Source organism: Acinetobacter sp. YH12063, assembly GCF_013419715.1.
Classification (GTDB): domain Bacteria; phylum Pseudomonadota; class Gammaproteobacteria; order Pseudomonadales; family Moraxellaceae; genus Acinetobacter; species Acinetobacter amyesii.
Genome location: NZ_VOZO01000005.1, coordinates 230,687 through 288,357, shown reverse-complemented (window position 1 = coordinate 288,357; position 57,671 = coordinate 230,687). Strand labels below are relative to the sequence as shown.

Here is a 57,671-nt window from a genome sequence, read left to right as displayed (position 1 = left end):
TCATACCTACCGCTCACTCATGACTGGCACAATGGCCAAACCACATCACACAGCTTGGATTGATGCCTTAGATGATTCCTTAGAAGCTTATTTACAGAATGGGCCATCCATACAGCAAAAAGCGGGCTAAATTTATAGTTTTAATAGAATCGCCGCGGTCTTAAATACAAAGACATTTAGTACTCATTGATCGTTTTATGATTTCAAAAAATCTTCAATTTCCTGTTTGGCAGCTGTTTATCAGCTGCTTTTTTTATAGTTACTCCCACATTCTTATGTATAAGAAAGATTCGCGCCAACAGGGTGTTTTACCTCTTAGGGGGTATGTTTTAAAGGGAATGGCGGTGTTTATCAAAAAACTTTAAATATTGATTATTAAGTTTTTATAAGAGGCTGAACCAATGATGGAAGCCATGCACAGTACGCCTAAATACCAAAGTCTGGATGCTTTAAATTGGAATGCTCCAGCATTTTTAGTGCTGACTCAGTCTGCGGATTCAGCGCTTGCTCAGCAACTAGAGCTCCGTTTGCAGCCCCATCAGAAATTGCAGGTGTTAAGTTTGCCTGATGCAGCTGATGAGTCCTTTGCCCATTTTTGCAATCAAGTACAAGCGTCTTTGCAACAAGCCAAGGCAGGAATGCATACCGTGATCTGCGGTGACGAGTCCTTTATGTGGATGATGCAGCAATGCGCCGTACGTAGCGGCAGTTTAAAAGAAGAAATCAGTTTGCTGCTTGAAGGTGGTATTAGGCAGGCCCAAATGAAAAAAGTGTACTGCGTGCACTGCGGTCATACGCAAAAAACGTCGGCAGATGATTTTTGTGCATGCGCAAACTGTCAGGTAGAGCTTTTAATCCGAAGTCATTTTTCAGAACGGTTAGGCGCGTATATGGGGGTGTGTGCCAATGCACATCAGCCGATGGGAGCAGCTTCATGAATCAATCAATTGCCGTCAGTGTGACCAAAATTCAGCAAGTTACGCCGATGATTAAAGAATTCAGCTTTGAAGCGCTGCATCAGCCTTTAATGCCCTTTTCTTCTGGCAGTCATGTGGTAGTGCAGCTGCCTATAGCAGATCGGATAATCCGAAATGCATATTCTCTGTTGAATGATCCCTATGAACAGCACCAGTATCAAATTGCAGTACGGTTGCAGGATAACTCACGCGGCGGTTCTAAATATTTGCATGAAAATATACAGGTGGGGGATCAGCTGCAGATTTCAGCGCCGCTGAATTTATTTTCGCTGCATTCTCAAGCGCAGCACCATGTATTTATTGCTGGTGGAATCGGCATCACGCCATTTTTATCGCATATGAAATATTTGCTGCATGCTGGGCATAGTTTTGAGTTGCACTATGCCTGCCGTGACGGCATCAGTAATGCTTATGAAGATATGCTGCTGCAACTGTTTCATGACCATGTACAGATTTATTCAGAAAAAAACCAGCAGCGTCTGGATATTCAAGCATTGCTGCAAAAACAACTTTTGAGCAGCCATGTTTATATTTGCGGGCCAGACCGGTTAATACAGGCCGTAACCGGCTGTGCATCAGCGCTAGGCTGGTCACTCAAGCGCGTGCATTGGGAAGCGTTTACATCACCATCTGCAGGTGCACCTTTCGATGCAGTACTGAACAAAAGCCAGCGGAAAATTCATGTGCCCAGCGATTTCAGCTTATTGGAAGCATTGGAACAGGCAGGGGTTGAAGTACCGAACTTATGTCGCGGTGGCGTTTGCGGTCAGTGTGTGACGGCATATAGCCAAGGTGAAGTTGAACATTTGGATCATTACCTCAGCGTGCAAGAGCAGGCTGCACAGTTAATGCCTTGTGTGTCACGTGCGAAGCAGGGCACTTGCCTGCACTTAGACCTTTAAACGATAAAATTTACTCGCTTTGGGAGATCACAATGACGATTCAATTTAACCCCAATGAAAATATGCACGGCCAATTTCATTATCAGAACAGTGCAAAAGCCATTGCCCGATTTCCGTTTCCATTTCCAGAAGACAGCTATATGTATTCGGTCAATATTGAACCTGCAGTGTCTAGGCCCGATACGATCTTTGAGCATTGGTTTGATGTTGATGAGCACTATGTGACAGAAATGAATGAACGCCGTCTGACTTTGGCGCAAGACCCGAAACGCTGCATTGTTATGCCGCATATGCAGCAGGCCAGCTGGGATTTTTTAGAAATGGTCATGCTGCGATATTCGACAGATTATCCAGCGCATTTTGTCTTAGAGCGTGATGGCCTGAATTGGCATTGGATCAATAAGCCGCTGCAGATAGATGTGCATTTTATTTTTGGTGATGCACAAAGCTTAGAAATGCATCCATTTGAGTTTATCAGCCGGCAGTTTCAGGGTGATGTCGCTTTGCTTGACCAGCGTGACGGCGATTTATATATGGATGCAGGCATGATCACTGGCCCAGCAGACTGGTCTTTAAATTTTGATGCGGGCATGAGCTTTAAGCAATGGCATGCACCTGTTCCAAAGTTGGCGCATAACTTAGGTGTATTTGAACGCGCTTTAAAGTTTCTGCTGAATATTCAAGTCGGTCAGCCTTATCGACGTTTAAATTGGACCATGACCATTAATCCACGCATGGATACATCATCTGAAACCTACCATTTATGGGGGCATGAGCGAGGCATGGTCACGGCAGAAAATGCAGGGGAAATGGTACATCTGCGTGTTGAACTGCAAATGATGCCACGCCTTGCTAAGAGCAATGCTTTGCTGTTCAGCATTCGTACTTATCTCATCAGTTTAAATGATTTATGCACCAATCCAATATGGGCAAAACGTTTATACCGCGTGATCCGTGATTTGCCTGAACCTATAGCGGAATACAAAGGCATACACGAATACCGTGAGCCATTGTTGCAATGGCTAAGCCAGTTTGATCTTTCAGAAGATTAATGAAGACCTAAAACTTACAGAACAATTTTTTAACTGAATTTTTATACAGTACTTTTAAACAGAAATAAGGAACTATTTATGGCAAATTCTTGGCGCATTTCGGCATTGTCTACAATTCACCGTCAACTTGGCTCAAAACTGGAAGATTGGAATGGCATGGGCACGGCATGGACCTATGATTCTGATATTGCAGATCACTATACTGCCATCCGTACTAAAGCAGGTTTAATGGATGTTTCAGGGCTGAAAAAAGTTCATTATGTTGGCCCGCATGCTGAATGCCTGTTGGAATATGCCACAACCCGCGATATTTCCAAGCTCTATTCGGGAAAATCTGTATATGCAACCATGCTGAATGAACAAGGTAAATTTGTAGATGACTGTGTTATTTACCGTACTGGGCCGAATGCCTTTATGGTGGTGCATGGCACAGGTATTGGTCATGAAATGCTAGTTCGCTCTGCTGTCGGGCGTCAAGTGGCGGTGTTATTTGATGATGATCTGCATGACCTGTCCTTACAAGGGCCTTTGGCCGTGGACTATTTGGCAGAGCACGTTGCGGGTATTCGCGACTTGCCGTATTTCCATCATATGCAAACCAAGCTGTTTGGTGCTCCAGTGATGATTTCTCGTACGGGCTATACAGGGGAGCGCGGTTACGAAATTTTCTGTAAAGCTGCTGATGCACCTATGATTTGGGAAACCATTTTAGCGACTGGAAAAGACTATGGCATTATTCCATGTTCATTTACGACACTAGATTGGTTACGTACAGAAAGTTACTTACTTTTCTTTCCGTATGATAATTCAGAATATTTCAATTTTGAAAATGATGTAAGCGGCGATACGCTGTGGGAATTGGGGCTGGACTTTACCGTTTCACCGAGTAAAGGAGAGTTCCGTGGCTGCTATGAACACCGCCGTTTAAAAGGGAAAGAGCGTTTTAAAATCTTTGGCGTACTGCTGGAAGGCACTCAAGCGCCAGAAATGGGTGATACCTTATGGGATGGAGATAAGCAAGTGGGGGTGATTACCTGCGGAATGCATTCACCTTTGGTCAATAAAACCATGGCTATCGCGCGTTTGGACGTACCTTATGCTGAACACGGTAAAGCCCTTCAGGTCAAAGGCAGTTTAGAAGTGAACGCAATGGCGCATACTATGCCGTTTGATGATCCAGATAAATTGAAACGCACTGCAAAAGGCTAAAGTTTTTATTATTTTACGTGGTTAACGGTATTTAAAAAAATCCTGCCATTGTGCAGGATTTTTATTAGTAATATCACTTTAAACAGTTACAGCATTACGCAGATGCACATTTGAAAGAATAGGCTGACTCATCAGCATAGCTTTTCGATTTAAAGTCTTTGAATAGTAAAATGATGAAATAAACGTATTTAAACTTTTAAGCAGATGGTTATTTTTAATTGTTTTTGTTATAGAAAAAGCCATTCAAGGTGAATAGCTTATATCAGGCTATACAGTAAATGTGTTTAGATGGCGTCTGTGCCAGTTTCACCAGTCCGTATCCGGATCACTTGTTCCAAAGCGCTGACAAAAATTTTACCGTCACCGATTTTACCAGTAGATGCAAATTTGCTGATGCATTCAATCGCTTGTTCAAGCTGAGTTTCACTGACTGCGACTTCTAATTTTACCTTGGGCAGAAAATCTACATTGTATTCTGCACCGCGGTACATTTCAGTATGACCTTTCTGCCGACCAGTACCTTTTACTTCAGTCACAGTCATGCCATGAATGCCTTGATCATTCAATGCTTCACGGACATCATCCAGTTTGAATGGTTTAATAATAGCTGTAATTAATTTCATATTTCCCCTCATTTTTATCTATTCAATATTGTTTCAGGTAGAGCACTATTCTTGGTGCAAGAATAATGCCTAATTTTTGATAAATAATATAAATATCAATAACTCAGATTAAAAAATAAATCTGATTTGTTGAATATAGTTACACTATTACGGTCTTTTATTTAAACACCACCGTACGGTCATCATTGAGAAATACACGATGCTCAACAAAATATTTCACCGCTTTTGACAATGCGACGGTTTCTGTGTCGCGTCCTACTGAAACCAAGTCCTCTGGCAAGTAAGCATGATCCACGCGCTGTACTTCCTGCTCAATGATCGGGCCTTCATCTAAGTCACCAGTGACAAAGTGCGCTGTTGCGCCAATCAGTTTCACGCCACGTTCAAAGGCTTGGTGATAGGGTTTAGCGCCCTTAAACCCGGGTAAGAAGGAATGGTGAATATTGATGGCGCGGCCCGCCAATTGCTTGCACAGATCATCCGACAGAATTTGCATATAGCGCGCCAGAATCACCAATTCAGTCTCAGTTTCATCCACAATTTTTAGCAATTCAGCTTCCTGCTGCGCCTTGGTGTCTTTGGTCACTGGTAAATAAATAAAGCGCAGGCCTTCACGTTCAGCAATCGGACGTAAATCCAGATGATTTGAGACAATGGCAGTGATTTGAAAATCCAACTCGCCTTTATGATGACGGTAAAGCAGGTTAAGGAAACAGTGATCAAATTTGCTGACCATGATCATGACTTTCATTGGCGCGCTACAGTCATAAAATGCAGCCTGCATTTCAAACTGCTGTTCAACCTCAGCAAAATTGGCTTTCAGGCTATCTATGCGGTCGATACCGTCCTGAAAGCGGAACACAATACGGGTAAAGAAATAGCCAGTGATTTCATCAGCATACTGCGCCATTTCACTGATATAGCAGCCATTTCCGGCAAGACATCCACTAATGGCCGCAACAATGCCAGATGCGGTAGGACAGCGGATATTTAAGACATATTGGGCGGTATTGTGCATGATCATTGGTGCTTTTCTCCAGTTTAAGCAGGCTGATTTCTCAGTATTGGTATTGAATATTCTTTAGAGGAAAAATTATTTCTTATTTATTTTTATATAGAAATCAGTTTACTGCTGTCCATGCCCCTTCGTGCTAAGCCATGGCTTTAAAGGGGTATTGCTTTTGAGGTATAGGCAAAGCCAAAGCTGCTTTGCATTATAAAAATGAGGTTATGAATTGTGAAACTGCACGAAGACGTTGGTTAGCCGTGTGTGCAGATAAATATTTAGAGGGGGGTATGAATGGCATGGGTCATTTTATTTTTAGCGGGCATCTTTGAAATTATTTGGGCCTATTCCATGAAACTCTCAGAAGGTTTTACACGGCCAATACCGACGATGGTGACCATATTCTTTGTGATCTGCAGTTTCTTGTTATTAAGCTATTCCATGCGGGTTTTACCTTTGGGCACTGCTTATACCATTTGGTCGGGTATTGGTGTCGTTGGTTCTTTTGCAGTTGGCATTTTAATTTTAGGTGAGCAGGCCAATGTTTTACGTATTGCAGCGGCAGCTATGATTATCGGCGGATTATTATTGATGAAATTGTCTGCACAGTCATGAATCGCAATTTGGTGCATGAGACGTTAGACATGCGCATTTTTAATGCAAAAAATATTCTTAATAAGAATATATATAAGGAGAGGGCTTATTAATACAAGGAAATACAAGATTTTAAATATTGGCGCAGTATTTGCATTTTAAGTTTTGAACTTTCGAAGAAGGAGAATGCCATGAGCTATCCGGAACACTTTGTGATAAAGAAAATTCGTTTGTTAACACCGACCACTTGCGAGGTGTATATGTTAAACATGAACAAGAAATTTATGAAGGGATGGGTGATTCGCTGCAATCAGGCACTGACAAATCAGTTTTATGAACAGATGAATAATTTGATGCAATCTGCCCAACCGTTTCAGGCGCTGATGCAACTGAAGCAGTTTCATAAAGTAGATGTAATCTGTTAATTCCAATCTTACCGGCAGGGGGTAAAACTTCTGCTGGTGATTCTTTGTATCTATATAAAAATCAATAATTTAAAAAATATTCTTAAAAGTAAAAAAAGTTTCCTCAAGCTATAGACGGGTTAAAAAAAATTCGATATAAATTCTTACAGAGAAAATAATTTTCCTAACGAGAAAATTAAAACCTATTTCAGAAACACTCTCTGTAGATTGAGAATTGATAGGAAACAGTCCTATGCCACAGAACAAACCAGCCCAATATATTTTGAAAATCCGCTGTCCTGCCGCGTCTGGCATTGTCGCGGCCATTAGTGGATGTCTTGCCGGAAATGGCTGCTATATCAGTGAAATGGCGCAGTATGATGATGAGATCACTGGCTATTTCTTCACCCGTATTGTGTTCCGCTTTCAGGACGGTATCGACCGCATAGATAGCCTGAAAGCCAATTTTGCTGAGGTTGAACAGCAGTTTGAAATGCAGGCTGCATTTTATGACTGCAGCGCGCCAATGAAAGTCATGATCATGGTCAGCAAATTTGATCACTGTTTCCTTAACCTGCTTTACCGTCATCATAAAGGCGAGTTGGATTTTCAAATCACTGCCATTGTCTCAAATCATCTGGATTTACGTCCGATTGCTGAACGTGAAGGCCTGCGCTTTATTTATTTACCAGTGACCAAAGACACCAAGGCGCAGCAGGAAGCTGAATTGCTAAAAATAGTGGATGAAACTGGGACTGAATTGGTGATTCTGGCGCGCTATATGCAAATTTTGTCGGATGATCTGTGCAAGCAATTGGCTGGCCGCGCCATTAATATTCACCATTCTTTCTTGCCTGGGTTTAAAGGCGCAAAACCCTATCATCAAGCCTTTGAACGTGGCGTGAAACTGATTGGCGCAACAGCGCACTTTGTCACTGGCGATTTGGATGAAGGCCCGATCATTGAGCAGGAAGTGCAGCGCGTGGATCATGCTTACTTGCCAGAGGACTTGGTTTCAGTAGGACGCGATACAGAAACAGTCGCATTGTCAAAAGCGGTGAAATATTTTGTTGAGCACCGTGTATTTCTTAATGACGACCGTACGGTGGTGTTCAAATGAATATTGTGATGAATACCCAGCGCTATGCGCAGATGATTGATGGCAAAGCGACCGCACAAAAAGTTTTGGAAGAAATTAAAATTGAAGTTGTTGGCTTAAAAGCCGCAGGTATTGAACCTTGTTTAGCGGTGGTGTTGGTGGGTGATGACCCTGCTAGCCATGTTTATGTACGCAATAAGGTTGAAAAAGCCCTATTTGTCGGTATCCGTTCATTGGAATACCGAATGAGCGCCGAAACTGCGCAAGAGGTCTTACTGCAGAAAATTGATGAATTGAATGCGGATGCAGCTGTGCATGGCATTTTGGTACAGCTGCCATTGCCAGATCACATTGATGAGACCGCTGTGCTACAGCGTATTAACCCAATGAAAGATGTAGATGGTTTTCATAGTGAAAATGTCGGCGGTTTAAGCCAAGGTCGTGATGTGCTGACGCCATGTACACCCACGGGCTGTATTCGTTTGCTGAAAGATACGTTGGGTAATGATTTATCTGGACTGCATGCTGTCGTGGTCGGGCGCTCCAATATTGTTGGTAAACCGATGGCTGCGCTGTTGCTGAAAGAAAGCTGTACCGTGACGATTGTTCATTCCCGTACGCAAAATATTCAAGAGATTTGCAAAACTGCTGACATTTTAGTGGCGGCGGTAGGCAAGCCGAAAATGATTGATGCGTCTTATTTAAAGCCAGATGCTGTGGTGATTGATGTCGGTATTAATCGGATTCAGGAAAACGGTAAAAACCGCTTGGTAGGTGATGTGGACTATGAAGATGCCTTGACGGTAGCGCTGGCCATTACCCCTGTGCCAGGCGGTGTTGGGCCAATGACCATTGCTTATCTCATGAAAAATACGCTTGAAGCCGCACGCATGCAGGCAAAACAAATTTAAAAATAAATACGGCATTTCAAATGCCTTGGAGGACATGCCATGCCACTTGGTTTACTCAAATATGGATTAAGCAGTGAATATCCTGTTGAAGTTGATTTGCCTCCGCCGAAGGAGCTGAAATCACAATATGACGTGGTCATCATTGGCGCAGGTGGCCATGGTTTGGCAATTGCTTATTACCTTGCTAAATATCAAGGCATTACCAATATTGCTGTACTGGAAAAAGCTTATTTAGGCGGTGGCAATACTGCGCGTAATACTGCGGTGATTCGCTCGAATTATTTGACCTCCGAAGGGGTGAAGTTCTACGCAGAGTCAGTCGATTTATTTAAAAATCTGTCGAATGAATTCGATTTTAACATTATGTATTCGGAACGCGGTCAGTTGACTTTAGCACATACCGATTCAACGGTTCGGGCATTTCGTCAGCGGGCTGAAGTGAATAAACACTTTGGCGGGCGTACAGAAATGATTGACCGTCAGCAGATTAAAGAGCTGGTGCCGTGTTTAAACTTAGATCCTGCACACTTACCAGTATTGGCAGGCCTATGGCATATCGATGGCGCGACAGCTCGTCATGATGCAGTGGCGTGGGGTTATGCTAAAGAAGCTGCTAAGCGTGGTGTAGAGATTCATCAGCTGACAGAGGTTCAGGATTTTATCGTTGATAAAAACCAAGTGACCGCAGTGAAGACTAACCGCGGGACCATCAAATGCGGCTGTGTCGTGCAAGCAGTAGCAGGGACGTCTAGCTTGTTAATGAATAAACTGAATATCAAATCGCCGATTCATACTTTTCCACTGCAGGCTATGGTATCGCAGCCATATAAACCTTTTATCAATCCCTTGATCAGTTCTTCGGCGCTGCATTGCTATGTACAGCAAACCAGCCGAGGTGAAATCGTTTTTGGTGGCGGTTCTGATCCATATCCACTGTATAACACCCGTTCAACATTGGATTTAAAAGAAAGCCTGCTGGCGCATGCGATCGAAATGTTCCCATTTATGGCCAATGTCAAATTAATGCGTCAATGGGCGGGTATGACTGACATGACGCCAGACTATAGTCCGATTATGGGTAAATCGCCTTATGACAATTATTACTTGGATGCAGGCTGGGGCACATGGGGCTTTAAGTCTACGCCGATCTGCGGAAAAACTATGGCGGAATTGGTTGCGACAGGGCGTACACCAGACCTAATCAAACCCTTTGAACTATCTCGTTTCAGCCGTTTCCAACAAGTGAACGAAATGGGCGCCACAGCGGCAAGCCACTAAGGAGCAGAAAAATGAAAATGATGAATTGTCCTTTAAATGGCCTCAGAAATATCTCTGAATTCACTTATGGCGGTGAACTGAAAACCATGCCAGATCAGAACACCTGTACAAATGAAGAATGGGCGGATTATGTGTTCAATAAAAGCAATATTGCTGGTGTAGTGCTGGAATGGTGGATGCATTCGCCAAGCAGCTATTGGTTCATTGCAGAGCGTCATACCGTTACAGATGAAATTATTCGAACTTTTGATGCCAAAGAAATATTCCAACAGCGCGTTGATTTTGAAACTGCAGAGAAAAAAGCAGTTCAATCTACCGAAGCTGCAGTACAACAGGGGGTGCCAGCATGAGCAATAACAATTTAAGTCGTTTGCCGTTACCTTATGGTCTGCTGATTGACCGCAGTCAGCCCATCAGCTTTGAATTTGATCAGCAGAAGTTCAGCGGTTTTGCTGGTGACAGTATTGCCAGCGCATTAATTGCCAATGAGCGCTGGATTATGTCGCGCTCATTTAAATATCACCGTCCGCGCGCGCCATTAACGATGGCAGGACAAGATGCCAATACACTCATTCAGCTGCCGCAGGAACCGAATGTTTTGGCAGATATGACCAGTATTGAAGCTGATTTATCTGCGATGGGGCAAAATTATTCGGGCTCTTTAATGAAAGACTCGGATGCTTTCTTGGGTAAGTTTTCTAAATTTATGCCAGTCGGGTTTTATTACCGTTCATTTTATAAACCTAGAGGCGTATGGAAGCTTTGGGAGCCATTGATCCGTAAGAAAGCTGGTTTAGGTTTTTTAGATCTGAATTTTGAACCTGAATATTATGACAAAGCATATTTATTTACCGACATCGCCATTGTTGGCGCGGGCCCAGCTGGGTTACAAGCTGCGCTGACTGCGGCAGATGAAGGACTAAAAGTCTTACTGATTGAACAAGATAAAATCTTAGGCGGCAGCTTGCACTATGCGCGTTTTGATGCCGCGGGTAAGAAAGCACAAAGCTTGGCAGCGAAATTGATTGCGCAAGTAGAGCAGCACAGCAATATTACGGTCATGACATCGTCTGTCTGCAATGCTTGGTTTACCGATCACTATCTGCCAGTGATTCAGGGCAAGCGTATGTATAAAGTGCGCGCCAAGCAGTGCATTGTCGCGAGCGGCAGTTTCGACCAGCCTGTGGTATTCCGTAATAACGATTTGCCGGGAATCTTGCTGACTAGCGCAGCGCAGCGTTTAGTTAAGCTATATGCAGTACGTCCAGGGCAAAAAACCGTTATTTTAACAGGCAATGACGATGGTTATTTGGCAGCCTTAGACTTGGCGGAAGCAGGGATAGAAATTGCTGCATTGGTGGATATGCGTCAAGGCACGACAGACACAGCCTTGTTGCAAGCTGTGAAGCAGCAGAATATTCCGTGTTATTTGCAAAGCATTGTATATGAAGCGATGCACAGCAAGGGCATGCAACGTGTGACCGGTGTTGATATTCGCCGCATTGAAGCTGAAGGCAAAGTTAGTGCACAAACTCAAATTGTGTCATGCGATACACTGTGTATGTCTTCTGGTTATATGCCGGTGTATCAGCTACTGTGCCAAGCAGGTGCAAAACTCAGCTATAACGATGCTAAAGCGCAATTCAGTATTTCCGGCTTGCCTAAAGGGCTGCAAATTACAGGTTCAGTTGCAGGCATTCATGATCTGGATAACTTGCTGCAAGATGCATCACAAACAGCGCTGAACGCTGTACATGCCATCAGTAGCGGTTTAGATATTCCGACGAAGCCTGAATATGCTGAAACCGCAGTCAACTTTCCATGGCCGATCTTTGAGCATCCGAAGGGCAAAGAATTTGTCGATTATGACGAAGACTTGCAGATCCGTGACATTATTAATGCAACAAAGTCGGGTTACCGTGATGTGCAGCTGGTTAAGCGGTTTTCAACCGTAGGCATGGGGCCTTCGCAAGGACGTCATTCTGCATTGCCGACAGCACGCTTAGTCGCAAAATACACTGACCGTACGGTGAGTGAAACAGGAGTCACCACTGCGCGTCCGCCATTTACTGCAGAAAAACTGGCGCATATCGCAGGACGCGGTTTTGACCCGTACCGTCAAACACCAATGCACCGACGTCATATTCAGGCAGGTGCGCAGATGATGCCAGCAGGCAACTGGCAGCGTCCTGCATATTATGGAGCTATCGCAGATCGCTTAAAAAACATTGAAACTGAAGTACGCAATGTTCGTGAAAATGTCGGCATCATTGATGTTTCCACACTGGGCGGTTTAGATATCCGCGGCCCAGACAGCGCAGAATTTTTAAACCGTTTATATACATTTGGTTTTGTAAAATTGCCAGTCGGAAAAACCCGCTATGCCGTCATGGCAGCAGAAGATGGCGTGGTCATTGATGATGGTGTAGCAGGACGTTTAAGTGAAAATCATTTTTATGTCACAGCAACGACAAGCGGTGTAGACAGAATTTACCAGCAAATGCTGAAATGGAATGTGCAGTGGCGATTAAATGTTGATATTGCCAATGTGACTTCTGCATTTGCCGCCGTGAATATTGCGGGGCCAAACTCCCGTGCAGTGATGCAGAAAATTTGCCAAGATGTAGATTTCAGCAATCAGGCTTTCCCTTATTTAGGCCTGCGTGAAGGTACGATTCAAAATATTCCAGTACGTTTATTGCGCGTGGGTTTTGTTGGTGAGTTAGGCTATGAAATTCACTTTCCAGCCCGCTATGGCGAGTTTATGTGGGATCTGCTGATGCAGGCTGGTAACGCATTTAACATTCAGCCTTTTGGTGTAGAAACTCAGCGTCTCCTTCGTTTAGAAAAAGGCCATATCATCATCAGCCAAGACACCGACGGCATGTCGCATCCTAAAGAAATAGATTTGGGTTGGGCTGTTGCAAAATCTAAACCTTGGTTTGTCGGCAAGCGTTCTATTTCTATTTTGGAACAGCAGCCGATGAAGCGAAAATTGGTGTCCTTTGTTTTAGACAAACAGCTGGAAAAACCAATGGAAGGCCATATTGTGCTGAATGGTGAGAACATTACTGGCAATATCACTTCATGTGAATATTCACCTACTTTGGATAAAATAATTGGCATGGCCTATGTCGGAATCGAGCAAAGCGAAGTCGGAAAACAGTTTGAAATCCGCGTAGAAAAAGGCGCAAGCGTGTTTGCAGAAGTGGTTAAAGCGCCATTTTATGATCCAGCCAATGCCCGTCAGGAGATTTAAATTATGAATCCTTTATATCAAGCGCAAACAAGCCCGATGGAGCGGATTGCTGGACCATATCAGTCTTTTGGCATGGGACAAAAATTTCGAGCAGGTCGGGCAGAGGCACAAATTCAGCAGTGCGCTATTGCCGATTTGACACATTTGTCTCGTGTTGGGTTTCGTGGAATAGACAGCGCGGCTTATTTAATTCAAGCGGGTTATCAGTTGCCAGATCGGCCGAATATGCTGCTGAAACAAAATGATGGCACAACTGTAGCAAGACTTTCAGCCACGGAGTATTTACTTTTAGGCGCATGGTCAGACTTTGGTGAATCGATTGCGCAGCTAGAGCAAAACTGGAGCATGAACGAGCAGGCAAATTATATGTTGCCACGTCAAGACAGTCATGCATGGATTCAACTTACAGGCAGTTCAATTGCGCTGGTCATGGCAAAACTCTGTGCTGTGGATTTATCTGCCGAGGCCTTTACAGTTGGACAGATAGCACAAACTTCAGTTGCTAGAATCAATGCCATTGTGATGAATGTCAGCGATGCGCAAGCTCCAAAATTCAATATTTTATGTGACCGTGCAGCTTCATTGTATTTATGGCATGTTCTGCTCGACGCTATTGCCGAATTTGACGGTCAAGCGGTAGGTATTGAGAGCTTAATTGCTGTTTAAAATTCCCCCGACTGTAAGCCCCCCGAATGGCTACTGGCATAAGCTGGCAGCCATTTTCTTTGTCTGTATTCTTAAAATATGAGCTTTATGCAACTGCAGAAGTACCGCCATGAAAGCTCTTGATATATAAATATAAATAAACGCTAATAATCTGCAGCATGAGTACTTCAATCATTATATTCGTCTATAAAAATCTGCTATGTGAACTCAAATTTTTCTAAAAATACAGATGATGTTCAAATCTCTAAAATATGGCGCCTTTTCTTTATTTTTTTTAGTATCACTTAAGCATTAAGCAAGCATGAAATGTTGCAGATGTACTTTTGGGCATCGCAGGAACTAGTTTAGCTGCTGCATTTAGGAGTACTTTGAACCTAAATAGCGCATAGTGATGATTCAGGTGTATAGCATGTTGATCTGATTCTAAAAATGGTGAGTGTGTTCGGGAGCAAACTGATTTTTGGGTATTAATTTTCAATGTAAACGTTTAAGAATAGTGTGAAGTGATTTATCTAAAGAATGAAGTGGCATTGGGTTAAACATAAGATCTCATTTGAGGCCATGAAAAGGTTTAAATAGAATAAAAAATAAGGGCAGAAGCCCTTATTTTATGCAGTAACATGAAGCCTTATTCAGCTACCATTTAGTTGTTATAGGCGCGTTCATTATGATCACTGACGTCCAAACCTTGTTCTTCTTCTTCAGGGCTGACTCGGATACCGATTGTTTTATCCAAAATGATCAGTAAGATCCAGCTTAATACGCCCACATAGATACAGGTTGCGACAATACTTGCCAGCTGTGCCAGCAATTGTGTGCCAACATTGATGCCTTCAACATTTCCGCCTAAAGCAGGAATACAGAAAATACCCGTCAGCATACAGCCTACCATACCGCCAACGCCATGCAGATAGAACACATCCAGCGCATCATCCACACCAATTTTGCGTTTAAGTGCGGCAATGCAGTAGTAGCATATAGCGCTGGTAATTAAGCCGATAATAATTGCACCAAATGGACCGACATAAGCCGCTGCAGGTGTAATGCCGACTAAACCTGCAATTGCCCCTGATGCTAAACCAAAAGCAGTGACATGGCCTGAATAGACTTTTTCTGCCAGCATCCAGCCGACAATACCGCCGCAAGTTGCGAGCATTGTTGTTATTAAAATTAAGGCTGCAGAGGCGTCAATCGCTAAAGCTGAACCAACGTTAAAGCCGAACCAGCCTGCCCAGAGCAAGGCTGCGCCTATCATCACAAATACAACGTTATGCGGCGGCATAGGCGCAGTTGGCCAGCCTTTGCGTTTGCCTAAAACTAGTGCTCCGACAAATGCTGTAACACCTGCACCCATATGTACTGCAGTGCCACCGGCAAAGTCCAGTACGCCCCAGTTATGGAATAGTGCGCCATCGCCACCCCAAACCATGTGCGCCATTGGGCCGTAGACAATGATCAGCCAAAGTGATGCAAAGATAATCACTGCACTGAATTTCATACGTTCTGCAATTCCGCCTAGTGCAATGCAAGGCGTAATCATGGCAAAGGTCATTAGAAAGACGATCACAATATATTCAGGAATGCCACCGGCCATGCTTTCGGCAGTTACACCAGATAGCATGAACTTATCTAACCCACCGACGATACTATTCAGGTTGTAAACACCTGCTTGCATATTCGTCGTGTCGGTTGCCAAACTGTAGACCAGTCCAACCCATAAAATGCCGATAATGCCTGCTACAGCAAAAAACTGTGTAAAAATGGAAAGGACATTTTTAGCACGGACCATGCCGCCATAAAACAAAGCTAAACCAGGGATAAACATCAGCAGTACGATGACAATAGATACCATGAGCCAGACAGTTGCAGGGCCATCAAAAGCGTCTGCAGCAAAAGCCGCGGGCGATACAAATAGGCTGAGTAAGAGAAGTTTTTTGAAAAGCAGAGTCTTTAAATCGTTCAAGATCATGAATTGCTCCAGAATATAAATTTACATGACTTAGACCATCATTGTTGTGTGAATGGATATTACTAAGGGGAATATAAGTTTCATAAAGAGCAATGCAATTCATATGCCATTATAAAAATTAATGTTATTATTCAGTGTTATAAATTTACCTATTCTTAAGAGGTTAACTTATTAGAATATCGAGCTGAGAGACAAAAAGTCTATATCTCTTAAGAGGTAGTCTGAGCGTTGAGTGTTCACTTTATTGCTATTTACAGGACATTCTTTATATAGGAAGCGAATGAGATAAGGCGCAGCTAAAGCTTAGTTGTAAATCCAGCACATAAAAAAAGATGGCTTAGCCATCTTTTTTGCGTTGAGTTCTGTTTTATTAGGCAGACAAATTAATTTTCGTATATCACCAGCAGATACAATTTATTCAGCGTGATTGTCACCATAGTTGACCATTGAAATCATGCGGATCGGCACTTTAATCAGTTTTTCAGGGCCATGAGGAATTTCACCGTCTAAAGTTAAGCAGTCGCCCGGCTTCATATCAAAGACTTCATCGCCATGGCGGTACATAATTTCACCTTCAATGAGATATAGCATTTCTGTCCCTGGGTGGGCAAAGGTCGGAAATTCCTCGCTGGCATCATCCATACTGACTAAATAGGCTTCAAAATTTTTACGCGGCCCGCGTGAATGCGTCAGCAAATGATAGGTATGGCCTTTTTCTGTGCCACGGCGCACCACTTCCATTCCTTCGCCAGATTTTACAATCATGGCACGGCTTTCCTGTTGGTCATATTGACTGAACAGGGTGGACAGCGGAATCCCTAAAACTTCACATAATCGGCTCAAGGTTTCCAGACTGGTAGACACTTGCGCATTTTCAATTTTGCTCAGCATACCTTGACTGATATCGGCAGTCTGCGCGACTTCAGCCAGTTTCAGGCCTTGCTCCTGACGGCAGCGTTTGATCTGAATGCCAATGTATTGCTCCAGCTTAAGGCTGTTTTTATTTTGTCTCATTATGGATCAACTCGCACTGTTTTGACTCTGAACCGATTGCTGCATCTTAATCAAAATTAAAAAACAGCGCCAATGATGTCAGGGTGAATTTTTATGAATAAAAATTTCCTATTAGGAATATAAAGGCTTTTAGCAGAAAAACATAATAATTTTTTACGGTCCTGAAAAGTTGGCAAGGGAATTGCTTTCTTGTTAGGAAAGAAAGTTTCTTCTGTTGAATAATACAATCGAATAATAAATTCTTTGCATTATTCGAGCCAAACATCATTTTTTGTCATATTGGGAGTATGTCAAATATGTTACAGCAGGCCGTTATAAAAGAGTTCTTTGAAGAAGAACAGGACATCATCACCAAGCCAAAGTACCGTGCAGAAGTGCAAAAGGTGATTGATGAACATCAACTAAAATACGTATTGGCTCAATTTGTAGATATTCATGGTTCAGCCAAAACTAAATCTGTGCCGATTTCAGGGCTAAAAGCAATAGAAGGTGCTGGTGTCGGTTTTGCAGGATTTGCCATCTCGGGAATGGGCATGCAGCCACATGGGCCTGACTTTATGGTGAAAGGTGATTTATCTTCTTTAACACCTGTGCCATGGCAGCCAGGTTATGGTCGTGTAGTTTGCGAAGGCTATGTAGATGGCAAGCCGCATCCATATGATTCCCGCTTTGTACTGCGCAAGCAAGTTGAGCGTTTAAGTGCAAAAGGCTGGACATTAAATACCGGTTTAGAGCCTGAATTCAGCCTCTTCCGCCGTGCTGAAGACGGCAAACTTAAAGCTGTGGATGACTCTGACAATTTAGATAAGCCATGCTATGACTATAAAGGCTTATCACGTTCACGCGAGTTTTTAGAGCGTTTGACTGAAGCTTTAATTCCAGTCGGTTTTGATATTTATCAGATTGACCATGAAGATGCTAATGGGCAGTTTGAAATTAACTACACCTACAGCGACGCCATGAATTCGGCAGATATGTTCACGTTCTTCCGCATGGCGGCTGGTGAAATTGCCAATGATTTGGGTATTGTCTGTTCATTTATGCCTAAGCCAGATCCGAAACGTGCGGGAAATGGCATGCATTTCCACTTGTCGATTGGCAGTAAAGAGTCGAGCAATCTATTTAATGATGATTCAGATCCGCAAGGCATGGGCCTTTCGAAAATGGCATATCACTTTATTGCTGGATTATTGGCGCATGGGCCAGCACTTTGTGCATTCTGCGCACCAACCGTAAATTCGTATAAACGTCTGGTTGTAGGACGTTCATTGTCTGGCTCGACATGGGCACCGGCCTTTATTGCGTATGGGTCAAATAACCGTTCTGCCATGGTGCGCATTCCATATGGTCGTATTGAACTGCGTTTGCCAGATGCTGGCTGCAACCCGTATCTAGTTTCAGCTGCCATTATTGCAGCAGGTCTTGATGGTATTGAACGTCAACTCACACCACCGCCGGCATGCAATGAAAACTTATATACCTTGAGTTTGGAAGAAATTGCCGCACGTGGTATCGAAACCTTGCCGCAGTCTCTAAAAGAAGCCATAGAAGCATTAAAAGCTAATCCATTGTTTAGAGAGCAGTTGGGCGCAGAAATTGTTGATGAATTTATTAATCAAAAAAGCATGGAATGGGTGGAATACAGTCGTCATGTGTCGGATTGGGAAGTTCAGCGTTACACCGAATTTTTCTAAGTAGCTTTAGAACGAAACAGTTCCAGTAAACAAATACAGTGAATATCACTATTTCACCAAAACGATTGAATTAGAACTTTGAATTAAAAAACAGCATTTAGCGGAGAATGATTATGTGCGGAATCGTAGGCTTATATTTAAAAAATCCAGCTTTGGAATCACAGCTGGGCAAACTGTTTGAACCGATGCTGGAATCGATGACAGGCCGCGGTCCAGACAGCGCTGGCTTTGCAATCTATGGCGATGAAGTGACAGATGGCTGGGTAAAACTGACATTGCAGTCAGTAGAAGAGAGTTTTGACTGGGCGGCATTTGCTGAACAGCTGAAAGCGGCATTGAACACTGAAATGGACTGGTTCCAAAATGCTACAGCAGCCGTAATTAAAGCCAAAACAGATGAAGATGCCGTGCGTGCTGCCATTGAGACAATTGCCCCGCAATTAAAAATTATGAGTGTTGGACAAAGTATTGAAATCTTAAAAGGCATGGGTTTACCCGTTGAAATTTCAGAACGTTTTGGCTTAGCCAATATGAAAGGCAGTCATATTATCGGTCATACCCGCATGGCAACCGAAAGCGCAGTAACCATGGAAGGCAGTCATCCATTTTCAACCGGTCAAGACTTGTGTTTGGTGCATAACGGTTCACTGTCAAATCATGCACGCTTACGCCAAGAATTAAAACGCGAAGGCATCCATTTTGAAACAGACAATGACACAGAAGTAGCGGCGGGTTATTTAACTTGGCGTTTACAGCAGGGCGATAATTTAGAGCAAGCCTTGAATAATGCCTTAGATGATTTGGACGGTTTCTTTACCTTTGCCATTGGCACCAAAGATGGTTTTGCAGTGATCCGCGATCCGATTGCCTGCAAACCTGCAGTGCTTGCAGAAACAGATGATTACGTTGCGATGGCGTCTGAATATCAAGCTTTAGCTTCATTGCCAAATATTGATAAAGCCAAAGTTTGGGAGCCAGAGCCAGCGACTTTGTATGTATGGGAACGCAATTCGGTTCAAGCAGCTTAAGACAAAATAGAGAAAAGAGGACACGACTTATGAATACAGCAGTAGCAGAAAAAATCAGCACTTCTATTTTAAAAGATCAATATGACTTAAGCATCGACAGCATCCGTGACTTAAACCAAGCGCTGCATAGCGTCGAACTGACTGAAAGCATTATCGACTGGACAGTGAGTAACCCAGGCGGTCAGCACAATATTGCCGTTGGCATTAAAGCGCCTGTCAATGTAACGATTGACGGCCATGCGGGTTACTACTGTGCAGGTATGAACCAAGAAGCAAATGTCATTGTAAACGGCAATGTCGGTGTTGGTGTTGCGGAAAATATGATGTCAGGTTCTGTACATATTAAGGGCAATGCCTCACAAGCAGCAGGTGCAACGGCACATGGCGGACTGTTAGTTATTGAAGGCGATGCTGGTGCACGTTGCGGTATTTCAATGAAGGGCGTGGATATTGTAGTGGGTGGCAGCATTGGTCATATGAGCTGCTTTATGGGGCAAGCAGGCCGTTTAGTGGTTTGCGGTGATGCAGGAGATGCTTTAGGCGACTCTTTGTATGAAACCCGCATTTATGTGAAAGGCATAGTGAAATCGCTCGGTTCGGACTGCATTGAAAAAGAAATGCGTCAGGAACATTTAGACGAACTGGTAGAACTTTTGGCGAAAGCAGGTTTTGAGGAAGATCCTTCAAATTTCAAACGCTATGGCTCGGCACGCCAACTGTACAACTTCAAAGTCGACAATGCATCTGCATACTAATCTTTGCGTAATAATGGAGAATTAAATCATGACCCAAACAATCCAAGAATTTGAACCTGTATTACGCGAATCTGCTACTTTTGACCGTTTGGCGATTCAGGAAATTCAACGCGCAGCAGCGACAGGTATTTATGACATCCGCGGTGGCGGTACGAAGCGTAAAGTTCCACACTTTGATGATTTGCTGCTTTTAGGCGCAAGTATGTCGCGTTATCCGTTGGAAGGATATCGTGAAAAGTGCGGTACAGATGTAGTGCTAGGCACACGTTTTGCCAAAAAACCGATTCATCTGAAAATTCCGGTAACGATTGCAGGCATGAGCTTTGGTGCGCTGTCTGCCAACGCTAAAGAGTCTTTAGGTCGTGGCGCATCAATGGTCGGTACGTCGACAACTACTGGTGATGGTGGTATGACACCGGAAGAGCGCGGCCATTCAGAGACGTTGGTGTATCAATACTTGCCTTCGCGCTATGGCATGAATCCAGATGATTTACGTAAAGCGGATGCGATTGAAATTGTGCTAGGCCAAGGTGCTAAACCAGGTGGAGGCGGTATGCTGTTGGGCATGAAAGTCACTGAGCGTGTAGCAGGTATGCGTACTTTGCCAGTCGGTGTTGATCAGCGAAGTGCATGCCGTCATCCAGACTGGACAGGTCCAGACGATTTAGCGATTAAAATTGCAGAAATCCGTGAAATTACCGACTGGGAAAAGCCGATTTATGTGAAAATCGGTGCAAGCCGCCCATACTATGACGTCAAGTTAGCTGTTAAAGCAGGTGCAGATGTCATTGTGCTGGATGGTATGCAAGGCGGTACTGCAGCGACTCAAGAAGTGTTTATTGAGCATGTGGGTATTCCAATTTTGCCAGCTATCCCGCAAGCAATTCAAGCATTGCAGGAAATGGGCATGCACCGTAAAGTGCAGCTGATTGTTTCGGGCGGTATTCGCACAGGTGCAGATGTCGCGAAAGCGATGGCTTTGGGTGCAGATGCGGTTGCAATTGGTACAGCCGCACTCATTGCACTGGGTGACAACCACCCTCGTTTAGACAAAGAGCTGAAAGAAATCGGTTCAGGTGCTGGCTACTATGATGATTGGCAAAATGGCCGTGACCCAGCGGGTATTACCACGCAAGACCCTGAATTGGCAAAACGTTTAGACCCAGTCGAAGGCGGGCGTCACTTAGCGAACTATTTGCGTGTATTGGTGCTCGAAGCTCAGACTATGGCGCGTGCATGCGGTAAATCGCATCTGCATAACTTAGACCCTGAGGATTTAGTGGCGCTGAATGTTGAAGCAGCAGCAATGGCGCGGGTACCGTTGGCTGGCACCAATTGGGTTCCAGGACAAGTGCAGTATTAATCTAGTTAACAATAAAAAATGAGGAATAATTTCCTCATTTTTTATTTTGTAACAAAGTACTTGTGACACCATAGCGACACCACTCGTTTGTAAGTTATAGATTTAAAAACGAATTATTCTACGTTGACATCGTAGAGGTCAGCAGTTCGAGTCTGCTTATACCTACCAAATTCAAAAAGCAGAATCAGAATGATTCTGCTTTTTTTATCTGAAATTATTAGGGTCTGTTGACATTTACTGTTCATAATTAACCCTATAAAGGTAGCCATAAAAATATACAGGCTAAAGCAACAGAACTTTGATAATTCCTTTTGAGCTTGTCATATCGAGTAGCTATTCCTCTAAACTCCTTTAATCTGCAAAACATATTTTCAACTAAATGCCTGATTTTATATAAATACCAGTCCATATGGTCATTGTTCGATTGGCTATTCGTTTTCCTTGGTATATTCGCTTTGGTACTTGTTTTCCTGATCTGTTCACGCAGTGGTTCTGAATCATAGCCTTTATCTGCGCATACGACTTATGTCTCTTTTAAATCTAATGTTGATATTAAATCAGGTGCAACTTTAACATCATGTGTGGTTCCATCGGTAATCATGAAATCAATAGGATTGCCATGTGCATCAACAATCAAATGTATTTTTGAGGAGTTTCCTCCTACACTTTTAGAAATAGATTGATTCGCTATGCCGGCAGAATGTTGATGAGCACGTACATGAGAGCCATCAATAAAAATCCACTCCATATCGGGGCATGAGGCTAGTAATTTGAATAATCTAAGTAACTTACCGCTGCTTGACCAACGATTAAAACGTTTGAAAATAGAGTTTGAATGACCAAAACAAGAAGGAATATCTCGCCACGGACAGCCTGTTCTAATTCTATAGAGAATAGCTTCAATAAAATTGCGTAAATTTGAGTTGTGGTGAATGGATAAATTACGCAGATTAACTTTCAACTTTTGCCAGTGTTGATCTGTCAGCATGGTACGAGGCATAGCGAATAGTAAAATTGGGTTTGGCGATTTGATTTTACTACTTCGCTATTTTTTTAAGCTAAAAGTGTCAACACACCCTAATTAAAGTGTTATTAAGACTATAGTTGAATCAAATCGACTTATATGTAAGGTGTTCTTCGCAATCGTTTTCAATCGTATTTGGCTTGAATAGATTCATATGGATTGAGTCGTAAAATCATCATGAGATGGAATTGGGTGTAAATGCATCTATGTGCAAATACATCAATTTGGATATTGATTGTTTAAGTGATTAAGCCAAACTTCTTTGGCTCATATTTCTGCGTTTATGACTATATAGCAGTGCTTTATACAATGTATGCTATAGCGGATTATTTGAAACAAAAAAGCCGCATTCTATGCGGCTCTTAATTGAACAAATAAATTATGCATCTTCAGTTTCTAAAATTTCGAAGTCATGGGTAATTTCTACACCACCATCCATCAGCATTTTACTAGCAGAACAGTATTTTTCAGCAGAAAGTTCAACCGCTTTTGCAACTTGCTTTTCCTTCACGCCATGACCAGTGACTACAAAGTGCAAATGAATTTTAGTGAATACAGCAGGAATAGTGTCGGCACGTTCTGCATTTAATTCACAACGAACATCAGTAATGTCTTGGCGTGCTTTCTTTAAAATCGTCACAATATCGAAAGATGCACAACCACCAAGTCCTGTTAAAATCAGTTCCATTGGGCGCGGACCACGGTTTTCACCGCCATATTCTTGTGATCCATCCATCATAACAGTGTGACCACTTTGAGTTTTTGCTTCAAAAGCAACATTCTCTAGCCAATGAACACTAGTTTGCATTGCAAGTCCCTAAAAAAAGCTATAAATTTACGCAGTACCTGTACACTAACATAAATTGAGTTGATAAGGAATTTCAACTCTTACGTGTGACAAGTTCACTTTAGGTCTTGTGCGATCTATAAATTATCCATATTCGGAAACTGTTAGCATGACTTCAAACTTTTCACAACTTAGCACAGATGCGCTATCTCCGGGGCAGTTACCTGAGTCGGTGAAGGCATTATTAAAACGTGCATATATCAATCGTTACCCAAAACGTACAACAATCATTGATGCGGGCTCAGAATCTAAATCTTTGTATTTAATTCTTAAGGGTTCAGTATCTATCATTTTACGTGAAGATGATGAGCGTGAAATTGTGGTTGCGTACTTAAATGCGGGTGACTTTTTTGGGGAAATGGGTCTATTCGAAGCAAATGCACAGCGTACTGCAGAAGTGCGTACGCGAGATGTATGTGAAATTGCTGAGATTACCTATGAAAACTTTCATGAATTAAGCAAACAATACCCAGACTTAAGTTATGCGGTATTTGCACAGCTTGTACGCCGTCTTAAAAATACGACGCGTAAAGTAACCGACCTTGCGTTTATTGACGTGTCAGGTCGTATTGCACGTTGCTTAATTGATTTATCTTCACAACCTGAAGCAATGATTTTGCCAAATGGTCGTCAGATTCGTATTACTCGTCAAGAGATTGGTCGTATTGTGGGTTGTTCCCGTGAAATGGTTGGTCGTGTTCTAAAAACACTTGAAGAACAAGGTATGATCGAAACTGATGGTAAAGCGATTCTAATTTTTGATGCATCGCTTGAAGAGAAAAGCCAATTGGCTTCTGACGAATTTGACGACGAAGAATAATCATTCTTCTAAATCAAAAAAAGCAAACTCAGGGGTTTGCTTTTTTTATGTCTATTCATTTCTCACTATTATATCTGAACAAGCTTTTCTCACATTTTTTGACAAGTAAACAGAAAATTATGATTTAAACAAAGCCGATATCTTAGGTAAGCTACTTCGTGACTTATATATTGATATTTAAAATAAAGAGGGAATTTGCGGCATGCAATTTAAACCATTGGCACATACCGGCATTTTAGTTCCAGAAATTTGTTTAGGCACCATGACGTTTGGTGAACAAAACACCCAAGCAGAAGCTTTTGCGCAACTGGATTATGCTTTAGAGCGTGGTCTTAACTTTTGGGATACTGCAGAAATGTATCCTGTCCCACCGAAACCTGAAACCCAAGGTTCAACTGAAACTATTATTGGTAACTGGATTGCAGCTCGCGGTGGACGCGATAAAATAATCTTAGCTTCAAAAATTGCAGGACCGTCACAAGGCGGTAGTCATATTCGTGACGGGCAAACTAAATTTATTGCTTCGGAAATTGAGTCTGCACTAGATCAATCTCTTCTGCGCTTACAAACAGATTATCTTGACTTATACCAGCTGCATTGGCCGCAACGACCAACCAACTTTTTCGGTAAATTGGGTTTTGGCAATGCCGAAGCGAACAATACGCAAACCATTACCAATTTAGAAGAAACATTGGTTGCTTTAAGTTATGAGGTGAAAAAAGGCCGAATTCGTACTATTGGACTCTCCAATGAAACACCATGGGGAACTTTAAAATTCCTACAACTTGCAGAAAAGCATGGTTTAGAAAAAATTGTCAGTGTGCAAAATCCGTATAGTTTATTGAACCGTACTTATGAAATAGGTTTATCTGAAATTGCACACTACGAAGGCGTGGGCTTATTGGCATATTCTCCATTGGCATTTGGTTATCTAACAGGTAAATTCCGTCATGGTGCGCGTCCTGCCAATGCTCGAGTAACACTATTTTCACGCTTTAGCCGTTATTCAAATGCGGAGAGTGAATGGGCAACAGAACAATATGCACAATTGGCTGAACAGCATGGTTTAACGTTGACACAGTTAGCCCTTGCATTTATTAAGCAGCAATTCTTTGTCACCAGTACAATTATTGGTGCGACGAATCTAGATCAGTTGAAAGAAAATATTGATGCGTTTGATGTGAATTTATCAGAAGACATTTTAAAAGGGATTGAAGATATTCATCGCCAGCAGCCAAATCCTGCACCTTAAGCTGAACTTTTTAGTGGATTAAGCAAAAGCCTGCATGTAAATGTGGGCTTTTTTGACATTTGTATTATTTAAGCAAATGGAAAATCATTGAATTTTATTGTCAGAAAGTCAGTTGAGTTGACAAGAAAATTGCCTAAAAATACATATGTATTTAAACAATATAATAAAGTACTAAATTCTTCAATAAATGACTTGAAAAGTATTCTATTTATACCAATATTATAATTGAGATTTATCTTTATCTTAAAATTAACTCATTGAAAAATATTTGAAAAATGTATTTGAAATTTTAAATATGACTCCCATATATGCTTCAAGTACAGAATTTGTTGTGAGGAATAACAAGAATGCGATTCGAAAAATTCACAAACCGTTTGCAGCAAGCATTATCCGATGCCCAATCTTTAGCAATGGGGAAAGACCATACAGCCATTGAAGGAATCCATATTCTTTCGACATTGCTTGAAGAGCCTTCGAACCAAAGCTTGTTACAACAGGCAGGTGCTAATCTTCCTGAGTTAAAAACCAAACTTCAGCAAGCCCTACAGGATACCGCCACCATTGCGACGCCGACAGGGGACATCAACCTAAATCCTGAAGCAGTCAAAGCGCTAAATTTAGCCGATAGTTTTGCGCAAAAAGCTGGAGATGAGTTTCTTTCTACAGATTGGGTGATTCTCGGTTTAGCTGAAACGGGTAAAACCAAAACCTTATTAAATAGTGTAGGCGTAACGACAGATAAATTACGTAGTGCAATTGAACAAATACGAGGCGGTGAACAAGTCATGAGTAATAACCACGAAGATCAACGTGATTCACTCAACAAATATACCTTAGACCTCAATGCACGTGCATTAGAAGGTAAGCTAGATCCGGTCATTGGTCGTGACGAAGAGATTCGCCGTACCATTCAGGTTTTATCACGCCGTAGTAAAAACAACCCCGTACTGATTGGTGAGCCGGGTGTGGGTAAAACTGCAATCGTTGAGGGCTTAGCACAGCGTATCGTCAATGGCGAAGTTCCTGAAAGTCTGAAAGGTAAACGTGTACTTTCACTCGACCTTGGTTCATTGCTTGCAGGTGCAAAATACCGCGGTGAATTTGAAGAACGTCTTAAAGCAGTTCTAAAAGATTTGGCCAAATATGATGGCGAGATCATTCTCTTCATTGACGAATTACATACGCTTGTTGGCGCAGGTAAAGGTGATGGTGCAATGGATGCAGGGAATATGCTTAAACCTGCGTTGGCACGTGGCGAACTTCGCTGTGTAGGTGCAACCACCTTAGATGAGTACCGTCAATATATCGAAAAGGATGCGGCATTAGAACGCCGTTTCCAAAAAGTGATTGTTGATGAACCGAGCGTGGAAGACACCATTGCGATTTTACGTGGTCTAAAAGACAAATATGCAACCCATCATGGTGTGCAAATTTTAGACTCTGCAATTATTGCTGCGGCAAAAATGTCGCATCGTTACATCACAGACCGTCAGTTGCCAGATAAAGCCATTGATTTGATTGATGAAGCAGCATCACGAATCAAAATGGAAATTGACTCAAAACCTGAGCCACTTGACCGTTTAGATCGCCGTTTAATTCAGTTAAAAATGCAACTTGAAGCGGTGAAAAAAGATGCAGATTCAGTCTCAAAAGCTGAAGTTGAGCATTTGGAGAAACAAATTGCTGAAGTTCAAAAAGAATATAGCGATTTGGAAGAAGTGTGGATTGCGGAAAAACGTCTGGTTGACGGAACGAATCAAGCTCAAATTGAGTTAGATAAAGCACGTACTGCCTTTGAAAAAGCACAACGTGAAGGTGATTTAGCAGAAGCGAGCCGTTTGCAATATGGAGTCATTCCTGAGTTGCAAAAACGCTTGAATGAAGAAGAAATTGCGGAGGTGAATGAAGAGCCGAAACTGATTCGTACCAAAGTCACTGAAAATGAAATCGCTGAAGTGGTAAGTGCAGCTACAGGTATTCCTGTTGCAAAAATGCTACAAGGTGAACGTGAAAAACTCTTACACATGGAAGAGTTCTTACATAACCGTGTAGTCGGTCAAGATGAAGCGGTCGTAGCAGTATCAAATGCGGTGCGTCGTTCTCGTGCAGGATTATCCGATCCAAACCGCCCAAGTGGTTCATTCTTATTCCTTGGGCCAACAGGTGTAGGTAAAACTGAGTTAACCAAAGCTCTAGGTAACTTCTTATTTGACAGTGATGATGCGATTATTCGTATCGACATGTCAGAGTTTATGGAAAAGCATTCGGTGAGCCGTTTAGTGGGTGCTCCTCCGGGCTATGTGGGCTATGAAGAAGGCGGTGTATTAACTGAGGCTGTACGTCGTAAACCTTATAGTGTGGTGTTGTTTGATGAGGTTGAAAAAGCCCATCCAGACGTCTTTAACATCTTGCTTCAAGTGTTAGATGATGGTCGATTAACTGACTCACAAGGTCGTGTGATTGATTTCAAAAACACCGTAATCGTGATGACCTCGAACTTAGGTTCAACCGATGTTCGTGAATTAGGTGAAAACCCGTCGAAAGACGAAGTTCGTGCTGTGGTCATGGCTGCTGTATCTGAACATTTCCGTCCTGAATTTGTGAACCGTATTGATGAGCTAGTGGTTTTCCATTCTTTACAAAAAGCGCAAATTCGTGGCATTGCAGATATTCAGTTGGATCGTTTACGTTCACGTTTGGCTGACAAAGACATGAGTTTGGCAGTTGAAGATAGTGCCTTTGAGTTACTTATCGATGCTGGTTTTGACCCTGTATATGGTGCACGTCCTCTAAAACGTGCCATCCAACAACAAGTTGAAAATACACTGGCACAGAAAATCTTGTCAGGCGCGTTCCAACCGGGCGATACGATTGTTGTTCAAGCGGAAGGAGATCACCTAAGTTTTGACAAGATGAAACTCAATTAAAAGGTACAAATTAGCCACGTTCAGTTGTAAAAACAGAAACCCGGTTTAGGCCGGGTTTTTTTATTTTACGCTTTTCGTGATTTTCGTTTAAATACGTAAAGTTGATTGCATTTCATCATTTTCACCCACTAATATGACGTCCGCACGCATCCAACGAGATGACTGTGTTCTGTAAAACAAAAACAATATCGCGCGTTCATCAAGAATGAATGGCAACAGGAAATTATGATTATGATGGAATTTAAACTGCTTAGGCAGATCAAAAAAGAACCTTATAGTTTATATAAACATACTGGTGACATCACTGTTCAAGAACTCAAACGTATGTATGGTATTTATCAAAAGTATTATGCCAATACCCGTTATGAAATTTTTGAACGCGACTTCTTAGAAAAAACCGGTGTTTTTTTTATTATTGAACCGAAAAATAATCAAATTGTCGGATTTTCGACGGTTATGGAACGTGACTTTGTTGTTGATGGTAAAGCCCGACATGCTTTTTTCAGTGGAGATACCATTATTGAGAAAGAGTATTGGGGAAATCGTGCATTAACTAGAGCAATGTTCCGTTATATTATTAGTTTTAAATTTCGTCATCCAAGAACACCTATATATTGGATTTTAATTTCTAAAGGCTTTAAAACTTATCTGCTCTTAGCCAATAACTACTACAGCTACTATCCACACTATGGTGAGAAAAATGCTCATCTCAAAGACTTTGTTGAATCGTACTGTAAAGAATACTTCTCAGAATATTATAACCACGAAACGGGTCTGCTGAATTTTGGCGAAGACTATCAACCACTCAAAGCAGATGTTGCGCCCATCACCCATGAAATGCGCGAAAATAATACCAAGATAGCTTTCTTTGAAGATAAGAACCCAACTTGGGTCGATGGAACAGAACTTCCGTGCATTGGTGAATTACGCTGGAGCGATTTATACCGTTATGTAAATCGATTCTTAACCAAGACCACCAGTGTGAGCAAACATGATAGCAAGTTACGTTATAAGTCACGTACATTACATATTGCGACAGGTTCTGACTCGAAGGTGGCCTAATGGGATTGCTTCTCACCACTGCACATCAAGTTTTGAATATTGCCTGCCGCAAAGCGTTTCAACGCTATACACAGCAGGCAAATCAGCTAGAAAATGTGCAACGTAAAAAATTAAGCCATTTTTTAAAGCAGCACATTTCGCAAAATTTAAGCTATGAGCAATTTGCCAAAAAGTATCCGCTTTCTCGTTATAGCAATTGGAAAAGCCAAATTGAACAATCCAGACAAAGTGGCAAAAATAGTTTGGGGCCTGAAAAAATTGTACGGTTTCAACCGACCAGTGGGTCGAGTGAAGCAATTAAATTCATTCCCTATACTCAGGCTTTTTTAGATGAACTGGATGAGGCTATTGGTTTATGGCTGACTAATTTATATCGGACACACCCACAACTTAAAAATTCAACGCATTATTGGTCGGTTTCATGGTTGCCTGAAAGCCAGCGAAAGCTTTTAGAAAATAGTAATTTAAATGATGACAGTGCGCTGCTTAATCTGTCGAAGCGAGTGTTGAGTAAAATTACTCAATCGGTACCGACTGAAATTGCGATGGCAAATTCAGCCGAAGATGCCATGTTTGCAACCGCGGTGTATCTCGTTGCAGATAAGCATTTAGGCATGATTTCGGTATGGAGTCCTACATTTGCATTGCAATTGCTGGATATTATTCAAGAACATCAAGCTGAAATTGTACAGGTCTTAAAAACTGGACAATGGCAACGTGATGGTTTGAGTTTTCTGCAAGTTCCGAAATCTTGTCAACAATGCTATCGCTTACAAGACTTGGATTTAACCCAAGCAACGGCGTGGAAAAAACTGTGGCCTAAACTCAGTCTAGTTTCGAGTTGGGATACAGCGAGCGCAGAGCAATGGGCAGTACAGCTACAGCAACGAATTGCAGGGGTGGCATTTGAGGGTAAAGGTTTATGGGCAACTGAAGGCGTAGTGACGATTCCATTTGCAAACCGTTTTACCTTAAGTTATCAGTCACATTTTTATGAATTTATTTTGCAAGACAGCCAAAAAGTGGTGCCATCTTGGCAACTGAAAATAGGCGATATCGTTAGTCCTGTGATTACTACAGGTTCAGGATTAATTCGTTATGTGATTGATGATGAATTAGAAGTCACCGACTTTTATCAGCAAGTGCCATGTTTTAAATTTTTAGGTCGAAAAATGACGGTTGATTTGGTCGGAGAAAAGCTCGACCACAATGCAGCAGTTAAAGTCCTTGCAGAGTTTAAACAAGTGGATTATTTACCAATTAGTATCTTGGGTATCGAACAATGTTCGGTTAAAAAACCGCATTATGTTTTACTCAGTGAAGGCAATGTAGACAAACAACCGTCTGCTCAAGCGCTAGATCGGTTACTAAAACATAATTTTCATTATGAATTGGCACGCGATCTGGGGCAGTTGGATGAACCTGAAGTGGTACATGTACAAGATGCTTGGGACTACTACAAAACACTAGCCATGAACAATGGCATGATTGAAGGGAATATTAAGCCTGAGCCGCTTAAGAAAATGAAAACAAAAATAATTGAGTATTGAGATGGATATCGATGTGTTAGATGCACCGTTCGACGAAACGGCGTTATATCATTCAAAGAATGAGACTAAGTTTGCGGTTCGAAATGCGACTGTCGAAGATGATGAGCAACTAATGAAAATTAGTGCTGAGACTGTGCCAAGTAATGGTATTACCTTATCTTATGAGCGTCACCCGAGTTATTTGGCTGCTAGCCATGCACAGTATAATCGACCAGATTTAAAAGTGGTTGTCCCTGTGGATGATCCATCTATTGTGATTGCGATGATGAATTTGGGATGGCGTTATTGTTATATCAATGGTCAGCCTGACCTAATGCGTTATGTTGCCGATTTAAGAATGAATCCAGCGTATCGTGGTGCTAAAGTCATGCGCTTATTAATGGACTATGTCCACGATGAAATTCCGCAAGATACGATTTTTGAAAGTGTAGTTTTAAACGCTAATACTGTTGCTGCTAGTATTTTACATCATGAAAGATCAGGTTTTCCGTTGCCATATTTTTATGACGAAATCCGAACCTTTACTGTTTCACAAGCAGTGAAACCAAAAGCTTTCAATCAATATCAATTTAAAACCCTGACTGCTGAACGTGTAGATGAAGCAAATGATTTCATTTTAAAAATGAAAGACCATTATAATTTTTTACCTAGCTATGATTTTAATGCGTTGGTTGATGGTCAAAATCCATTTTGGGCAGGCTTAAATCTGGACGATTTTTATTTGATTTATGATCAGCACAATCAGTTGGTTGGACTCTACGGATTATGGAATCAAAAGAGTTTTAAACAAACCCGCGTAATCGACTATTCGCGTCCATTAAAGTTGATGAAGCCTTTTTATAATGCCTACGCCAGTGTGCGTGGTGTATTATCACTGCCAAAAATTCAGGGAACTTTCGATTATTTAATGCTGCATAGTCCACTATGTCATCCTGAACATCTAGATGTATTTGCAAGTTTAGTTTTTCATGCCAAGCAACAGACCAAGCGACGTGGCAAAGAAACCTATTGCATCACTCTGGCAGAGAAGGACCCACGTATAGGATGGATGAAAAATACCACCTCTCACGTGTTAAAAGCCAAGCACTATTTTCATAGTTTTAAAGGCAATCCATATGCAGCTTTTGATCGTAAACGAATAAGTTATTTTGAAGCTGGGCGTATATAGTTAAAGTGATAGCCATCAAAAAATCAATTAAAACTGCCAAATCAATCATTTAATATCATTCTAATTGTGTACTTATGTAACTGAGTTCTTCAGTATACTGCGCAAAGAATAATCAGAATGAGAAAGACATGTCAAAATTGATATGGGGAATTGGCAGTTTAGCGGTGCTTTCAGCAGCTGTGGTGGGAGGAAATTTATATGCAGATAAATCTCTTGCCCAATTTTATACACAGAATAATTGGTCCGCAGCTGTACAAGATGTTGATGTAAAGTACAGCAATTATCAAATGGGCTTGATGGGTGGAACAGTCGATTGGGTATTAACCCTGAAAACAGACCCGTGTAAACCGAAAGAAGTGATCGTGTTGAAGGGTACCGATCAGATTCAACGTGGGTTGAAAGGCTATAACATCAACTCGAATTTTAAGATTGTTCAACAACAAAGTACGTCCGAATATGCCAAGCTTTTTGGCACGGACTTAACGGCAAAAACGTTGGTCAATTGGATTGGTCAAAGTAAAACAGATTTACAGATTCCTGCATTTAAAACGACTGCACAGGGTGCAACGGTACAAGCTGATGCCAGCCAATTGCAAATTCGGATCAGTAGTTTACCGGGGCAAGTCACTAAGGTATCTGAGCTTTCAATCCATTTACCTGTGGTTAGGTTGAGTGAAGGTCCAATGCAAACCATGGTGCAAAATTTTTCGATGAAGACCAATCAAGGTCTAAATCAGAAAAATCTTGAAAATGGTTTTGTTGAAATTCAAGCGGGTTCTATCAAACGTTTAGATCAAAAGTTCTCAGGCGGCATGCGTGGTATGCAACTGCGTTGGGAGACCGAACTAAATAAACATGATGTGGACTTTGAAGGCTATTTAAAAGCAGATGAGATGGATTTCCCAGGTTCACCGGTCACCAAAGATTTCGCACTGAATTTGGCATTGCATAAAGTCAATTTGGATAAAGTTCGAGCATTTAGTGAACTTTGGCATCAAGTGGAAAACTCATGCGATGCAGTGGGTGAATCAAGTGAAGAAATGACTCAAGCTTTCTTAGCAATCGCAAGTCAAGGTTTTGATTTTGAGTCTAAAGATAACTCGATCAGTATTGGTGGAGGTACAGCCTCTGCAAATGTCGTGGGGAAAGTCATGCCGGGTCACCATGCTTCAATGGAGTCTTTTATCAAAATGGTGCCAAGCTTACTGGATTTTCAAGCAGACTTAAGTTTTGATAAAAATATGATGACTGCAATCATGAATAACTTTTTGCAATTACAGGGCAAAAGTTTGTCAGGACAGGAAGCCGAAGCTATGTTTGCTGGTTTTGAAACATCCGGGCAAGGCAAGCGCGATGGCGATAACATGGTCATGAGTATGCAATATAAGTTCGGTCAAAAGCTTTTTGGTCAAGCCATACAAAAGAAATAAGCAACAAGTGGTTAGTCGTTTAGTTTGAAAATATAAAACCGTCATTGATTGACGGTTTTATATTTTTAGCTGCGGAATCATGATGTTCACTTTATCGGAACTCAGCGGCCTAGCCATTGTTGAACAGTTGAAAAGTTGCTAGCGTCAATGGGCAACTAGCCAATCAAAACAACAATAGGAAAGACACCATGTCACACGATTATTTTTTTAGACGGAAACTTGTTCAATCATCCATGCCTAAATGTTCTTGGGTAAAACACAGTCTTATTAGTAGCATTTTTCTGATCGCTGTTCAGTCTACAGCTTTTGCGGGTACTTCAATTTCAGATCAACGTTTGTCGAATGAAACGCAAGGTAAAAAACAATTTAGTTAAGAAACCTTAGATATTATTGAGAGTGAAGCAGCTAAACCCAAAGAAGAGCAGCAGAACAATTCAAATCATAAATCTAATCGTAATAATAAGATCATTCAGGAGACCCAGCTTGAAGGCTCAACCATGAGTGATTATTTGCTTCAAAAGAAAAGGGCAGCGGATCAGGTCGGGTTAATACAATCTCCTGAAGTTGCACCGATTAACCGTATTGTGCTGCAAGAGCGACATGAAAATATTCGAGTAACGTATCCAGATGGCGTCGTGGTTGAAATGAAGCACTGACGCGCTTCATTTCATAGATCAGGAATTTCTAAAGTTAAACCTTAGATTTGTGGATGGGTAATTTTCCATGCACGGTGAATTTTGGTATTACGTTTAAAGTCTAGGCCAATGGTTTCATTGCTGATTTCTTCAACGTCAAACATTGCCATGATCACATCGTCCATCTCAAAACCACGGTAGTTGTTTGAGAAGTAAAGCGTTCCGTCAGTGGTTAAACGGTTCATGGCACGTTTAAGCAAAGACATATGGTCGCGTTGGACATCAAACGTACCATAGAACTTTTTAGAGTTAGAGAATGTTGGTGGGTCAATAAAGATCAGGTCATATTGCTCGTGACCTTCTTTCAACCATTCAAAACAGTCGCTAGAGAAGAACTGATGTTGTTCATCTGCATGATCTACTGTCAAACCATTCAGTACAAAGTTCTCTTTAGACCAGTTTAGGTAGGTATTTGACAAATCGACACTGGTCGTACTTGCTGCACCGCCAAGCGCTGCATGTAAGCTCGCTGTAGAGGTATAGCTATATAAGTTCAGGAAGTGTTTACCTTTGGCTTCTTTGGCAATACGTAGACGCATTTGACGATGGTCAAGGAACAAACCTGTATCGAGGTAGTCTGTTAGGTTCACCAAAATCTTTGCTTTGCCTTCTTGAACGATAAAACGTTTAGACGCAGTACTTTGTTTGGTGTACTGATTTTTACCTTCTTGGCGGGCACGTGTTTTAATGAAAATCGCATCACGACCTAAGCCTGTCACTGCACGAATCGCTTGCAGTGCTAAGTTAAAGCGTTTTTTGGCTTTCTCAGGGTCAATTTTTTTCGGTGGTGCGTATTCTTGTACGTGTAAACGATCACCATACAAATCTACCGCGACATTAAAGTCTGGCAAATCGGCATCATATAAACGTAGACAGAAAATATTTTCTTTAACTGCCCATTTTTTAAGATTCTGCATGTTTTTTTGCAGACGGTTAGTAAAGTCTTCTGCACCTTCAATTTTTTCAAATTGTTGAGGTTCCCAATGCTCGAGGAAAGGCTTTTGAACTGCCGCAGGTTTGACTGTACCAAAACGGACGTAAATTGGCAGCTTACCATTCATCAAACGCAAAATTTGCGGATCATTAAAGGCAAGGACATCGGCCTGTTCAACTTGTGCTGCAATAATCGCAGCAGGCTGGTTCGGGAAGTTCTTTTGTAATAGTGCCGATAAACCTAAATACAGTGCGCGGTTAGAGGCTTTATCACCTAAACGCTCGCCGTATGGCGGGTTGGTGACAACAAAGCTTTTCTTACCTGTTGCTTGGAAATCTGGCCAGTCTGCAAGTGTACGTTCTTCAATTTTAATTTGATCAAGTACAGATTCGAAACCTGCAGCAATAATATTTTGTTTGGTCGCTTTTACCGCTTCCCAGTCTGCATCAAATGCATAGAATTGTGGGAGAGGATTTTCAAGTGCAGCTTTATGACGTTCAGCAGCTTCGCCTTTGATCGACATCCAAAGTTCATGGTCATGACCATTCCAACCATTAAAACCAAAACGACGAACAAGGCCTGGCGCGCGGTCAGTCAAAATCATTAAAGATTCAATGATAAATGTCCCTGAACCACACATTGGGTCCAAGATAATATCGGGTTGATGCTGTTTAAGTTTTGCTTTCTGTAAGATGGCAGCCGCTAGGTTTTCTTTAATCGGTGCATCTGTCATATAGCGACGGTAGCCGCGTTTATGTAGAGAATCACCTGATAAATCTAAGCAATAAGTATGTTCAGTTTTGCCAGCTAATACATACAACGTAATTTCAGGTTGCTTAATGTCAATGCTTGGACGTTTGCCCACAGCTTCCATAAAGGAATCGACCACACCATCTTTAACACGTAAAGTTGCGAACTGAGAATTGACTTTGATGTCACGTTCGATATGTAAACGAACGGCAAATGTACTTTGTGGTGCAAAAATAAGTGACCAGTCAAAGTTTATTGCACCTTCATAGAGCTCTTCCGCTACATCACGTGCATCATGTGTGAACTCTAATTCATGTGTATGAATGGGGGTGAGTACACGTGAAGCCAAACGTGACCACATGCAAATACGGTACGCATCTTCAAGTGTGCCTTTGAATACAAGACGACCCGGGAACTGTTCAATATTTTGAACACCTAAACCTTCAATTTCCTCGCGGAGTAAGGTTTCCAGTCCATCTGCACAGGTAACCCAATATGTAGAAAGACGCGGTTTCGAATTCATGTAAATTTCCAAAGGCAAAAAAGCAATCGCATATTTTAACGTATTTTCGTGGATTTGGGCGGACGATATTGCGCTGAAACGGGAGAAATATCGGTAGATTTGAATGACTTTATCAAATTTATTCTGTGTACATTGTGAGAAATATCACTTAATGGTACAAAAATTGCTATAACACTGATCAAAATTCGATCTTTATAATATTGATATCATTAGGGGTATTTATGACAGGGCTGGCAATCAATAGTCAATCAAACGCATTTTCAATCGCAACCTTAATCTATGCGCGTTTACGTCGTGTGTCAGGTCGGGTTATTGACGCATTATATGTAGTTGAAAATGTCGAATATGCACGCTTTGTTTCTAACTTGGCTTTGGAAACGGCTGATCCTGAATTATCCCGTTTGGTTGCACGTTTGTATAGCGAGTTGAATTTGCATGAAGCTGCCGTTTCTGAAGCAGAGGAACTGACAGACAGTTCAGTACAGCCTGAAACAGCTGAAATTTTAATGAGCGAACCGACTGCGGAAGATATCTATAAAGCACAGGTTGCACATCGTTATATCGGCGCATTGCGTTAATTCAATCATGCTGTGAGCAGCGGCGTATATTTTCTGCTGCGCACAGCCTGATGTATCAACCATCTTTCTATGTTTCAATAGTTGTTGAACTGCGCAGAAGGCGGCTGTTTATAGCTGAACTTTATCTGTTTGAAAGTATTTAATTCAATCAAAAATAAAGATGGATTGAAGTTCTGTTTGAAGGCTTTTTGAAAGGGGAAAGGTGAAGTTTAATTTAAACCGTTTAATTTATCTAATTGAAATGATAGATAGGAATTTAAAAATTCATTTTGAATAACATCATGAGTTTGCATTGAACGTTGAAAACTTCAACTGCCATTTGCCAAGATTCTCTGTATAATGCGTTAACTTAACGATAAGGAATCTCTCATGCACTTGGCGGCATTGCATACACCGAGCCAGATTCAACTCAACCAAGATGGTAACTTAAAACATTTCCTCACCATCGAAGGCCTTTCTAAAGAAACTCTCACAAAAATATTGGACACTGCACAGTCCTTTTTTAATGACCAAAATCAGCTGATTACCAACAACCTTTTAGAAGGTCGTACGGTAATGAACCTGTTTTTTGAAAATTCAACACGTACCCGTACTACTTTTGAAGCGGCAGCAAAACGTCTGTCTGCAAACGTATTGAACATTGATATTGCACGTTCAAGTACATCAAAAGGCGAGACACTGCGTGATACCTTGTGGAATTTAGAAGCGATGGCGACCGACATTTTTGTGGTTCGTCATTCATCGTCAGGCGCGCCGCACTTTATTGCCAAAGATGTTTGTCCGCATGTGGCAATCATCAATGCAGGTGATGGCCGTCATGCTCATCCTACGCAAGCCATGTTGGATATGTTGACGATTCGCCGCGAAACCAAAAAGAATTTTGAAGACATTTCCATTGCCATTATTGGTGATATTAAGCATTCTCGAGTTGCCCGCTCAGATGTCGCTGCATTGCAAACATTGGGCTGTAAAGATATTCGTGTCATTGCGCCAAATACTTTGCTGCCTTACGGTTTTGATGACTATGGCGAAGGCGTTCGTCTGTTCAACAACATGGAAGCCGGTATTCAAGACTGCGATGTGATTATTACCTTGCGTATTCAAAATGAACGTATTGATTCTCCTGCGCTGTCATCTCAAGCCGAATTCTACAAAATGTACGGTTTGAATAAAGAGCGTCTGGCTTTGGCAAAACCTGACTGCATCGTGATGCATCCGGGACCAATGAACCGCGGTGTTGAAATTGACTCAAGTATTGCCGATGGCACTCAGTCAGTGATTTTACATCAGGTAACCAATGGTATTGCGGTGCGTATGGCGGTACTGGCTTTGGCAATGCAAGGTCAGTTGCAAGAAAAAGGTTTAATTGAAGTGATTGCGGTTTAAAGGATAGTCATGAGTATTGTTAAAGTTGAAAATGTACGTGTCTTAGATCCAATCAATCAAACTGACAGCGTACAGACGGTTTATATTGAAAATGGCCGATTGGTTGCCGAAAGCAATGCCGCTGAAACCATTGATGGACAAGGCAAATGGCTGATGCCAAGTATGGTTGACCTTTGCGCGCGTTTACGAGAGCCGGGTCAGCAGCAGCACGGCACTTTAAAGTCAGAAGGTAAGGCTGCACGTGCGAATGGTATTTTGCATGTGTTTACCCCGCCTGACTCTAAACCGATTGTGCAGGACAATGGCGCATTGATTCATGGCCTGGTGGAAAAAGCCATGCTGGACGGCGGCATTTATCTGCAGGTGATTGGCGCGCAAACTCAAGGTTTGTTAGGCAAGCAGCCGGCGAATATGGCAGGTTTGAAAAAAGGTGGCTGTACTGCGGTATCGAATGCCAATGCGCCATTTATGGACGATGATGTAGTGATTCGCACCTTGGAATATGCTGCGGGTCTGAACATGACCGTTGTGTTCTATGCCGAAGAGCCGCAGATTGCCAAAGATGGCTGTGTGCATGAAGGTTTTGTCGCATCTCGTCAAGGTTTACCGATGATCCCTGCATTAGCGGAAACCGTAGCCATTGCAAAATATTTACTGATGATTGAAGCCACTAAAGTGCGTGCGCACTTTGGTCTGTTGTCATCAGGTGCATCTGTTGAATTGATTAAACATGCCAAAGCGAAAGGCTTGCCGGTGACTTGCGATGTAGCCATGCACCAATTGCATTTAACTGATCAGTTGATTGACGGCTTTAATTCACTTGCACATGTACGTCCGCCACTGCGTTCCGAGCAAGATAAAGACTTGCTCCGCCAAGCGGTGAAAGACGGTGTAATTGACGCGATTTGCACGCATCATGAGCCGCTGAGCAGCTCTGCGAAAATGGCGCCTTTTGCTGAAACTCAACCCGGTTTTACAGCATTTGATACTTATGTGCCTTTTGGTATTCAATTGATTCAAGAAGGCTTATTAAGCCCGCTGGAATGGGTTGAGAAAGTAACGTTAGCACCTGCAAAAGTGGCCAATATGCAACAACGTTGGGCAGGTGAAGCGGGTTGGGTACTTGTCGATCCAGAACTTGAGTGGACCATTAATAAAGATACGATTGTATCAAATGGTAAGAACACACCATTAATTCAGCAAACGGTAAAAGGTAAAGTGCTTCAAGCTTTTTATGCCGTTTAAGCGGAAGCTTAATATGGAAATCTTTTGATTCTTAGCATTTTAATGAGACATCTAAAAGTCAGCTTCGGCTGGCTTTTTTTAATATTGATTAAAAGTAAAAGCAGAATTTAAAACGTTGACAAGTCCGAACAAATTATTACATTTGATCAAAAAATAAGCATATAAACTGAAGTACACATGAAAATAATGACAACTGCATGGAGTACAAATATGAGTATAGATTTATTAGCGCTGATTAAGCAGCACGTCTCCTCGATTGTGCTGGACGGTGATACACAACACTTAGCTGAAAAAAATTCAGCCATTAGCCAGTTTATTCCATTCCTGTTAAATATTTTTCGATCCAAACCTGAATTTATTGATGCCTTTCAAAAACAGTTAAACCCTCGTATTAGTGATATATTTTCAGCAAATCCCACATTAAAAGAACAATTTTTGCAACATCTCGGTGGCGGTACGGCCCCAACGTCAGAAATAGAGCAAACCTTAAACCACTCTATAGCTCCAACTTTAGGGACACTTGAAAATGAAGCGGGTTCATCTGATCCCGTCGCAATCACGCATTTACTGGATAATCATGCAGATAGCATTTTGGCGGCACTACCACAATGGGCAGTACCTTTACTCGCAGGTTTAGGGGTCAACACTGCAGCTGGCCGTACATTACACCAAGCACCTGTTGTTGAACCAACACCTGTTATCGTTGAAGAAAAACGCTCGAATTGGTTATTGCCAATTATTGCGCTGCTTATATTATTGGGTCTGATCGCATTTTGGTTTAAGTCTTGTACCAATAAAGAAGAACCAACCACCTCTGCAACAACAGTTGCACAGCCTGCTGCATCTCAGCCAGCACATTTGCAATTTAGCACCGGTACAGATGGGCAGTTAACCAACTGTCAAATTCAAACTGGTGATTCAAATTATCTTGAAATTTTGCAGCAACAAGTCAAACAGATCTTTAACTTTAATACGGGTTGTGGTGCTTCATCTGATGCCAGTTACCATACTCAATTTATTGATCAAGATACCATTCCAACGGTTCTGCAAAAACTTAAAGGTGTGCCAAATACCACTTTAACCTGGACAGAAAATCAGTTATCAATTTTGTCGCAAAATCCTGCTGATGCTCAAAACCTTGCCAATCAAATTAAGCCTTTAGCAAAAAATATGACGGTATTGGTTCAAGAAGGTGTGAGTGAACAAACTGCTGTAGATAACAGTATTACCGATGCACAAAAAGCACTAGCGAGCATTAACCCTGAACAAGTTCGTGCCCTAGATGTTGCGACTGCGCTGAATTTACAAATTATTAATTTTGCGACAGGTTCATCTGATATTCCTGATGTGAATAAATCGATTTTAGATCAGGCGGCAGCGTTAATGCAGCGTGCTACAGAAGTACATCTGACTGTACAAGGTCATACCGATGCTGTGGGTAATGCGGAAGCGAATAAAGCTTTATCGCAAGAGCGTGCACAAGCTGTGGTGGATTACTTGGTGTCGAAAGGCGTTGATCCTGCACAGCTTCAAGCGGTGGGTTATGGTCAAGAAAAACCGGTAGCAGAAAACAGCACCAAAGAAGGTCAATTCAAAAACCGACGTATTGAGTTTGAAGTTTTAAATACTGAGAATGGCAAAGTACGAGATGTTACCAGTGAAGGCGTGACTGAAAAGACCAATTAAAACCGTACTAAATGAGATGATATATAAAAAATCCCTGCACATGCGGGGATTTTTCTCGTCAAAGCGCTGTAATTTTGAGTAAAATACGCCCGAAGAATAAAATCATAATGGTACTTATACAATGAAAAAAATAGTCATCACGAGCCTCATGTTGTCTGCGGCATTAATATCCGGCTGTGATAATTTTAAAAATAAAAAAGATACTGAAGCCAAAACGGAAGCGCCTGCTTTGGAAGATTGGAGTTGTACTGCACAAGCCAATATTGACCAATTGCAAGATCACTTAAAAAACGAATATCTCAAAGAATTAAACAAAGAAATACGTCAGTCCGATTATGAAGCCGATCAGCAACTCATGGATCTGATTGTAAAAAATCTAAAATTTAACATTCAAAATGTCACGACTTTAACTGAAGACCCTAATAAAGCCAAAACATTGGAATGTAGCAGTCAATTGTTGGTGGTTTTCCCTAAAGGATTACAAAAGCGTGCTGAAAACGCCTTTGCTGAACGACCATGTGACGAAGGCTGTGAAGAACGTGGTAATTATACTTTGAATGATTCACTCGAAGATGGTGAGTCAGGCTTAAGCATGGACAATGATCAGCTTAAAGGGAACTTTAGCTATAGCATCACTAAAACGGACAAAGATGGTTTAAGTTTAAGTGTCCCAAGTCAAAATGACGTAATTGATAGCGTTGTAACAGTGACACGTCATGCGGTGCTATATGCGGCATATAGTGCTCAAAATAAGCGAAACGAAGAATCCTATCAGCAAGGGATGGAGAGTCAATCTCAACAAATGAGCCTTGCACAAAAGGCAATGGATATTCGTAAGAAAGAGCTAGATCAGGATAATGCCAAAGTGGTGGATCGTCTCAATCAGACTTGGGATCGTTTTAGTGATGAACAAAAGGCGCAGTTACAGCAAGATCAAGCAGACTGGTTTGAAAAGCGTGATATCGATTGTAAAGTGCTTGCACAAAAAAGTGTTTATTCATTAAATGAAAGTGAAAAAGAGACTTATCAAAAGCATTCGCAATACTGGGATGAGGCGATGAATACGCAAAATCAAGAGTTGCAATATACCAAATGTTTTAATCAGAAAACTACAGAACGAATTGTGTATTTAAATAACGTGTTTAATTGATCTAAAAGAAGAAAAGCCCTCAATGAAGGGCTTTTTTTTGAATCTTAGTTTATTGCTTGATGATCAAAACAGGAATTGGGCACTGCGTTAAAATATTTTGTGCCACGCTGCCCAGCATGGCTTTTTTCAAACCTGTGCGTCCATGCGAACCCATGATGATTAAATCCGCAGAGATTTCATCAGCCACTTGTAAAATCCCTTCAGTTGGCGATACACCATGAATCAAACGGGTTTTAACCTCGATACCATCGCGTACAAAGGTTTGTTTGATATCTTCTAAACGCAGCTGAGCACTTTTTTCAGCTTGCATAAAATATTCAGTGATTGCGGGTGCAACAGCATAGAAATCGACACCAACAAATGGATCAACAGCAACAACACTGACAATGGTCACTTGTGCATTTTGACTTTTAGCCAAGCTGAGGGCATGTTCAACAGCAGAATATGAAATTGGAGATTCATCCACAGGGACTAAAATTTGTTGATATTGACTCATATCTGCTTCCTTAATATTTTAAATGTTATCAATCTAATCTTGCTCTATTCACGATATTGTATGAATTAGACAAAAGGGTAAGCTTATTAGTGAAGGGTGTGCTGAATACAAAAAAGCCCACATGATGTGGGCTTGGTCATCTTAAGCTTTTACAACCAACACAGGTAATTCAGTATTACTGAGTACATCTTGTGCGAAGCTGCCGAGCAGCATTTTCTTAAAGCCTTTGCGACCATGCGAACCCATCACGATCAAATCAGCTTTGACTTCATTGGCTGCTTCTACTACACCTTCAGCAGAAACTTGGCCTTTAATAATCTTACTTTGTGCTTCTACACCCACTTCAGTTGTAATTTGCACAGCTTCTTTCAATGCAGATTCTGCATTTGCATAAGCTTGTACGAAATATTCTTTCATGATTGATGAAGAATAATAGAAGTCTGCATCGGTAAATGGGTCTTCAGCAACAAGGCTGATTAAAGTGAGTTGGCTGTTAAATGCCTTGGCAATAATTGCAGCTTTTTTAACTGCAGAAAACGAGATTTCTGAACCATCGACAGGTACTAAAATGTTTTGATATGACATGGAACAATCTCCTGTAATTTTGCTTTTAAACTCTATAGATTATTGATAACACATTGTCGTGCATGGTTCAATTTATTAATCTAAAAAATATTGTAAATTCATAAAATTACATAAATTAATGTCGATAAATCGTCAAATAAATCTGAGCAAAAAACTCGGACTTTGCTCAAAAATATTAAAATAAAATCGACCAATTTTCTCGGGTTTTTAGCCTAAAAGATCAATTTGAACTTTATGAAAATAAGCCTAAACTATATACAGTTTTAAATCTAAGATTTATAACAAAATTGATGCGATTGGATAGTTTGATATGTCATATAAAGCAGGGTTGGTTGTACTTAGCATGTGTTCAGTGTTGCATTTGTCTGGTTGTCAAAACACGCAAAGTAGTACCAAAGTGATTGCAGGTGCTTTTAATTTATCGACACAAGTTCAAAAGACCTTCATCAACCTACATGCTCCTGACAATGTTATTGTGCAGTCAAATATTCAATATCTACAAAATCCAAATTTAAACTTGGATATCTATCAACCTGAAACAAGTATGGTGATTGCACCAAGACCAACGATTGTTTGGATCCACGGTGGCGGTTGGGTCTCAGGCTCAAAAGAGCATGCAGGTGGATATTTTAAACGGCTCGCAGCCCAAGGCTATAATGTGGTTTCGGTTCAATATCAGTTTGCACCTGACGCCATTTATCCCACACAGCTCAACCAAATAGATGCAGCACTGACGTTTTTGAATCTACATGCAGCACAATATGGCATTGATTCGCAAAATATGTATTTGGCAGGGGATTCTGCAGGTGCAAATATGGCCAGTCATTATGCCGCCTTGGTTACGAATCCAGATTTTGCGAAAGCGTCAAAGATTCAATCTGTATTAAAGCCTTCACAGCTTAAAGGGCTGATTTTACATTGTGGTATTTATGATTTAAACAGCTTTGTAAATACTGCACCCGCAGAGATTGGACTGATCGAGTGGGGCGTCTATAACTTAGTTCAGGCGTATACCGGAGACAAAAAAGATGATGCCGAGTTTTTAACGCGTATTTCAACGGCCTCAAATATTAATGCAAATTATCCGCCTGTATTTATCAGCGGTGGCAATAAAGATTTTTTAACCAAAACGCAATCTGAGCCTTTTGTAGAAAAATTGAAGGCAAATAATGTACCTGTGACGGCGGTATTTTATCCAGATTCGAAAGAATATTTGGTACATGAATATCAATTTATGATGAGTAAAAAGGCTAGCCAGCAGACCTTTGATCGCACTTTAGAATTTTTGCAACAACACGTACAGTCCGTTAAAAATTAAAAACAGACTTAAAATGCTTGCAGAATAATCTCTAACTTAATAACATACCTACCAGTTGGTATGTTTGTTTTGGAATGAATAATGAATTCGGTAACATTGGCGTATGGCTTACTGTCATTGGCGATTATCTCAGAAGTAATTGGTTCGACATTTTTGGTGAAGTCAGAAGGGTTTACCAAACTTGCGCCTTCATTGGCTGTCGCAGTTTTATTCTGTTTGGCATTTTATTTATTGTCTCAGGTGATTAAAGTCATACCACTTGGTATTGCTTATGCCATTTGGGCAGGTGTTGGTATTGTTTTAACTGCACTAATTGGCTACTTTATCTTTCGTCAAAGTTTAGACCTCCCAGCCATGTTAGGGATAGGCCTGATTGTTTCAGGTGTGGTCGTGATCAACCTGTTTTCAACTTCAGCTGGACATTAATATGGATAATCCGCATCAGCGCAAGAAAGAGCCTCAACTGATACGCCAAAGTATTTTGCAGCACGCAATCCTTCTTGCTGCTGATAAAGGTGTTAATGGGGTGTCGATTCAAGCCGTTGCGGATTTAGTTGGGGTTACAAAAGGTGGTGTATTTCATCATTTTTCAAACAAACAAAAGCTCTTAGAGTCCATGATCGTCATGCTTTTGGCTCAATTAGACGAAGTCGTTGACCGTTTAATTGACGAAGACCCTGAGCCGTACGGTCGCTTTACCCGAGCTTATATTGAAATTACTTTAGAAAAACAAATCATGGGTTTGCAACAGTCTTGGTCCGCGATTTCGATGACCATGCTGACAGATAAAACATTTAATGAATATTGGATCGAATGGATGAACTCACGTCTAGAGCGTCATCATCAGACCGATTCGGATATAGAACTGAAAATTGTTCGTTATGCAGCTGATGGTATTTGGCTCACCGCTTTTACAGAAGTGGAAGACGAAAGCGAAACCCAATTATTAAAACAAGAACTGATCGCCCGAACGTATCGAGCGAAATAGATTAAATAACTGATTTTAAATATGTAAAAGTAATTACGCATTTTTAAAATGATTTTTAAGTCTATTCGACAGAGTCTTACATCTAGGGATTGAATAAAGGGATTAGCCTTCGGCTGGAGGTGCTTTTGTTTAGGTAAAATGAGAAGCGTGCTTCGTAAGGAAACCATCTTGCGGAGCATTGCTCCTCACCGCAAAACTTGTTCACTAGTGTCTAATTATTCAAAGTACCGCAAAAATATTTTTGATTAGAAATAGTCCTATATCAAACACTTGCGGATGACGTTACCGCGTATCATTCTTTTATTTGAAGCAAATTATTTAACTGAGGGCTTAATTTCTCTTATATTTGAAAATAGCATGTACGACTAAACCAAAGACCAAACCCCAAAATGCAGAGCCAATACCAAAAAACTGTACGCCCGATGCACTAAACAAGAAGGTGAGTAGAGCGGCGTCACGTTCACTCGCTTCTTGGAAAGCAATGACGATGTTGTGTCCAATGGTGCCTAGTAGGGCAATGCCTGCTAAAGCGGTAATAAATACCAATGGGAAAGCGGTTAAGAAACTCACCAAAGTGGCTGCAAACAGGCCCATCAAAATATAAAAGAAGCCACAGGTCATACCTGCGATATAGCGCTTTTTCTCATCGGGGTGGGCTTGGTCATCTAGACTGATGGCAGCACTAATCGCAGCAATATTGACACTAAAACATCCAAATGGCGCGAGTAGCGTTTGGGCTGTCCCAGTCCAACCGATCAGTTGATTGACGTTGGGTTGATAGCCATAACTTTTAATCATGGCTAAACCCGGTAAATACTGAGAGGCCATATTGATTACAAAGAGTGGTAGCGCTAAACCCAGTATTGCTGAGATCGAAAATTCAGGTGTGACCCAAACCGGCTGTGCGAGTTCTAAATTAAGCGCCGGTAATTGAAAGCCAAGTAATAATGGGCAAAGCATAATGCCAATGATTACCGTAATGACAATGCTATAACGCGGTAACAGTCGTTTACTGAGGACATAAGCTGCGAGTAAACCAAGAACGAATGCCCATTCATTTTGTAAACTGACAAATAACTCAATACCAAATTTAAGGAGTACGCCTGCTAACATTGCACTGGTTAGACTTTGTGGGATATAGCGCAGTATTTTTTCAAAAATACCTAAAAATCCGAGTATTGCTGTCAATAAGCCGCAAACAAGAAATGCACCTAGGGCGGCATTCATGCTGTAACCATTTGCGGTCGCTAAAATCAGTGCCAGTCCTGCAGTGGACCATGAAGTCGCAACAGGATATTTAAATTTCCAAGACAGAATCAGCCCGCTTAAGCCGATACCCAAACCGAGTGCCCAAAACCAAGAGGTAATTTCTGCGGTGTTGGCACCGAGCAGTTGTGCAGATTGGATCACCAAAACAGCCGAAACGCTGATCCCGACTAAGAACGTAATAAAACCTGCAAAAGCAGCTGGAATGGAAAAGTCTTGGAGTAGTTTTTGCATAATGATCGAGCTATGACTATTGTTGGCGCAGATTTAAGATGACATTTTTCAGGATGATACGCTCAAGTCCTGTACAGTAAAAGTGCTCATCGAGATATTATGGAAATACTTTATTTATTCACAAACGACACTTTAACAAACGGCACTTTAATAGAACGAATTGACAACCACACATTGTGGATGTTTCATCCATTCAAAATTTAAAGGCATCGTAGATTATCCGGAGTTAAAACTTTGAGCTTTGTACTGTATACATATCATTTACATGGTAGATGTCGCAAGCTTTAGACCAAATCCGCAAAATAGAAGACCAACTGCTGCCACACAACATGCCGTAAATTTATAACGATGGCTAAAATAGGTGGCCAGTTTTGCACCCGAAAAGATCAAAATCGTTAAATAGCTCATACTAATAATTTGCAGTACGATCGCGAGTGCGGTGAATGTAATCGTAGGATATGGATATGCAGGATCGACGAATTGCACAAAGAACGATAAGTAAAAAAGAATGGCTTTAGGGTTTAAAATACTGATGGTTAATGCAGTCTTAAACGGTTTCAATTCATTCAAACTCAGTTGCTTGGTGTCGAGTTGTTCTGGCATTTGAACGGCATTCCATGTTTGGTAGGCAGCCTTGAAAAGTTTGATACCTAGATAACTTAAATACAGCGCACCGACAATTTTTAATAATAAGAATAACCAAGGGAAGGCGTGAAGTAAGGATGCAGCCCCTAGAGCGGTGAGTAAGATTAAGATTAAATCGCCAGTATAAACGCCAAAAGCGCCTAAATAGCCGACCTTAATGCCATAGCGAGAAGCAACAGACATGACATAAAGTGAATTTGGCCCGGGTAAAATCACAATTAATATCGTACCAATAATAAAGGTCGTTAAGTCTGTGATTCCAAACACTGAAGACACTCAAATAAAAAACCGAAGCTGTAGTATACAACTTCGGTTCTAGATGAAACTGAAAATTTCTAATTTATGCTTTTATTTCAGCATCTAAGCCAAAAGTTTGACGCAGTAAGCTACTTAATTGCTCACGGGCTTTAATAAAGCCATCAATACCGCCTTGTAATAGTTGGAAAGACATTAAGTCTTTTTCAACTTCAGCTTTGAAAGTTTGCTTGTCGAGCACTTGTACATCGTGTTGACAGTGTGCATGTGCATGATGATTAGACAGTTGCACTTCAACGGTACGCTGATCTTTTTCCAGTTCTGCCAATAAATTTGGTGAAACTGTCAATAAATCACATCCTGCTAAGCCGAGCACTTGATCAATACTACGGAAGCTAGCCCCCATAATTTCAGTTTTGATGTCATGTTGTTTATAGTAGTGGTAAATCTGCTTAACTGATAACACGCCTGGATCTTTCTCAATCGGGTAGCTATCCACATTTTCAGCTTTTTTGTACCAATCTAAAATACGACCAACAAATGGCGAAATCAGCGTGACTTGAGCATCTGCACAGGCTTGAGCTTGATGCAAACCAAACAACAGAGTCAGATTACAGTGAATGCCTTCAGCTTCAAGGGCTTTAGCGGCTTGAATGCCTTCCCACGTTGAGGCAATTTTAATTAAGATACGATTTTGATCGATACCATACTGTGCATATAAAGCCAGTAACTCTTTAGCTTTTGCAATGGTGGCATCAGTATCATAGGACAAGGCTGCATCGACTTCTGTAGAGACACGTCCTTCGATCAATTTTAAAATTTCTACACCAAATTTGACCGTAAGAATATCGATGGTGCGCTCAACCAGCTCATCATTTTGATAACCTTCTTTACGCGCTTGTTCAAAAGCACTTTCAATTAGTTCTTTATTTTCAGGTTGATTTGCCGCTGCTGTAATTAAAGATGGATTTGTGGTCGCATCCAATGGACGGAATGTATTAATCGCAGCTAAATCACTGCTGTCAGCAACAATCGTTGTTAGGCTTTTTAATTGGTTTAACGCATTTTGAGTCATTTGAAATCTAGTTCTTAATGTTCTTGGTGTACATACTTTTATAACACAATCTGTTTAGAACCCAACCAAAAAACGCCCAATTAGGCAGTCTAAATCGTAGTTTTTCGTGAATTTCGGATGTGATTAATCAAAAAATGAGCAGCCGAGCCGAGAGGTTTTTCACGGTTCCAGACCAAGTCGACGAAATATTCAAATTTGGGTGTGAAATCTTGAAAGCTTAAGATTTTGAGTTGATCTTTGAGTGTCGGATTTTCATTAAACATCTCTAATGGAAGCACACCCCAACCCAGACCTTGAATAATCATCGAACAAGCAGAGTGGTGGTTATCTGTACGCCAACTGTGTTTGGAAAATAACAACTCTGGTTTGATACTTTTATCACGACTTGCAACCACGATTTGCCGACTTTGCAAAATTTGCTCAAAACTGACTTGCTTAAATTTCGACAGGCCATGTTTTGTCGCAGCAACAGGAACCAATGCTTCACGTTTCAATTCGACAAATTGTTCATAACTCTCAAGCTGTTCACGTTCAAACATTAGAGCAAGCTGTGCTTGACCTAGTAATAACATCTTTTGGGCATCTTCTTGAGGCGCAGAAAAAATATTGATTTGCAAAGATGGAAAATGAACTTCTAGCAAAGAGATATAGTCGGTCCACTGCGTATGAAGCAGTTCTGATACCACCACGATATTCAGTGATGACTCTAAACCATGACTCAGCGCAATTGCATGCTGTTTCCACTGATTGATTTCTATCAATAATTGTTCAGTTTTTTCATACAGGTTTAGCGCTTGAGCGGTGGGCACAGGCTCACGACCAACGCGCTCAAACAGTTTAAGGTTGAGATCAATTTCGAAATTGGCAATGGACATGCTGACCGCTGAAGGCACTTTGCCGAGTTGTCTGGCAGCTGCGGAAAATGATCCTGTTTCCATGACTGTTTTAAAAATCATCAGTTGTTCTTGATTAATATTCATGTGCATTTAAAAAAAATTGGGAATACAACCTTTCAATAATATTGAAAGAACCTAACTCGATTAATCAATAATATAAAAATAAAATAAGTATTTTACAAATGATAGAGTGTTTCAAAATGACGATTTCCAAGAGAAGGATTATTCATGCGCTAAGCTATGAGATCATCCTATTGGTGATCATTGCTATTGCGTTAAGTTTTATTTTTAAAGTTCCGATGGAGGTGACAGGTACGCTCGGTATTGCGATGGCGGTCACTTCTGTGATTTGGAACATGATTTTTAATCATTATTTTGAAAAATTTGAAGCAAAAAGAAAGTTAAAAAGAACCTTTGGTGTACGTGTTTTGCATGCGATTGGATTTGAGGGCGGCTTAATGCTTGCAACCATCCCAATGGTGGCTTATGCCATGCATATGACCTTATGGCAGGCGATTTTGCTCGATTTTAGTATGACCATGTGTATTTTAGTCTACACATTTATTTTCCAATGGTGCTATGACCAGATTGAGGCGCACTTGGGTTACCAACCACAATATCGTTAAATTTCAATAAGAAAATCACATTGGCCTGTATTGATATGTACAGGCCTTTTTTGCATTAAAATAGTGCAAAATTTTACAAATAACAATATACAAAAACATAAACTAACTATAAAAAGTTAGAATAATTACATAACTTTTAAATATAAGAACAAAGAATGTTTTTATATATTAATTAAAAAAATATGCAAAACAAGGAGTTAGCATATGAAATTGATAAAAATTGTCACACCTGTTGTTTTACTTGGGCTTACACAATTTACATTTGCAGATGGTAACTTTAAGCGCTTTTCTGTATCTGCAGGTTGGTTACACGTGATGCCGCAAGGAAAGGCGAATCCTTTTAACATTAATACTTCTGTGGCAAATGGGACACAGGCCAAAGTTGGAAGCATTAGTGAAGAGGGTTTTTTACAAGCAATTGACCCAAATGCAACGATTCAAGACGGTGATAACACAGTAAATTTAAAGGAGACTTTAGGAACATTATTAGAAGATAGTTTTATTAATGGACTCATGACAGATGGCAAAGGCAATATCAAACCAGATATTGCAGGGACATCGACATTATATGGATTGGAAAATTGGTCAGCAGGAGGCACTGGTCTAGAAGCAGAGGATGTTGATACTTTAGGTTTGATGGTCAATTATTATATCAATGACAACGTATCCTTACAGATGATTGGCGGTATTCCTCCCAAAGTGGATATTCAAGGGAAAGGGATGATTACGGCACCTTTATCTGGCAATGCAATGCCGGGAGGTCTTGCTGGTTTGCTGTTTCCGGACGGTTTACCTTTGGATTATGATGTACCAATTACCAATCTGGATGCTTATAGTAAAGCAGCAACAGCGCGTGCTTGGACGCCAGCATTTCAAGCTCAGTATCAATTTGGAAAATCGGGCGTGAATAAATTCAGACCTTATGTAGGTGCAGGGATTATGTATGCGTATTTTAATGATATTGAACTCAATAAAGGTATTGAATCTGACTTAATTGCTGCAGGGCATATGATTCAAAATATTAAGGATAATCTTGCAGGTGCTGCATTAGACGGTAAAGAATCATCAGGTAAAATGGTGGTCGATGTCGATGCGGATGATGCGATTGCTCCAATTGTCACACTCGGTTTTACCTATGACTTCACCCCAAATTGGTTTACAGCAGCTTCAGTGTCTTATGCAAAGTTAAATAATAAGACCAAGATCGATGTGATTAACCAAACGACCGGTGAACAGTTAATTCATGCAACGACAAAGATCGATATTGATCCCATCATTACTTATTTAGGTGTCGGTTATCGTTTCTAAAAATTATGAAATCTCTGAAATAAAAAACCGCTCATAAGAGCGGTTTTTTGCTTTAAAGCATAAAGGATTATTTTTCAATAATCGCTGTTACGCCTTGACCACCCGCAGCACAGATCGATACAAGTACACGGCCTGAACCTTTTTGGTTCAATAGTTTTGCAGCAGTTGCAATAATACGACCACCAGTTGCAGCAAATGGGTGACCTGCAGCAAGAGATGAACCTTTCACGTTCAATTTAGAACGATCAATTGAACCCAATGGTGCATCTAAGCCTAAACGTTCTTTACAGAATTTAGGATCTTCCCATGCTTTCAGTGTAGACAATACTTGAGATGCAAATGCTTCATGAATTTCATAGTAATCGAAATCTTGTAGCGTAATACCTGCACGTTCAAGCATACGAGGCACTGCATAAGCAGGCGCCATCAATAAGCCTTCTTTTTTCTCGACAAAGTCAACCGCCGCTGTTTCTTGGAAAGTTAAATAAGCAAGAACTTCGTGACCGTTTGCTTTTGCCCATTCTTCAGAGGCAAGAAGGACACATGACGCACCATCAGTCAGTGGAGTCGAGTTACCCGCAGTCATCGTACGTGCATCGCCTTTACCAAACGCTGGTTTTAACTTCGCAAGTTTTTCTACAGAAGAGTCTGCACGTAAGTTGTTGTCACGTTCTAAACCTAGGAATGGCGTAATAAGGTCATCGAAGAAACCTTCTTCATATGCAGCTGCCATTTTTTGATGTGAAGATGCAGCAAGTTCATCTTGCGCTTCACGAGAGATACCCCATTCAAGTGTCGTAATTGCTTGATGGTCACCCATAGAAAGACCTGTACGTGGTTCACCGTTCTTCGGTGCATCCATCAAATCTTTAACATTAATTTTAGTTAATGCTTTCAGGCGGTCTTTACCCGTTTTAGCAATGTTCAACTCAAGTAAAGCTTTACGTAGGCCATCACCAAAAGCGATCGGTGCATCAGAGGTTGTATCTACACCGCCAGCAACACCCACTTCGATTTGACCCAAAGCAATTTTATTAGCAACTAAGAAAGCAGCTTGTAAACCCGTACCACATGCTTGTTGAATATCGTAAGCAGGTGTTTCAGGAGCAAGTTCGGTATTGAGTACACACTCACGGGTCATGTTAAAGTCACGACTATGTTTTAACACAGCGCCAGCAACAACTTCACCAAGGCGTTGACCTTGAAGGTTGAAGCGTTCAACAAGACCATTTAATGCAGCTGTGAACATATCGCTGTTCGATGCAGTGAAGTAAGCGCCGTTAGAACGAGCGAAAGGAATACGATTACCACCGATAATAGCAACGCGGCGAACTGTGTTTTGACTCATGGTATTATCCTGTTGAACAGACGTTTGAGTTGTTGATTTTAAAGCTGTTTTAGGGTTTGAAGCGGGTGTCTTAGTACGTGTAGATGCACGACGAGGACGGCTCGTTTTAGCGACATCACTTGTAGACTTGGTTGCTGTGCCCGTACTTTTAGCGGTACGTGGCGTACTCTTTGATGTATTTGACACAGTTTCCGTAGTCGGACTTTCGACTGCTGGATTTTCTTGAGTTGTTTTGCTCATAAGGCTTTTCCAAGCATGTTGATGATCTTCTTGACGGCTACATTAGCATATTCACCAAAGGGGTAAATTGACTAAAATGACATTCGCTAAAGCATTCAGGTCAAGCCATCTGCGGTTTAACTCAAGTATGATTCCATGGAAACTGATGGAACTATTGAAATATAAGTATCTGACATCATCTTGAAGTTAAAGGGATATCTTCAGATCCATCAAAAATTAATCTGTATGAGAGATAATAAACATGACTGATCAATACCAAACATTTGCAAAATCTCCTATTGGTAAATTTGTCATCAAAAATTTAGGTTTACCATCACCGACTTTTTTAGAGCGTTTTGAGTCTGCAACACCTGTAGTTAAAGGTGCGGTTTTATTCGGTGCAGCGCCTGCTTCAACATTATCTGGTGCTATTGCACAAGTCTTGGCAAATATTCATGCCAATAGCTATGCAGGCAATAATGCGGAACTACAGCAAGCTGCGGCAAAATCAGGTCTAAACTTAAGCGCATTCAACGAAGGCGATAAAGAGTCTAAGTTTAAAGTTGTGGTGTTTGATGCTTCAGGTATTCAAAACTCAGAACAATTGCATGCCTTATATGCCTTTTTTAACCCAATCGCACGTCAAATTCAGGCGTCTGGTCGCGTTGTCGTTGTTGGTACAACACCAGAGACTGCGAAAACTGTGAAACAAGCCATTGCACAACGTGCATTAGAAGGTTTTGTAAAATCAGTGGGTAAAGAGTTTAAGAAAGGGATTGCAGCACAATTAGTTTATGTGGATGAAGGTGCTGAAGCAAACTTAGAATCTGCATTACGTTTTGTGATTTCACCACGTTCAGCTTATGTATCGGGTCAGGTGATTCGTGTATCTAAAGCAGATGTTGTGGATGTTGACTGGAATAAACCGCTTGCAGGCAAAACAGCTGTAGTAACAGGTGCAAGCCGTGGTATTGGTGAAGCAATTGCACATGTATTGTCACGTGATGGCGCGCATGTGATTTGTTTAGACGTTCCACAGCAGCAAGCAGACCTTGACCGTGTTGCAGGTGAAATTGGCGGTTCTACGCTCGCGATTGATATTACTGCAAGCGATGCCGGTGAAAAAATCAAAGCGGCGGCAGCTGCTCAAGGTGGTTTGGATATCATCGTGCACAATGCCGGAATTACCCGTGACAAAACTTTGGCCAATATGAAGCCTGAGCTTTGGGATTTGGTGATTAACATTAACTTGTCTGCGATTGAGCGTGTAAATGATTACCTTCTTGAAAATGATGGCTTCAATGCAAATGGTCGTATTGTTTGCGTATCTTCTATTTCAGGTATTGCTGGTAACTTAGGTCAAACCAATTATGCTGCTTCTAAAGCAGGTGTTGTTGGTGTGGTTAAATTTACTGCTCCATTATTGAAAAATGGCGTAACCATTAATGCTGTTGCTCCAGGCTTCATTGAAACGCAAATGACTGCTGCGATTCCATTTGCAATCCGTGAAGCAGGTCGTCGTATGAACTCGATGAGTCAAGGTGGTTTACCTGTAGACGTTGCTGAAACGATTGCGATGTTTGCTTCAACGGCATCGACAGGCTTGAACGGTAACGTGGTACGTGTGTGTGGTCAAAGCTTGTTAGGGGCTTAATTAATCCCTCCCGACCTCCCTTTGAAAAAGAGAGGAGAAGTCCCCCTTTATCAAAGGGGGATGAGGGGGATTTAAAATATCCTTCTTTAAAAGGAAGGGAACTTTATAAAGATAAAACTTCCAAAGGTTTAGTATGAATACTCGCCATTTTAGTCAACTTCCAAAACCTTATTTAGCCTATCCAAAAGTGATTCAAGGCTTGATTTTTAAAAAGCCTAAAGCTGAAAAAGTGCTGCCGCAAGTTGAATATGTGGTGGATTCATTTAAGGTTGATCAAAAGCATTTAAAAGCCTATAACGAAGTGTGTGGCTTTAAAAACAATGGTTATATCCCAGCGATTTATTTGGCTGTGCTTTCTCAAAGTTTGCAAATGCATATGATGACCACGGAAGCTTTTCCTTTTGCGATCTTAGGTTTGGTACATATTCGTAACCAAGTGAAGCAATATCGCAAAGTCGGTGTGAATGAAACACTGTCATTGTCATGCAAATTTGGTGAATTACAGCCACATGATAAAGGCGTGCAATTTGACTTTATTACCACTGCAAAAGTGGGCGATGAAGTGGTTGTAGAATCATTAACCACGTATTTAGCACGTCAAAAAACAGAGAACAAAGCTGCGGCAAAATCTACCGAAACAAAGCCAGCAGAGTTGCAAGTTCAAGCTGAATGGAATGTTTCTGAAAATACCGGTCGCCGTTATGCGTTGACTTCTGGTGATTTTAACTTAATTCATATTCATGCTGTAACCGCTAAAGCGTTTGGTTTTAAACAAGCCATTGCACATGGTATGTGGAGTAAAGCCAAAGCCTTGTCGAGCTTAACTTTGCCAGATGCGTATGAAGCAGATGTCTGGTTTAAACTGCCGATGTATCTCCCATCACAAGTTGAGTTTTTAACGGCTCAAACTGGACAAGATACCGAGTTTGCCATTCGAAATAGCAAAAACAAAAAACCGCATGTCGCGGGAAGTGTAAAGGCACTTTAAGACTTAAGCCTAAATCGATATCGGTTTAGGCTTTTTTGTTTTAATCTCAAGCGATTCATATTCAAAGGAATGATGATGCAGGCGCTCAAAGAATATCTATTTGCACAAAAGAATAATTATCAAGGTACGGTTGACGAGGCGTTTCAAGATTTGGCGGCGCAATTTAGCCGTATGCAGGATGCTCGAACCCACTTAGGCGGAGCCGCCTTAGTGGTGTATTTTAAAGGTCAAAAAGTCGTGGATATTTGGACCGGTAAAAAGTCAGCCGAAGAAGCTTGGCAGTCCAATACGCCCTCGGTCTGTTATTCCACGGGTAAAGGTGTACTTGCAACGCTTGCACATATCTTAGTGAGCGAAGGCTTTCTAGATTACGATACTCCCGTTGCCGTATATTGGCCGGAGTTTGCTCAAAATGGTAAGTCGGATATCACATTAAGGCACATGCTGAGTCATCAGAGTGGTTTATACGATATTCGTAATATCATTCAAACAGCATCTGAAATGGCTGATTGGTCACATATGCTTAAAGTCATCGAACAAGCTAAGCCACGTTTTGAGCCATCAACTGATGCAGCATATCAACCGTTAACCTTCGGTTGGCAAGTCGGTGGTGTACTTGAAAAGGCCACTGGTCGACCGCTTGCTGAACTAATGCAACACTATTTGGTTGAGCCTTTGGCATTGGATCATGCATTTTTTGGCGTACCAGAGCATCAACTTGGTAAGGTTGCACGCTTGATCCCGAAAAAGAAAAAAGAAGAACGTGCTGTAGATACATCTGCACAAGAAAATACCCAAGCGCAGACAACGAAAAAAAAGACAGAGACACGAAAAGCGTCAATCTTTGATCAGCTCCTGCAACTTTCTGGACAAAATTTGCAAGACTTTCAAGATGGTATGATTCCTAAAGGAATGCGCAAGTTTTCATTTTTTAGTGATG

Annotated in this window: 52 protein-coding genes and 1 pseudogene (2 of these 53 running past the window's edge); 39 read left to right on the top strand and 14 right to left on the bottom strand. The window is 41.3% G+C overall.

Annotation, left to right across the window (positions count from 1 at the left end):
* The 5 genes from FTU12_RS07560 to FTU12_RS07540 form a co-directional block, all read left to right on the top strand.
* Positions 1-130 carry the 3' end of an NAD(P)-binding domain-containing protein gene (locus FTU12_RS07560; protein WP_180114098.1) on the top strand. It extends 1,235 nt beyond the left edge of the window, so only the last 130 of its 1,365 coding nucleotides appear in the window; its start codon lies off the left edge, out of view; its stop codon occupies positions 128-130.
* 271 nt (positions 131-401) lie between these two features.
* On the top strand, positions 402-938 hold the full coding sequence (locus FTU12_RS07555) for a dimethylamine monooxygenase subunit DmmA family protein (protein ID WP_180114097.1): 537 nt from the start codon (positions 402-404) through the stop codon (positions 936-938).
* Positions 935-1,879: a PDR/VanB family oxidoreductase gene (locus tag FTU12_RS07550; RefSeq protein WP_180114096.1), complete on the top strand. Its 945-nt coding sequence runs from the start codon at positions 935-937 to the stop codon at positions 1,877-1,879. The genes FTU12_RS07555 and FTU12_RS07550 overlap by 4 nt, the downstream gene beginning before the upstream one ends.
* A gap of 32 nt (positions 1,880-1,911) precedes the next feature.
* Positions 1,912-2,931: a DUF3445 domain-containing protein gene (locus FTU12_RS07545; RefSeq protein WP_180114095.1), complete on the top strand. Its 1,020-nt coding sequence runs from the start codon at positions 1,912-1,914 to the stop codon at positions 2,929-2,931.
* 78 nt (positions 2,932-3,009) lie between these two features.
* Complete coding sequence (locus FTU12_RS07540; protein ID WP_180114094.1) at positions 3,010-4,140, top strand: aminomethyltransferase family protein; 1,131 nt, start codon at positions 3,010-3,012, stop codon at positions 4,138-4,140.
* Between the two features lie 284 nt (positions 4,141-4,424).
* On the opposite strand, the gene FTU12_RS07535 is transcribed toward FTU12_RS07540, so the two are convergent.
* Together FTU12_RS07535 and purU (FTU12_RS07530) are read right to left on the bottom strand one after the other, a co-directional pair.
* A complete protein-coding gene (locus FTU12_RS07535) occupies positions 4,425-4,763 on the bottom strand; it encodes a P-II family nitrogen regulator (RefSeq protein WP_180114093.1) in 339 nt (112 codons plus the stop codon).
* Between the two features lie 157 nt (positions 4,764-4,920).
* A complete protein-coding gene (purU, locus tag FTU12_RS07530) occupies positions 4,921-5,787 on the bottom strand; it encodes a formyltetrahydrofolate deformylase (protein WP_180114092.1) in 867 nt (288 codons plus the stop codon).
* Between the two features lie 276 nt (positions 5,788-6,063).
* Here purU (FTU12_RS07530) and FTU12_RS07525 point away from each other — a divergent pair, with 276 nt between their 5' ends.
* The 8 genes from FTU12_RS07525 (at position 6,064) to FTU12_RS07490 (ending at position 13,980) form a co-directional block, all read left to right on the top strand.
* Entirely contained in the window at positions 6,064-6,384 is a 321-nt protein-coding gene (locus FTU12_RS07525; RefSeq protein ID WP_180114091.1) for a multidrug efflux SMR transporter, read from the top strand.
* 170 nt (positions 6,385-6,554) lie between these two features.
* Complete coding sequence (locus FTU12_RS07520) at positions 6,555-6,788, top strand: hypothetical protein (RefSeq protein WP_180114090.1); 234 nt, start codon at positions 6,555-6,557, stop codon at positions 6,786-6,788.
* 232 nt (positions 6,789-7,020) lie between these two features.
* Positions 7,021-7,887, top strand: a complete 867-nt coding sequence (gene purU, locus FTU12_RS07515) for a formyltetrahydrofolate deformylase (RefSeq protein ID WP_180114089.1) — start codon at positions 7,021-7,023, stop codon at positions 7,885-7,887.
* Positions 7,884-8,777 carry a bifunctional methylenetetrahydrofolate dehydrogenase/methenyltetrahydrofolate cyclohydrolase FolD gene (folD, locus tag FTU12_RS07510; RefSeq protein WP_257227298.1) on the top strand — a complete coding sequence of 298 codons (894 nt, stop codon included), beginning with the start codon at positions 7,884-7,886 and terminating at the stop codon, positions 8,775-8,777. The genes purU (FTU12_RS07515) and folD overlap by 4 nt, the downstream gene beginning before the upstream one ends.
* Positions 8,778-8,816: 39 nt before the next feature.
* A complete protein-coding gene (locus tag FTU12_RS07505; protein WP_180114088.1) occupies positions 8,817-10,055 on the top strand; it encodes an FAD-dependent oxidoreductase in 1,239 nt (412 codons plus the stop codon).
* Between the two features lie 11 nt (positions 10,056-10,066).
* Positions 10,067-10,405 carry a sarcosine oxidase subunit delta gene (locus FTU12_RS07500; RefSeq protein WP_180114087.1) on the top strand — a complete coding sequence of 113 codons (339 nt, stop codon included), beginning with the start codon at positions 10,067-10,069 and terminating at the stop codon, positions 10,403-10,405.
* Positions 10,402-13,314 (top strand): glycine cleavage T C-terminal barrel domain-containing protein, encoded by a 2,913-nt coding sequence (locus FTU12_RS07495; RefSeq protein ID WP_180114086.1) that lies wholly within the window; start codon positions 10,402-10,404, stop codon positions 13,312-13,314. The genes FTU12_RS07500 and FTU12_RS07495 overlap by 4 nt, the downstream gene beginning before the upstream one ends.
* 3 nt (positions 13,315-13,317) lie before the next feature.
* A complete protein-coding gene (locus FTU12_RS07490; protein ID WP_180114085.1) occupies positions 13,318-13,980 on the top strand; it encodes a sarcosine oxidase subunit gamma in 663 nt (220 codons plus the stop codon).
* Positions 13,981-14,623: 643 nt separating this feature from the next.
* Here the strand turns inward: FTU12_RS07490 and FTU12_RS07485 are convergent.
* The gene (locus FTU12_RS07485; protein ID WP_180114084.1) at positions 14,624-15,949 is read right to left on the bottom strand and encodes an ammonium transporter; all 1,326 of its coding nucleotides are present in this window, start codon (positions 15,947-15,949) and stop codon (positions 14,624-14,626) included.
* 414 nt (positions 15,950-16,363) lie between these two features.
* Positions 16,364-16,963: an XRE family transcriptional regulator gene (locus FTU12_RS07480; RefSeq protein ID WP_180114083.1), complete on the bottom strand. Its 600-nt coding sequence runs from the start codon at positions 16,961-16,963 to the stop codon at positions 16,364-16,366.
* 296 nt (positions 16,964-17,259) lie between these two features.
* Between FTU12_RS07480 and glnT the strand changes: the two genes are divergently transcribed.
* The 4 genes from glnT to FTU12_RS07460 all read left to right on the top strand — a co-directional run bounded on the left by glnT (position 17,260) and on the right by FTU12_RS07460 (position 21,803).
* Positions 17,260-18,657 carry a type III glutamate--ammonia ligase gene (gene glnT / locus FTU12_RS07475; RefSeq protein ID WP_218955933.1) on the top strand — a complete coding sequence of 466 codons (1,398 nt, stop codon included), beginning with the start codon at positions 17,260-17,262 and terminating at the stop codon, positions 18,655-18,657.
* Positions 18,658-18,770: 113 nt separating this feature from the next.
* A complete protein-coding gene (locus tag FTU12_RS07470; protein WP_180114082.1) occupies positions 18,771-19,685 on the top strand; it encodes a glutamine amidotransferase family protein in 915 nt (304 codons plus the stop codon).
* 29 nt (positions 19,686-19,714) lie between these two features.
* Complete coding sequence (locus FTU12_RS07465; protein WP_180114081.1) at positions 19,715-20,440, top strand: protein glxC; 726 nt, start codon at positions 19,715-19,717, stop codon at positions 20,438-20,440.
* Positions 20,441-20,468: 28 nt separating this feature from the next.
* Entirely contained in the window at positions 20,469-21,803 is a 1,335-nt protein-coding gene (locus FTU12_RS07460) for an FMN-binding glutamate synthase family protein (RefSeq protein ID WP_180114080.1), read from the top strand.
* Between the two features lie 253 nt (positions 21,804-22,056).
* Here FTU12_RS07460 and FTU12_RS07455 read toward each other — a convergent pair.
* Positions 22,057-22,803 (bottom strand): annotated as a pseudogene (locus FTU12_RS07455) (IS5 family transposase).
* Between the two features lie 403 nt (positions 22,804-23,206).
* The gene (locus tag FTU12_RS07450; RefSeq protein WP_078191820.1) at positions 23,207-23,635 is read right to left on the bottom strand and encodes an OsmC family protein; all 429 of its coding nucleotides are present in this window, start codon (positions 23,633-23,635) and stop codon (positions 23,207-23,209) included.
* Positions 23,636-23,783: 148 nt separating this feature from the next.
* On the opposite strand from FTU12_RS07450, the gene crp reads away from it, so the two are divergent.
* The 9 genes from crp (at position 23,784) to FTU12_RS07405 (ending at position 34,539) form a co-directional block, all read left to right on the top strand.
* A complete protein-coding gene (gene crp, locus FTU12_RS07445) occupies positions 23,784-24,494 on the top strand; it encodes a cAMP-activated global transcriptional regulator CRP (RefSeq protein ID WP_180114079.1) in 711 nt (236 codons plus the stop codon).
* 202 nt (positions 24,495-24,696) lie between these two features.
* Entirely contained in the window at positions 24,697-25,746 is a 1,050-nt protein-coding gene (locus tag FTU12_RS07440) for an NADP(H)-dependent aldo-keto reductase (protein WP_180114078.1), read from the top strand.
* Positions 25,747-26,093: 347 nt separating this feature from the next.
* Positions 26,094-28,673 carry an ATP-dependent chaperone ClpB gene (gene clpB / locus FTU12_RS07435; RefSeq protein ID WP_168377776.1) on the top strand — a complete coding sequence of 860 codons (2,580 nt, stop codon included), beginning with the start codon at positions 26,094-26,096 and terminating at the stop codon, positions 28,671-28,673.
* Positions 28,674-28,898: 225 nt separating this feature from the next.
* Positions 28,899-29,735, top strand: a complete 837-nt coding sequence (locus FTU12_RS07430; protein WP_306669391.1) for a hypothetical protein — start codon at positions 28,899-28,901, stop codon at positions 29,733-29,735.
* A complete protein-coding gene (locus FTU12_RS07425; RefSeq protein ID WP_180114077.1) occupies positions 29,735-31,285 on the top strand; it encodes a GH3 auxin-responsive promoter family protein in 1,551 nt (516 codons plus the stop codon). The genes FTU12_RS07430 and FTU12_RS07425 overlap by 1 nt, the downstream gene beginning before the upstream one ends.
* A gap of 1 nt (position 31,286) precedes the next feature.
* Positions 31,287-32,453 (top strand): GNAT family N-acetyltransferase, encoded by a 1,167-nt coding sequence (locus FTU12_RS07420; protein WP_180114076.1) that lies wholly within the window; start codon positions 31,287-31,289, stop codon positions 32,451-32,453.
* 128 nt (positions 32,454-32,581) lie between these two features.
* Positions 32,582-33,883, top strand: a complete 1,302-nt coding sequence (locus FTU12_RS07415) for a DUF945 family protein (RefSeq protein WP_180114075.1) — start codon at positions 32,582-32,584, stop codon at positions 33,881-33,883.
* A 188-nt stretch (positions 33,884-34,071) separates the two neighbouring features.
* A complete protein-coding gene (locus FTU12_RS07410; RefSeq protein ID WP_180114074.1) occupies positions 34,072-34,257 on the top strand; it encodes a hypothetical protein in 186 nt (61 codons plus the stop codon).
* Positions 34,258-34,380: 123 nt separating this feature from the next.
* Positions 34,381-34,539, top strand: coding sequence for a hypothetical protein (locus tag FTU12_RS07405; RefSeq protein ID WP_162689727.1), 159 nt, complete (start codon positions 34,381-34,383; stop codon positions 34,537-34,539).
* Between the two features lie 41 nt (positions 34,540-34,580).
* On the opposite strand, the gene rlmKL is transcribed toward FTU12_RS07405, so the two are convergent.
* A complete protein-coding gene (gene rlmKL, locus FTU12_RS07400; protein WP_078188622.1) occupies positions 34,581-36,785 on the bottom strand; it encodes a bifunctional 23S rRNA (guanine(2069)-N(7))-methyltransferase RlmK/23S rRNA (guanine(2445)-N(2))-methyltransferase RlmL in 2,205 nt (734 codons plus the stop codon).
* A 221-nt stretch (positions 36,786-37,006) separates the two neighbouring features.
* Between rlmKL and FTU12_RS07395 the strand changes: the two genes are divergently transcribed.
* The 5 genes from FTU12_RS07395 (at position 37,007) to FTU12_RS07375 (ending at position 42,830) form a co-directional block, all read left to right on the top strand.
* On the top strand, positions 37,007-37,363 hold the full coding sequence (locus FTU12_RS07395) for a hypothetical protein (RefSeq protein WP_180114073.1): 357 nt from the start codon (positions 37,007-37,009) through the stop codon (positions 37,361-37,363).
* A gap of 369 nt (positions 37,364-37,732) precedes the next feature.
* The gene (locus FTU12_RS07390) at positions 37,733-38,749 is read left to right on the top strand and encodes an aspartate carbamoyltransferase catalytic subunit (protein ID WP_180114072.1); all 1,017 of its coding nucleotides are present in this window, start codon (positions 37,733-37,735) and stop codon (positions 38,747-38,749) included.
* Between the two features lie 9 nt (positions 38,750-38,758).
* On the top strand, positions 38,759-39,994 hold the full coding sequence (locus FTU12_RS07385) for a dihydroorotase (RefSeq protein WP_180114071.1): 1,236 nt from the start codon (positions 38,759-38,761) through the stop codon (positions 39,992-39,994).
* Between the two features lie 210 nt (positions 39,995-40,204).
* Positions 40,205-41,680 carry an OmpA family protein gene (locus FTU12_RS07380; RefSeq protein WP_180114070.1) on the top strand — a complete coding sequence of 492 codons (1,476 nt, stop codon included), beginning with the start codon at positions 40,205-40,207 and terminating at the stop codon, positions 41,678-41,680.
* A gap of 121 nt (positions 41,681-41,801) precedes the next feature.
* Positions 41,802-42,830 carry a DUF1311 domain-containing protein gene (locus tag FTU12_RS07375; protein WP_180114069.1) on the top strand — a complete coding sequence of 343 codons (1,029 nt, stop codon included), beginning with the start codon at positions 41,802-41,804 and terminating at the stop codon, positions 42,828-42,830.
* A 49-nt stretch (positions 42,831-42,879) separates the two neighbouring features.
* Here FTU12_RS07375 and FTU12_RS07370 read toward each other — a convergent pair whose 3' ends face one another.
* Both FTU12_RS07370 and FTU12_RS07365 read right to left on the bottom strand, forming a co-directional pair.
* On the bottom strand, positions 42,880-43,326 hold the full coding sequence (locus FTU12_RS07370; protein ID WP_078188616.1) for a universal stress protein: 447 nt from the start codon (positions 43,324-43,326) through the stop codon (positions 42,880-42,882).
* A 141-nt stretch (positions 43,327-43,467) separates the two neighbouring features.
* Positions 43,468-43,911, bottom strand: coding sequence for a universal stress protein (locus tag FTU12_RS07365; protein WP_078191806.1), 444 nt, complete (start codon positions 43,909-43,911; stop codon positions 43,468-43,470).
* 310 nt (positions 43,912-44,221) lie between these two features.
* Here FTU12_RS07365 and FTU12_RS07360 point away from each other — a divergent pair, with 310 nt between their 5' ends.
* From FTU12_RS07360 to FTU12_RS07350, 3 genes are all read left to right on the top strand, one after another.
* Positions 44,222-45,229: an alpha/beta hydrolase gene (locus FTU12_RS07360; RefSeq protein ID WP_180114068.1), complete on the top strand. Its 1,008-nt coding sequence runs from the start codon at positions 44,222-44,224 to the stop codon at positions 45,227-45,229.
* An 81-nt stretch (positions 45,230-45,310) separates the two neighbouring features.
* Positions 45,311-45,655, top strand: coding sequence for an SMR family transporter (locus FTU12_RS07355; protein ID WP_078188613.1), 345 nt, complete (start codon positions 45,311-45,313; stop codon positions 45,653-45,655).
* A gap of 1 nt (position 45,656) precedes the next feature.
* Positions 45,657-46,217 carry a TetR/AcrR family transcriptional regulator gene (locus FTU12_RS07350; protein WP_180114067.1) on the top strand — a complete coding sequence of 187 codons (561 nt, stop codon included), beginning with the start codon at positions 45,657-45,659 and terminating at the stop codon, positions 46,215-46,217.
* Between the two features lie 330 nt (positions 46,218-46,547).
* Here FTU12_RS07350 and FTU12_RS07345 read toward each other — a convergent pair whose 3' ends face one another.
* The 4 genes from FTU12_RS07345 to FTU12_RS07330 form a co-directional block, all read right to left on the bottom strand.
* Positions 46,548-47,717 carry a benzoate/H(+) symporter BenE family transporter gene (locus FTU12_RS07345; protein ID WP_180114066.1) on the bottom strand — a complete coding sequence of 390 codons (1,170 nt, stop codon included), beginning with the start codon at positions 47,715-47,717 and terminating at the stop codon, positions 46,548-46,550.
* 261 nt (positions 47,718-47,978) lie between these two features.
* Entirely contained in the window at positions 47,979-48,629 is a 651-nt protein-coding gene (gene leuE / locus FTU12_RS07340) for a leucine efflux protein LeuE (RefSeq protein WP_180114103.1), read from the bottom strand.
* Positions 48,630-48,702: 73 nt separating this feature from the next.
* A complete protein-coding gene (gene tal, locus FTU12_RS07335) occupies positions 48,703-49,692 on the bottom strand; it encodes a transaldolase (protein WP_078191801.1) in 990 nt (329 codons plus the stop codon).
* Positions 49,693-49,781: 89 nt separating this feature from the next.
* The gene (locus FTU12_RS07330; RefSeq protein ID WP_180114065.1) at positions 49,782-50,672 is read right to left on the bottom strand and encodes a LysR family transcriptional regulator; all 891 of its coding nucleotides are present in this window, start codon (positions 50,670-50,672) and stop codon (positions 49,782-49,784) included.
* 116 nt (positions 50,673-50,788) lie between these two features.
* On the opposite strand from FTU12_RS07330, the gene aceI reads away from it, so the two are divergent.
* Both aceI and FTU12_RS07320 read left to right on the top strand, forming a co-directional pair.
* On the top strand, positions 50,789-51,214 hold the full coding sequence (aceI, locus tag FTU12_RS07325) for a chlorhexidine efflux PACE transporter AceI (RefSeq protein WP_168377760.1): 426 nt from the start codon (positions 50,789-50,791) through the stop codon (positions 51,212-51,214).
* 204 nt (positions 51,215-51,418) lie between these two features.
* Positions 51,419-52,522 (top strand): OmpW family protein, encoded by a 1,104-nt coding sequence (locus FTU12_RS07320; protein ID WP_168377759.1) that lies wholly within the window; start codon positions 51,419-51,421, stop codon positions 52,520-52,522.
* A 67-nt stretch (positions 52,523-52,589) separates the two neighbouring features.
* Here the strand turns inward: FTU12_RS07320 and FTU12_RS07315 are convergent, their stop codons facing one another.
* Positions 52,590-54,110: an acetyl-CoA C-acetyltransferase gene (locus FTU12_RS07315; RefSeq protein WP_180007893.1), complete on the bottom strand. Its 1,521-nt coding sequence runs from the start codon at positions 54,108-54,110 to the stop codon at positions 52,590-52,592.
* Positions 54,111-54,351: 241 nt separating this feature from the next.
* Here FTU12_RS07315 and FTU12_RS07310 point away from each other — a divergent pair, with 241 nt between their 5' ends.
* The 3 genes from FTU12_RS07310 to FTU12_RS07300 all read left to right on the top strand — a co-directional run.
* Positions 54,352-55,743: a 3-oxoacyl-ACP reductase gene (locus tag FTU12_RS07310; protein WP_180105564.1), complete on the top strand. Its 1,392-nt coding sequence runs from the start codon at positions 54,352-54,354 to the stop codon at positions 55,741-55,743.
* 133 nt (positions 55,744-55,876) lie between these two features.
* Positions 55,877-56,731, top strand: a complete 855-nt coding sequence (locus tag FTU12_RS07305) for a MaoC/PaaZ C-terminal domain-containing protein (RefSeq protein ID WP_180093552.1) — start codon at positions 55,877-55,879, stop codon at positions 56,729-56,731.
* Between the two features lie 75 nt (positions 56,732-56,806).
* Positions 56,807-57,671 carry the 5' portion of a serine hydrolase gene (locus FTU12_RS07300; protein WP_180114064.1) on the top strand. 422 nt of this gene lie beyond the right edge of the window, so the window shows 865 of its 1,287 coding nt (coding positions 1-865); the start codon lies at positions 56,807-56,809; its stop codon lies off the right edge, out of view.

What these genes read in the sequence shown, in the direction of transcription:
- FTU12_RS07380 (WP_180114070.1), top strand. Translation starts at nt 40,205, where the DNA reads ATGAGTATAGATTTATTAGCGCTGATTAAGCAGCACGTCTCCTCGATT.
- FTU12_RS07320 (WP_168377759.1), top strand. Translation starts at nt 51,419, where the DNA reads ATGAAATTGATAAAAATTGTCACACCTGTTGTTTTACTTGGGCTTACA.
- aceI (WP_168377760.1), top strand. Translation starts at nt 50,789, where the DNA reads ATGACGATTTCCAAGAGAAGGATTATTCATGCGCTAAGCTATGAGATC.
- glnT (WP_218955933.1), top strand. Translation starts at nt 17,260, where the DNA reads ATGTTACAGCAGGCCGTTATAAAAGAGTTCTTTGAAGAAGAACAGGAC.
- FTU12_RS07450 (WP_078191820.1), bottom strand. Translation starts at nt 23,635, where the DNA reads ATGCAAACTAGTGTTCATTGGCTAGAGAATGTTGCTTTTGAAGCAAAA.
- FTU12_RS07405 (WP_162689727.1), top strand. Translation starts at nt 34,381, where the DNA reads ATGAGTGATTATTTGCTTCAAAAGAAAAGGGCAGCGGATCAGGTCGGG.
- FTU12_RS07375 (WP_180114069.1), top strand. Translation starts at nt 41,802, where the DNA reads ATGAAAAAAATAGTCATCACGAGCCTCATGTTGTCTGCGGCATTAATA.
- tal (WP_078191801.1), bottom strand. Translation starts at nt 49,692, where the DNA reads ATGACTCAAAATGCGTTAAACCAATTAAAAAGCCTAACAACGATTGTT.
- FTU12_RS07440 (WP_180114078.1), top strand. Translation starts at nt 24,697, where the DNA reads ATGCAATTTAAACCATTGGCACATACCGGCATTTTAGTTCCAGAAATT.
- FTU12_RS07410 (WP_180114074.1), top strand. Translation starts at nt 34,072, where the DNA reads ATGTCACACGATTATTTTTTTAGACGGAAACTTGTTCAATCATCCATG.
- purU (WP_180114089.1), top strand. Translation starts at nt 7,021, where the DNA reads ATGCCACAGAACAAACCAGCCCAATATATTTTGAAAATCCGCTGTCCT.
- FTU12_RS07420 (WP_180114076.1), top strand. Translation starts at nt 31,287, where the DNA reads ATGGATATCGATGTGTTAGATGCACCGTTCGACGAAACGGCGTTATAT.
- FTU12_RS07520 (WP_180114090.1), top strand. Translation starts at nt 6,555, where the DNA reads ATGAGCTATCCGGAACACTTTGTGATAAAGAAAATTCGTTTGTTAACA.
- FTU12_RS07470 (WP_180114082.1), top strand. Translation starts at nt 18,771, where the DNA reads ATGTGCGGAATCGTAGGCTTATATTTAAAAAATCCAGCTTTGGAATCA.
- FTU12_RS07425 (WP_180114077.1), top strand. Translation starts at nt 29,735, where the DNA reads ATGGGATTGCTTCTCACCACTGCACATCAAGTTTTGAATATTGCCTGC.
- FTU12_RS07465 (WP_180114081.1), top strand. Translation starts at nt 19,715, where the DNA reads ATGAATACAGCAGTAGCAGAAAAAATCAGCACTTCTATTTTAAAAGAT.
- FTU12_RS07360 (WP_180114068.1), top strand. Translation starts at nt 44,222, where the DNA reads ATGTCATATAAAGCAGGGTTGGTTGTACTTAGCATGTGTTCAGTGTTG.
- FTU12_RS07330 (WP_180114065.1), bottom strand. Translation starts at nt 50,672, where the DNA reads ATGAATATTAATCAAGAACAACTGATGATTTTTAAAACAGTCATGGAA.
- clpB (WP_168377776.1), top strand. Translation starts at nt 26,094, where the DNA reads ATGCGATTCGAAAAATTCACAAACCGTTTGCAGCAAGCATTATCCGAT.
- purU (WP_180114092.1), bottom strand. Translation starts at nt 5,787, where the DNA reads ATGATCATGCACAATACCGCCCAATATGTCTTAAATATCCGCTGTCCT.
- FTU12_RS07370 (WP_078188616.1), bottom strand. Translation starts at nt 43,326, where the DNA reads ATGAGTCAATATCAACAAATTTTAGTCCCTGTGGATGAATCTCCAATT.
- FTU12_RS07555 (WP_180114097.1), top strand. Translation starts at nt 402, where the DNA reads ATGATGGAAGCCATGCACAGTACGCCTAAATACCAAAGTCTGGATGCT.
- FTU12_RS07545 (WP_180114095.1), top strand. Translation starts at nt 1,912, where the DNA reads ATGACGATTCAATTTAACCCCAATGAAAATATGCACGGCCAATTTCAT.
- FTU12_RS07490 (WP_180114085.1), top strand. Translation starts at nt 13,318, where the DNA reads ATGAATCCTTTATATCAAGCGCAAACAAGCCCGATGGAGCGGATTGCT.
- FTU12_RS07390 (WP_180114072.1), top strand. Translation starts at nt 37,733, where the DNA reads ATGCACTTGGCGGCATTGCATACACCGAGCCAGATTCAACTCAACCAA.
- rlmKL (WP_078188622.1), bottom strand. Translation starts at nt 36,785, where the DNA reads ATGAATTCGAAACCGCGTCTTTCTACATATTGGGTTACCTGTGCAGAT.
- FTU12_RS07305 (WP_180093552.1), top strand. Translation starts at nt 55,877, where the DNA reads ATGAATACTCGCCATTTTAGTCAACTTCCAAAACCTTATTTAGCCTAT.
- FTU12_RS07540 (WP_180114094.1), top strand. Translation starts at nt 3,010, where the DNA reads ATGGCAAATTCTTGGCGCATTTCGGCATTGTCTACAATTCACCGTCAA.
- FTU12_RS07480 (WP_180114083.1), bottom strand. Translation starts at nt 16,963, where the DNA reads ATGAGACAAAATAAAAACAGCCTTAAGCTGGAGCAATACATTGGCATT.
- FTU12_RS07500 (WP_180114087.1), top strand. Translation starts at nt 10,067, where the DNA reads ATGAAAATGATGAATTGTCCTTTAAATGGCCTCAGAAATATCTCTGAA.
- FTU12_RS07505 (WP_180114088.1), top strand. Translation starts at nt 8,817, where the DNA reads ATGCCACTTGGTTTACTCAAATATGGATTAAGCAGTGAATATCCTGTT.
- crp (WP_180114079.1), top strand. Translation starts at nt 23,784, where the DNA reads ATGACTTCAAACTTTTCACAACTTAGCACAGATGCGCTATCTCCGGGG.
- FTU12_RS07535 (WP_180114093.1), bottom strand. Translation starts at nt 4,763, where the DNA reads ATGAAATTAATTACAGCTATTATTAAACCATTCAAACTGGATGATGTC.
- folD (WP_257227298.1), top strand. Translation starts at nt 7,884, where the DNA reads ATGAATATTGTGATGAATACCCAGCGCTATGCGCAGATGATTGATGGC.
- FTU12_RS07430 (WP_306669391.1), top strand. Translation starts at nt 28,899, where the DNA reads ATGATTATGATGGAATTTAAACTGCTTAGGCAGATCAAAAAAGAACCT.
- FTU12_RS07415 (WP_180114075.1), top strand. Translation starts at nt 32,582, where the DNA reads ATGTCAAAATTGATATGGGGAATTGGCAGTTTAGCGGTGCTTTCAGCA.
- FTU12_RS07345 (WP_180114066.1), bottom strand. Translation starts at nt 47,717, where the DNA reads ATGCAAAAACTACTCCAAGACTTTTCCATTCCAGCTGCTTTTGCAGGT.
- FTU12_RS07310 (WP_180105564.1), top strand. Translation starts at nt 54,352, where the DNA reads ATGACTGATCAATACCAAACATTTGCAAAATCTCCTATTGGTAAATTT.
- FTU12_RS07355 (WP_078188613.1), top strand. Translation starts at nt 45,311, where the DNA reads ATGAATTCGGTAACATTGGCGTATGGCTTACTGTCATTGGCGATTATC.
- FTU12_RS07495 (WP_180114086.1), top strand. Translation starts at nt 10,402, where the DNA reads ATGAGCAATAACAATTTAAGTCGTTTGCCGTTACCTTATGGTCTGCTG.
- FTU12_RS07525 (WP_180114091.1), top strand. Translation starts at nt 6,064, where the DNA reads ATGGCATGGGTCATTTTATTTTTAGCGGGCATCTTTGAAATTATTTGG.
- FTU12_RS07485 (WP_180114084.1), bottom strand. Translation starts at nt 15,949, where the DNA reads ATGATCTTGAACGATTTAAAGACTCTGCTTTTCAAAAAACTTCTCTTA.
- FTU12_RS07385 (WP_180114071.1), top strand. Translation starts at nt 38,759, where the DNA reads ATGAGTATTGTTAAAGTTGAAAATGTACGTGTCTTAGATCCAATCAAT.
- FTU12_RS07550 (WP_180114096.1), top strand. Translation starts at nt 935, where the DNA reads ATGAATCAATCAATTGCCGTCAGTGTGACCAAAATTCAGCAAGTTACG.
- FTU12_RS07315 (WP_180007893.1), bottom strand. Translation starts at nt 54,110, where the DNA reads ATGAGCAAAACAACTCAAGAAAATCCAGCAGTCGAAAGTCCGACTACG.
- FTU12_RS07365 (WP_078191806.1), bottom strand. Translation starts at nt 43,911, where the DNA reads ATGTCATATCAAAACATTTTAGTACCTGTCGATGGTTCAGAAATCTCG.
- FTU12_RS07350 (WP_180114067.1), top strand. Translation starts at nt 45,657, where the DNA reads ATGGATAATCCGCATCAGCGCAAGAAAGAGCCTCAACTGATACGCCAA.
- FTU12_RS07460 (WP_180114080.1), top strand. Translation starts at nt 20,469, where the DNA reads ATGACCCAAACAATCCAAGAATTTGAACCTGTATTACGCGAATCTGCT.
- FTU12_RS07395 (WP_180114073.1), top strand. Translation starts at nt 37,007, where the DNA reads ATGACAGGGCTGGCAATCAATAGTCAATCAAACGCATTTTCAATCGCA.